Below are 44,279 nucleotides of genomic sequence, written 5' to 3'. Positions count from 1 at the left end.
CCTACGCTTAGCGTACTTCAGAAGACTCTCAGACTTCCACTTTCGTTCGTTGCGACGGCACTCTCTGCTCTAGGGGATTTGGGTCTACCGCTCCTACCTCTAAACATACAAGGGAGGGTTTTCCAGTGTGTACGCTAAACGGGTACAATTCAGCAGAATTTCTCTGGCATTATCCATCATGGTAGATGCATTGCGTTCCGGTAAATCTATGGGAATTGATACAACAATTAGTTACAAGGCCAGTGATAAGGTAGCCAGTGATAAGGTAGCCAGTGATAAGGCAGCCAGCTATCAGGCAATCAGTTATCGAAAAGCAGTCGGCTAACGGCTATTCTAGCTAACGGCTAACTACAGCGTTTCTGGATCTATGTTGCGATCGCGTAACTTCTGCAACAGCTGCTCCATTTCTCGCTGCGCCGCCTCAGCCTTTTGCCTTTCTGCCTCAGCCTTTTGCCTTTCTGCCTCAGCCTTTTGCCTTTCTGCCTCAGCCTTTTGCCTTTCTATCTCAGACGATAGTTCCGCCCGACTAGAGCGCTGCCTCTCTTGAAAGATCACAGAATCCTTTGTCGGATACTGATTTCCTGCCTCGTCATACCAATACAGCCAGTCTCTAGCAGGCAGCAGATATTCTTTGCCTCTAGCCACTCCTAAACCCAGGCCCAGCTCTGGCATCCAGAAAGGCATTCCCTGCTGACGGACGTATTCCCCATCCACCAGACGATACATTTCAAAGACGTCGTGCTGGTCGCGCTTCGAGTGCTTCGGATTATAAACGGTGTAGTACAGCACGCCTAGCTCGGCATACAGCCTCATTTTCTTGCCGTATTCTTTACCAGGCTTGTCCGACACAATCTCTAGCACCCATAGAGGCATGACGCCTTCTTGCCAAAGCACATAGCTAAGCCGCAGGTCTTTTCCTTCGCGGTAGTGGGGAACGCCTAAAGCCAGAAAGGCATCAGGGCCGACTGCAGGCGTTTTAGGTTCGTAATAAAGACCGATGTTTGCGCCTAGGAACCAATCATCGCGATCGCACCAAGCCAGCTCCAGAACACCGCGTAGCAAAATCGGTATCAGTAATTGCAGCTCATTATCCACAGGGCGGCCATCAGTAGAGGGCAGATCATGCTCAGTCGGTAGATCAGGGCGAAGCAGCTTGGATGGCTTGAACTGTACCATGACAAAAGATCTGCACCTACGCAGGACGAAAACCGATCAAAAGGTTCATTAAGATCGCAGCAACGTCTCTATACTAATGCACTGCTCCAGATGAAAATCTATCGCCTGCCCGCCCGCTCAGACAACTACATTTTTGTTCTACACAACCCGGCTGACAACACGGCTGCCGTCGTCGATCCAGCCGATGCGCCACCGGTATTGCAAAAGCTAAACGAGCTCGGCGCGACCCTCACCACTATCTTCAACACGCATCACCATAACGATCACGTCGGCGGCAATCGTGAGCTGTTGGATCGCTTCCCAGAGGCTGAAGTCTATGGCGGCGCGCAAGATCAGGGGCGCATTCCGGGGCAAAGGCATTTTCTAGGCGAAGGCGATCGCGTCGCTTTTGCCGACCGCACCGGGCAAGTCATATTCGTCCCTGGCCACACCCGAGGCCATATCGCCTACTACTTTCCGCCTGTCGATGTGGATAAGTCTGATCAACCAGGCGATCTGTTCTGTGGGGACACGCTGTTTGCCGGCGGCTGCGGTCGGCTGTTTGAAGGAACGCCCTCTCAGATGGCGACCTCTCTAGCCAAGCTGCGCCAGCTACCAGACAATACCCATGTCTGGTGCGGCCACGAATACACGCTGAGCAACCTCAAGTTTGCGATCACTGTTGAAGGCGAGAATGAGGAGCTGCGATCGCGATTATCTACTGTCAAGACGGCGCGTCAGCAAAATCGGCCCACTATTCCTTCTCTACTCTCCATCGAAAAAGCGACCAATCCCTTCTTGCGCTGGAATAGCCCTATCCTCCAGTCAGTTGCCAACAGCCGAGACCCGATCGCCGTCTTTGCCCATATTCGTCGGCTAAAAGATAATTTCTAGGCTGGATAATTTCTGACAGTTGCACCTTTGACCCAAGTTGCATACACTAGAAAGCTGCGCTGCGATGGAAAGTAATATTAAAAGCAATGGCGAAAAAAAGAACTCAGCTAGTCCTTAGCCAGGACATCGACAAACTAGGCAACACGGGCGATCTAGTAGAAGTAGCCCCCGGCTATGCCCGCAATTACTTGATTCCTCGCAGCTTGGCCTACCGCGTCACCCCTGGCGTTCTGAAGCAGGTGGAAATCCGCCGCGAGCGCGAAAGAGCGCGTCTAGAAGCGATCAAGCAAGAAGCCGAAGCCACTAAAGTTGCGCTCAACACTATTGGCCTATTCACCGTCAAAAAAGCGGTCGGTGAAGACGAGGCGATTTTTGGTACCGTTACCACGGCTGAAGTTGCCGAGCTCATTCAAGCTAACGCTGGCAAAGAGATCGACAAGCGCGATATCAGCCTGCCCGACATCAACAAGCTAGGTGAATACAAGGTAGATATTAAGCTACATAGCGAAGTAACTGCCACTATCAACCTGCGGGTAGCGCCTGACTAGTCGGTGTCCGCCTAGCCTATGGAGGCTAAACCATCTAAGCTAAACCATTCAAATTTAATCAAATCGTCGAACAGTACAAATGTTCGTTAATTTATAAGGGTAGAGATCCATAGTTGTTCTCTACCCTTTTATATTGAAACCACACTTCATCATTCATCGTTCCCCCTTCATTCTTCTCTTCCAATGGTTGCTTCTGAACCTCGCTTCAAGCCCGCTGCCGATCGCCTGCCGCCCCAAAATATTGAGGCCGAAGAAGCCATTCTCGGCGGCGTTTTAATCGATCCAGAGGCGATTGGTCGGGTCACAGAGCTGCTGGTGCCCGAAGCGTTCTATATCGGCGCTCATCGCAGTATCTATCAGGCGGCTCTAGACTTGCAGGCGCGGGGGCTGCCGACCGACATGATGGGCATTGCCTCTTGGCTAAAGGACAAAGGCGCGCTAGAAAAAGTGGGTGGGCAAAGTCGATTGGCGCAGCTCGTCGATCGCACCATCAGCGCGGCCAATATCGACCAGTACGCCAAGCTGGTGATGGATAAATACACCCGTCGTCAGCTGATTCGCTCGGGCGGAGAAATTATTCAGCTGGGCTACGAAACTGAAACGCCTCTAGAAGATGTGCTCGACGAGTCTGAGCAAACGCTGTTTGGCATTACTCAAGAGCGCCCGACTCAAGGTCTGACCAAAACTTCGGATATTCTGACCGATACGTTTACCGATATTGAGCAGCGATCGCTCGGCATGGTTTTGCCCGGACTCTCCTGTGGGTTCTACGACCTAGATGCCATGACTCAGGGCTTTCAACGCTCTGATCTAATTATTACCGCAGCGCGTCCGGCTATGGGAAAGTGCCTTAGTGCTAGTGCCGAAATCTTACAGGTGGACGGCTCCGTTCAGACGATTGAAACCATCTATCACCAGCGCCAGGCCAATCTGCTGACGCTCAATCAGCGACTACGCTTCGAAGCTAGTCAACCCTCTGCTTTTGTCGATGATGGCATCAAGCCAGTTTTCAGGGTTACCACTCGTTTGGGAAGACGGGTTGAGACAACCTTGCCCCATCCCTATCTGACGATGAAGGGATGGCGTCCTTTAGCTGAGCTGTCGGTGGGCGATCGCATTGCCGTCCCTCGGCAGCTTCCCGTCTTTGGCGATCGTCCTATTCCTGAACACCAGGTCAAGCTATTGGCCTACTTCATCGGCGACGGTGGGTTAACGGGTAGTTCGCCTGTGTTCACCAATGCGAATCCGCTGATGCAAACCGACTTTACCGAGGCGGCTTGTCAGTTTCCGACCGTCAAAGTCAGAATTGACAGCAGCCAAGGCTCTCGCACGCCTTCTTTGGCGGTCGTGACAGATTCTGAACAGGGATTCGAGACGATTCGATGGATTGGAAAAAATCCGGTCAGCGCCTGGTTAGAGGAGCTTCATCTCTGGGGATGTAGCGCTCACAATAAAGTCATCCCCAGCCTCGTCTTTACGCTACCCAAAACGCAGCTAGCTCTGTTTTTGAATCGACTGTTTGCAACCGATGGCTGGGCGTCTGTCTTAGCCAGTGGGCAGGCTCAAATCGGGTACGCCTCAGTTTGTGAGAAGCTTGCCCAGCAACTTCAACATTTGCTATTGCGCTTTGGCATTATCGCAGCGCTCAAGCAGCGTCAGGTAAAGTACGAGAACGCCTGGCGATCGGTTTGGCAGTTGGATATTACGGATGCGATCGCCCTCCAGACTTTCGCCGATGAAATTGGTATTTTCAGCAAAGAAGCAGCCGTCAACCAGGTTGCTGAAGCGATAAAAGCCAAAAAATATCACACGAACAAAGATTTGGTTCCTACTGAAGTTTGGGACGATTTACGTACTGCTAAGGGTGAAGAAAGCCGGACTGGACTAGCCAAGCGAGCTGGACTTGCAGGAACAAGCAATATTCATGTTGGCAAACGTGCCTTAAGTCGCTCTCGCCTATCAGCTTTAGCAACGGCAGTAGCCCATCAGCCGCTACAGGATATGGCGACCAGCGATCTGTACTGGGACGAAATCGTTTCTATCGAGTCAATCGGACTACAGCAGGTTTATGACCTGACAATTCCAGGGACTCACAACTTTGTTGCCAACGATATCTGTGTTCACAACACCAGCTTCGTGCTCAACGTGGCGCGAAATATTGCCGATACGCACAAGCAGCCAGTCGCTATTTTTAGTTTGGAGATGTCAAAGCAGCAGCTAATCTACCGACTGCTTTCTTCTGAAGCGAAGATTGAAAGTGGCCGACTGCGAACTGGGCGGATTGCTCAGCACGAATGGGGGCCGATGGGCCATGCGATCAACACACTCTCTGAGCTGCCTATCTTTATTGATGACACGCCCGGCATTGGCGTGACAGAAATTCGATCGAAAGCCCGGCGATTGCAAGCTGAACAGGGCGGTGCGTTGGGGCTGATTTTGATTGACTACCTGCAGCTGATGGAAGGTACGGGTGACAACCGAGTGCAGGAACTGTCGAAGATAACCCGGTCGCTCAAAGGGCTAGCTAGAGAACTCAACGTTCCGATTATTGCGCTTTCACAGCTCAGTCGCGGCGTGGAATCTCGTACAAACAAAAGACCTATGATGTCCGATTTACGAGAGTGTGTCACCGGAGATACTTTGGTATGGCTAGCTGATGGCAGACGTTTACCCATTGCCGATCTAGTTGATCAAACGCCTGATGTCATTAGCATGGACACGCAGGGCAGGCTGATTCAGGCCAAAACAGATTTAGTGTGGGAAGTCGGCACAAAATCTGTCTACGAAATTACGACCGCTAGCGGACGGCGGCTAAAAGCCACTGCCAAACACCGCCTCTACACATTTGACGGATGGCAACGGCTAAATTCTTTAAAGGTTGGCGATCGCATTGCCGTGGCAAATCCTGATCGAGATACCGTTCCAATTGAGGTCTTCAGTATTGTTAAGCAGGCTATGCGAGAAAAGAGAATTTCTCAGCGTCGTATGGCCATGCTACGAGGGACTTCCTATGGTGGCACTTCTCACTTCAAGTTTTCGCCGACCAAAGACGTTGTGCTGAGCTATGCAAACATCCTAGAAAGTCAACAACTTACAGAGATTGCAACCTCAGACATCTTCTGGGACGATATTGTCTCTATAGAAGCGGTTGGTGAAGAGCCAGTATATGACCTAACTGTGCCAGGGCCAGCCGCCTGGATGGCAGATGGCATTGTTTCACATAACTCGGGCGCAATCGAGCAGGATGCAGATTTGATTATGATGCTGTATCGCGAAGAGTATTACGATCCTGACACGCCCGATCGGGGTATTGCTGAAATTATCCTAACTAAGCACCGGAACGGGCCGACGGGCACTGTCAAACTCTTGTTTCAGCCAGAATATACGCAGTTTTTGAATAGGGCTTCGGATCTCTCTAATCGAGAATGATCAACGAAGTTTGTGACGATAACACGTTCACTGTCAACAAACTAGAAGGAGACTATGGGAATGACGCCTGAACAGCTTGAAGAGATTCAAAGATTGCGCGATCGCAAAGTCGCTCCTAAACAAATTGCTAGAAAACTAGGACTGCGACCCGCCGAGGTCAAACTAGCCATCCAGCGAAAAGCAGCCGTCCAGCAGCAAGAGAGCTTAGCCAAAGGAGAGCTGCCGCCGATTGAAGCCTGCTTCGCCAACAGCACAATGGTCAGCGCTTTATTGACAGACAAAGACCCAGAATTCAGCGGCAGTGCTGGTCTAGGCACAGTCATGGTCGTTCGCCAGCAGCGCAGTGGGTTCGCCGCTGCCACTTTCTTACTCGATTATTACTGTCTCGGGGTGAAAGATGCCTCCTCACGCAAACTCAACAGCGCCGCCAAGTACCAGCAGATGAAGGAGGTCGTCTTCTCAAAATTTGCAGAAGATACTGCAGAGATATCGCTGCGTCAGGCCCAGGCGAGCGTATGGGGTGCTGTAGACTATGCGAGGCAGCTATGATTTGAGCCTCATCCAGATTTTGAAGCCGCCAAAGCACTATTGGGACGCGAGGATGACCTCCCCACCCTTGAATTCGGGAAAGATGGCAAACCTCTCTACGTCAATGGTCCCTATGACAACGCAGATAAGGTCATCAAAACACTAGAAAAATCTGTAGGGAAAGGGAACTATGACTATTTGCTACAGGGCGGTTCTGAAATCGTAGATGACTTAGGTTAGTGGCTTGAGGCAAAGCCATCGCAACCTGTGAAAACTATAAACTCAGAATCAAAAACTTAGACTATTTCACCCAGGGCAAGGAAACATTGCTCAACTGCTCACACTCGGACTCTGTCATTGCCCAGCCGAGTGCGCCAGCATTCTGCTCTGCCTGCTTCGCATTTTTCGCCCCCGGAATCGGCACGATATTGCCCTGACAAATCAGCCAGTTGAGCGCGACCTGTACGGGCGTTTTGCCATAGGTTTTACCGATAGATTGCAGCGCCGCCAGTACGGGTTCAATCTTCTGTAATCCTTTCTGGCTGAACTTAGGATCTAATTTCCTTGCCCCTGCTGGCTGAAGATCGCTGCCTACTGTGTATTTGCCAGTCAATAACCCCTGAGCTAGTGGGCTGTAGGCTAGAATCGTCACCTCTAGATTCTGCGCTGCTTCAAGCACTCCATTGGCTTCGATATTGCGGTGCAGCAGAGAGTATTGCACCTGATTGACGGCTAAGGGAATGCCTCGCTGGGCCAGATAGCTATGGGCTTCGCGCATCTGCTTAGCAGAATAATTGCTGACACCAACGGCCTGAATTCGTCCTTGTTCTACCTCGTCTGCCAGCGCATTCATTAGAGTCTTTTGACTCATGAGAAAGTCAAAGGGCCAGTGAACCTGGTAGAGGGCGACGGAGGATTGCTTGAGGCGCTTGAGACTAGCGCTCAGGGTGTCGGCGACCGATTGAGCCGAGAAGCGCCAGGGCGCGGGCATGTATTTAGTGGCGATCACGGCGGGCCTACTGCTCTCTTTGATAAACTGACCAATTAGTTCCTCCGACTTGCCAAAGCCGTAGATTTCGGCAGTGTCAAAAAAATTGACGCCTGCAGCCAAAGATGCCTTGAAGGCAGCTCGGACTTCATCGATGCCATAGGCGCTGCCGTACTGCCAAAAAAGAGAATCACCCCAAGACCAGGTGCCGAGTCCTAACGCAGGAACTTCTGGGCCTTTGGGTCCAAGGGTGACAGTTTGTAGCGTATTTGAGCGCGCCATAGTGAAAATATAAGAAGTTAGCTTATATAAAATAGCGGCTCTAGAGAGCTTTAGTCATCTATAAATACTGATAGACAGTGCTGATAGAGATGACTGAGTTCTACTTCATAGCTATCTTGCATCTATCCTAGAATGGCATCGCGGACAAAGAGATAGCTTTGCTCGAAGCTCATTTCGTTGATAGCGCCGACTAGCTGCTTGGCGGTATCGGATAGGTCGTAGTCACCAGGTACTTGAATAACAGATCCTTCTGCCATGCCCTGGCCTAAGCGATACCAAAGGGCAATTTTAGTGGTGTTGCTCAAGCTGTTGTACGCATTGGTTAGGTCGTTGCTCTCACCAGAGAGAATATCGCGCATAAATTGAAGCTGTTCTTCTTCAGGCTTACCCTTAACTTGGTCATACAGGTCAGAAGAGCTATCTGACTCTTTGTTGTCGTCGGGATTTTCGAGCCTCTCTTCGCCTAGTCCGTCGTATACGTACCATAGAGTTGCAAGCTTTTCATCGGCGCTGAGCCCGTCAAACTGTTGCTTTTGCTCTTTTTGTGACGTCGTGTAGTCGGCAGCAGTAGCCATAAACTATCTCCTTGTAAGTTTGTTTTCTATATTTACGGCGCGTATTTCTTATCTTCTCTATCTGTTCTCTTTGGCGTAGAAGCACCTTGATGAAGACGTTTTCACTGTCAAGATAGGAATTTCTTGTATGCCTTATTGATAAGTACTTAAGAATTACTCGCTTGTTTACAATGTAGTGAGTTACACGCTTGGAATACGACCTTCTGAAGTTAGAACAACAGTATTAATAATCTCTTACATCTGAAGTAGCTAAGCTGTGCCTTTAGAGATGTTGTTCTTATGCCTATGCCTTGCAACAGTCGATAGCCTGAGGCGCTATGATCTCAGCCTTAGAAGTTCGTTCAGCTTTGCTAAGAGCTTAACTTTTACACTAGATATTTCTTGGGCTTCGTTGAGGTCAAATTCCCAGGCAACGTTAACTACGAAAAGGGGAGTTTTGACTTTGCCTCTGACGAGCCAGTGCTGAGCAGGGCTATGTTTAGCAGAGCAGGGCTGAGATGTTGTTGAGAGGTCAGAGGCTGACTCTTCTGAGTCTTCTTCTGGGCCTTCTTCTGAGCCTACAGCTTCATATTTTAGTGGCGTGAAGTCCATGCCAATGGCTTCGGCGGTTAGATAGTGGGCGATCGCATCTCTTCCTACAATTGGCTGCTCGAACGGCGGCACTAGCTGCCCGTCTTCTGCAAACAAAGCCGAAGTCTGCTCATAGTCACCTGCATTTGCCGTTTCAAAGTATTGCTGAACTGATTTTGGTAAAGACGACGCTCCCTCAGCTAGATGGCTATCTGGTGAAGTCGGGGAAGCAGTCATAATCTTATCCCTATGTAAACGCGCTGCCCTTTAATCCAAAGGCAGAACGCCTAAACCTTTCTTCTATCGCAGGTTAGAACCGCCCCGTTTTATAGCCGCCATAGCTGAGGAATTCTAGAGGTCGATACTGCGCTGTGCAAATAACTCTATTGCGTTTTTTGCTCCGCAATCAAAAAATCGACAAACTGCCGAGCGCTGCGCCCCGAGCGACCGTTATTCCTAGTGGCCCACTGCCGGGCTCGCCAGTCTAGGTTATCAGCTTCTATCTTCAGGCCCGCTTGGGCGGCGAGTTCGCGGACAATCGTCAGGTAGGTCGGCTGATCGGCGGGGGAGAAAGTCAGCGTTATACCAAAGCGATCGCTAAACGAAAGCTTTTCTTGCACCGTGTCCCAAGCCTGAATTTCGTCGGCATCTTTGGGCCGAGGGCGCTCGTCAAAGAACTCACGAATGAGATGGCGACGATTTGAGGTTGCATATACAACTACGTTCTGGGGACGAGCCATTACCCCACCTTCAAGCACGACTTTGAGTGCCTTAAAGTCTTCGTCGTCGTCTTCAAAGGATAGATCGTCGACAAAGATAATAAACTTTTGCGGAGCCTGACTGAGCGGTTCTAGAATCTGAGGCAGATTTGGCAAATCGGCTTTAGGCACTTCGATCAGGCGCAGGCCGCGATCGCGATACTCATTTAGCAGCGCCTTAACCAAAGAAGACTTACCCGCACCGCGACTGCCATAGAGCAATACATTTTGAGCGGTGTGGCCCTGCAGCAAGAACTCTGTGTTCTGAATGAGCTGTTGTTTTGGGTGATCGTAGCTAACTAGCTGAGCCAGCCGAATCGGATCGGGCGTCGAAATACCCGCTAGCCGACCAGCAGCAGCGTTCCACCGGAATGCAGTAAATTGCCCAAACAAGCCAACGCCCTGAGCCCGGTAGTAGACCGTCAGTTCTCGGATGGCATCTGTCCAATCTAGGCTGTCAGGGAAGGCGACAGGCAGGGTTGATGCCAGCTCAGAAGATTGAACAGCGGGTAAGTCCACGTCGTCTGCGTCGCTGCCGGTACTACCACAGAGTCCCTGTAGCCATGCGCCAATCTGCTCTGTCGGTAGACAATAGAGACTGTGAAGGATAGCTAGATCGTAACGGGCGGCGGCGAGTGTGCTAGGGGCAAAGTGATTGGCTAAGTTGCTCTCGTTGGGGTTTTCAATAGTTGCAGGTAGGCGCTGCGCCTGTTGGGAAAACGGATTGTCAGCAGCGAGAAGCTGTTGAATAAGATATTGCTGCCAGCTTATTTGATTCGCGGCCAGAGCAAAGCACCACTGTCCGTAGGCTCGGCGACAAGAGGCTATCCATACAGTGCTATTGACAGGGGACGCATTTTTAGCTGCCAGCATCCTAGCGGTTGAGTAGTCTGCTTCTATATCAAGTATCTCGATCGCTAGTAGCGTTTCGAGTAGTCGGATGAAAGCTTTGCCAATGGCTCCATCTAGTACTGACTGATAGAGCAGCAGTGAGGCTGCTTGCTGATAGTAGTTCTGAATTTTGACTACATCTTCCTGAGGAGGTCTGTCCGTTTTGTCTAGCGCCATATTTGAACTAATTTACTGGCTATCTTACTGGCTACAAAAGCAAATTGCTAAGAAACAGCAACCTTCGCTGACTATTTCTTGCACGCCTCGTATAATCAGTAGCGTACGATACAGAAAATATTTTTAGAGTAGGAGTTATTTACCATGCTGAGCAAGATTCTAGTTGCTATAGACGAGTCAGCTTCTAGTGAATGGGCTTTTGATACGGCCCTAGACATGGCTAAAGCGTTAAAGGCAGAGTTGCTTTTGGTTCATGTATTAGATGCGTTTGCCTCTGATAGCCCTAAGCATCCTCAGGTTTTGGTAGGCAGCTTTTTGAGCGATGTGGAAAGCCCTGTACAAAAGGAGTACGAACAGCGCTGGCAGCAGTTTGAAAATCGCTACGGTACACTGCTCAGGCAGAAACGGGTAGAGGCGGAGGCTGCTGGTGTCGCAGCCAATCATATTCAAGTTCAAGGAATGCCAGAGCGAAAAATTTGCGACATCGCCAAGAACCACAATATCGATTTGATTGTAGCTGGCAGTCGCGATCGCACCAGTCATAGCAGCATTAGCAACTATCTTGTTCGTCACGCGCCCTGCTCGGTCACTGTCGTTCATCCTAAATCAGAGGATCAGGTGGGCTCTGATACCGTGCGATCGCAGGCAGTTGCAGTATGAGGGCACATTAGTAGACGGCAGACGTGCTTTCTCTACGACTAGCCGCTATTGAGCAAATCAAGGATGTCCAAAGAGGATGTCTAAGAAGTGACGAATCCGGAAACAGGTTCAACCACTCTTCTCTTAGGCATCCTCTCTCTTAGGCATCCTCTTCGCTTTTTAGAAAATTACAGAGAAACCTCAGCGAAAGTAAGCTGAAGCGAGAAAAATTGTATACATTGAGTATACGTTAGACTGTGGTGGTGCAAGTAAGCCTGTCCCACTAAAATGCTACATAGACACCGCTCTGTATAGACGTAAACTCCTGCCGACACACCTATGGGTAAGCTCTTTAGCAAAACGTATCTAGCCCTTCGCCAAGAGATCCTCTCTGGCAAGTTGGCTTCTGGAAAGAGCCTGATAGAGCAGACACTAGCCGATCGTTTTGAGGTTAGCCGAACGCCGATCAGGGAGGCCATCCGTCAGCTTCAACGAGAAGGGTTAGTCGAGTCGAACCGAGGTGGCGGGCTGCGGGTGACAGTCGTTACAATCGCGGATGCTATCCACCTTTACGACTGCCGACTAGGGTTAGAGCAGGTGGCGGCAATGGGCGCTTGCGAAAATGCTACGGCTGCTCAGTTAGAAGATCTGCAAGACTGCTTGGCCCAGGCTAATTTATCTGATCCCACTGATCCCAGCATGCGATCGCCCAATAATGTAGACGAGCTAGAGAACCGCCTGCGTATCGACCAAAGCTTCCACAGACTGCTGGCCGACAGCTCTGGCAACCCACAGCTAGCCGATCTGCTAGAGCAAGTTTTCAGCAAAATGGCGCTGCTGAGGCTGACAACAACTTATCAAAACCCTGATGTCTTAGAAATTTGGGCAGAGCACGAACAGATTGTAGCGGCGATTGTACAGCGCGACTCTCAGGCGGCAGCGATCGCGGTTCGCAATCATTTGGTTGCCAGCAAAATGCGTGTGGTTCAGGCACTTCAAGGACTCAAAACCGAGGCTTCACTCCAGGGAATTGCGCTCTTTTAATCATGACTAAAACTCTCTCACTCGCTGTAAACGGCGATCGGCTTAACCAGACCTTAGAAGATCTCGCCGAGATTGGTCAGCAGCCCGACCATACAATCAAGCGACTAGCCTTCTCTGAGGAAGATTTGAAGGCGCGATCGCAGCTCAGTGAATGGATGGAAGCTGCGGGAATGAGCGTTCGGGTCGACGCTGGAGCCAATATTATCGGACGCTATCCAGGCTACGAGAGCGAAGCCCCCGTTTTAGCCACAGGCTCTCATATAGACACAGTGTTTTCCGGCGGTCGCTTTGATGGCTCTCTTGGCGTCATTTCTGGATTAGAAGTCGTCAGAGTACTCCAAGAGAACAACCTGAAACTACACCATCCCGTAGAAGTGATTGTCTTCGCCGACGAAGAGCGCAGCATGGTAGGCGCAAAGTCGATGGCTGGCACCGCGCCCACCGATTCAGAGCGCTACGACACCGTCGAGAGTGAGCCGATTCAGTCGTGCTTGGCAAAAGCAGGTGGCGATTGGAACAACATTCCTGCTGCCCGCCGTTCTAGAGAAGATATTGCCTGCTTTGTCGAACTGCATGTAGAGCAAGGCGGCGTGCTAGAAGCGATCGAGCGCAACATCGGCGTCGTCGAAGGCATCGTTGGCCAGCAGCGTCATCGGATCACCATAGAAGGGCGATCGAACCATGCCGGCACTACGCCAATGAACATGCGCCGGGATGCCCTCACCACCGCTTCTCATCTGATCTTAGCGATAGAAGATATTGCCAAACACTTTCCAGGCGATCCAGTCGCTACAGTCGGCACGCTAAAAGTTTGGCCCAATTCCATCAACACAGTGCCTGGATCGGTAGAACTCAGCCTAGATATTCGAGATCTTTCATCAGAAGTGATTGCTCACATGATCGAACAGCTCCGTCGCAAGATCGAAACCGTAGCTGTGGCTAGCCGTACCCGCATTCGCATTCGGCCAGAGCTGCAAGTAGAGCCGACCTTAGCCTCAGATACTATCCAGGCACTGATTGTTGAAAGCTGTGAAGAAATGGGCCTGAGCTATACTCACCTGCCTAGCCGCGCTAGCCACGACGCCCAAGAAATAGGACGATTTACCGACATGGGCATGATCTTTGTGCCCAGCAAAGAAGGCATCAGCCATTCTGGAGACGAGTATACTTCGCCCGCCCAATGCACCCAGGGCGCGAACATACTGTTAAAAACGCTGCTAAAACTCGATCGACTCTATCGTTAAGCCGATGCTCGTCAATCTGTTGCTAAGTCGCGCATACGGCAGTGCCCGCATCTCGATGTAAGAGATACGCGACTTCTGCTAAAACGGCTTGTGGCAAGAGTATTTGCTCTTGTTTGGCGTAGACCTCTTTGGCATCGACGTGGGACTGGTCTTGTTGGTTACTCAGTGCAACGGCAAATCTGGTATCGGCTTCTGTCGTCATTCTTTCGTTGTCTATCCTGGCTGCCGCTGGATCTTTGCTGCGAGGATCTTTTCGGCGTTGCTCGCTAGATGAGGAGAACCTGCATAAATACCGACGATAGGATCGTCTTCCACAGCTAGAGGTTCCTTGTCGCGACTCTGAAAATACTGCTGCTGGAGACTTTGCTTTATCTGGTATGACGGACGCGCGGTTGATGTAGTTCCGCTCGTTCCAGCTCTTTCACTAGTAAGATGACAAACGCTATGCACAAGAGACTATAGCGTTTAGGGTCTCTTTTCTATCCTGACTTTGACGCCGCCTTTGGGTCGTAGTGTGAACCTTGGGTCAATGTCGATCGGCTGTTTTGAGACTAAGTTGATGCGGAATCGCTGGGCGATTCTCGTTACGAGAGGCTCCGCCAACGCACTCAAAATCATCACCGACTCCATCACCGCAAAACTCTTGCCAATACACACATGCGGTCCCGCTCCCCAAGGCATGTATGCATACTTTGGCCGATTGGCCACTTGCTCGGGCAAAAACCGATCCGGGTCAAACTGCTCTGGATTCTCCCAAAAATCAGGATGGCGCAGCGTAAAGTAGAAAGCAATGTTCATGATAGAACCCTTTGGGATAGCGTAGCCGCCAATCTGATCGGCCTCTAACGCCGCTCTAGGTGCCAACCCCATTCCCGGCGGACACAGCCTTAGCGATTCATCGAAGACGCGGCGAGTATATTCAAGCTTTGGCAATTTCTCAAACGTCGGCTCACCGTTTTGTAGAACAGTCTCTATTTCTGATTGTATGTTCTCGGCCACATCAGGATGCAGGCCCAACAGATACCACGTCCAGGCCAGACTGGTTGCCGTCGTGTCATGTCCAGCATTAAACAAAGTGATAATTTCGTTGAGCAGCTCGAAATCACTCAGCCCCTTACCTGTCTCTTCATCTGTTGCATTCATCAGCATCGACAACAGATCGTCACTTTGTTCAGGGTCTCGTCTCCGATTTTGAATAATCTCTAGCACCACACTGTCGATTGTCGCCTTTGCCTGCCCGAACTGTCGATTCGTCTGCGTCGGCACCCATACAGGCATAGACAGCGGCGCAGTCAGCCGCCCATAGACATATTCCACCCCAATCCGCAGCGCCTGTGCCAGCCGATTAGACTCATCGCTAATATCCACACTAAACAAAGCCAGTCCGACAATCTTTAGCGTCAGCCGCTTCATCTCAGCCGCAATATCGATCACCTCACCCGCTGGCTTCTCTTCCCATTCTTGCAAAAATGACTCTACACAGTCCCATATCACGCTATGAAGCCGCACCAGTCGCCGCTGCTGAAAAGCAGGCTGCATCAGCCGCCGATGCTTCTGCCAAAACTCTCCTTCACTAGAAAACAGCCCGCGTCCTTGCACCAAACCCATCGGCTTCAAAAAGAAATCTGGCTTCTGATAATTCTCTGAGTGCGTCGATAGAATATGCTCTGCATGGTCTGGATGCGTCGACAAAAAGATCGTGAATCCAGGCATTACCCGCAGCCGTACCAGATCGCCATACTCACGCCACAGTCCGCCCAGGTACTCCAGCGGCTGCGACTGAAGCTGCGACATTTGTAAGAGAATATATCCCGACGGTCCTGGCGCTTTACTCATGATATGACTTTCAGTTCTTTGAACCCGGTCTTTGAATCGAAGACGCGCTGAAAGGTGGTGTTTGGTAGAAGTGCGATCGCAATCTCCAAAGTCGTATAAACAATACAGCCATACACCACATGCCCACCCTTACACTCACCATTTGAGTCAGCCACGCTCATATGCAGATGCACGCCTTCGTCGCTCAGCATTCCAGATAGAGTAAGCACCTCCTGCTTGCCACTTAATTCTGTGTGTGTATCGTTATCGGCAAAGCGCAAGCGAGTTTTGGACAAGCTCCCAACCGCGCTAAGAATCGCACCCGCGCTAATCTTCTGTTCTTTGGAAAAGTCTTCTAAGTATCGACGAATGTCTTCTCCAGGATTTAGTCTTAACCCGATAGTCTCGAATCGCTCTCTTCTGTTAGACTCTGGACGATCAAGCACGGCTACTAAAGATCTCGACATTATTTTCTAAACTTCACAGGCTTCGTGATACCTAAGTCAAGCTTTACACAGGTTGTAGACGTTCTACTGAATCTACCTGCTCATCGGCTGTACCCACCGAAGTTACTTCCATGGAAAACAATAGATTCTGACGCAGGAGTCCAACAATAATAGATAGATCGTTCATCGTTGGGTTGCCACTTTGAGATAGCATTTCACGCAAGCTTTCAGGTGATGTTTTCAGGCTATCGGCCAGATTCTCGAATCCTATTGTGGCCTCTACAACGTCTCTAAGCACCATTCTAGAAACATCAGGATCACCATTAGCGAGAAGCTCGATTGACTCACTAATCAAAGCCCTCGCAAACTCGGGCTCTCTATTTATTCGAGTGCGAATTGTTTCTCGCGCATCTACAGTCAAAGGCGCGGAGTTTGATTCGTCTAAAATCTTTGATGCTATAGGACGAGTTTCTTCAATTGGCATTCCGCTTTCGCCTCTTATAGTGTTTGTCACTTGGCTAAGATACAGCTTGCTGGCTAAAAGTACTACAAGACAACAGGCCAAGTAACTCGCTTTTCTCGAATGCATCCGAGAAAAGCTACATACTCCTTGTGCAACGCTATCGCTTTTGCAATATCCGATGATTGACGTTTCTTTTTGCCCCCTCCAAACAAGACAATAATATGTTCACCATCTCTTGCTAAATAAATTCGGTATCCAGGACCCCAGTTGATCTTGTATTCGCCAATGCCATCGAACCACTTTACGTTTGAAGTATTGCCGTTCGACAGTCGAACGATAGCAGTTTCCACCTTTCTCGCAACTGAAACATCGAGCTTATCGAACCATTTTCTATAGTAATTAGATCCATCAGCCGCAATATACTCCGAAACTTCAATTTCAGACATCAGTCAATACTTATTCTAATAGCTGTTCACGGAATGCACTCAGCTTACTTTTGACAGACGACTTCTATCTTGTAGCCATTGAGATCGCGGACGTAGGCGGCGTAATAGTTCGGATGATACTGAGCGCGGATGCCGGGTGCGCCTTCGTCGGTGCCGCCTGCGGCTAGTGCTGCTTTGTAGGATGTGTCTACGGCGGTTCGGTCAGCGGCTTTGAAGGCTAGATGAAATCGAGGCGGATCGGATAGTTCGCCTAGTCCTTGCTGTTTGGCATCTTTGGAATAGACCCAAAAGGATACTTTGGCTGAATCGACGTAGGCGGCAATGCCGCGATCGCCCATCGCAAACATTCGGCTAATCCCCAGCGGTTTCAGCACTGCATCGTAAAACGCCAGACTCTTATCCAAGTCAGTCACGCCAATCGAAAGATGATCAAACATCTACGCTAGGCCCACCAATTTTTCACTGAGATCCCAGAGCTTATCCGCTTTGTTGGCATCTGCGGCTTCGTTTGAGACTTCTTGACAAAAGGCTTCGCGGTTCTTGTCCTGGCGGTTGCCCCAGCTCCAGTAGACGCCGGATTTGTTGAAGCCTTCTTCGGCGACGACTTTGGCCACGCGATCGCCTGACTCTTCTTCAGAGACATACCCACCAGTAATATTCTTCTGAAAGAACGGAAAGATCGTTTGAAACAGCTTCGGCGCATCCCTAAACAAATCCGACTCTGCTACGCAGCCTGGATACAGCGCGTTAAAAACAATCCCCGTTTCATCGTGATAGCGACGGTGCATCTCTAGCATCGTCAGCATATTGCAAAGCTTGCTATCTTTATACGCCTTGCCCGGCTTAAACTTTTTGCCGTCAATCATCGCGATCGGAGACTTAAACCCTAGCTCCATTCCTTTTAGATCGCCCAAATCTGGGGGTGCCGGAATCGGAATTTTGCCGCCTAGCTCTTTGGGATTAGCAGTAACCGTCCCTAATGTCACCAGCCTGGGCTCAGGGTGAGCAGCCTTCTTCATATCTTCTAGCAGCAGGTTGCAAAGGAGGAAGTGGCCAAGATGATTCGTGGCGACGCTGATCTCATAGCCGTCAACGCTGCGCTCAGGCGACTTGAGGCTGGGCTTATAGATGGCGGCATTGACGACTAGCGCATCGAGCGATCGCCCGGTCGCGCGAAAGTCCTCTACAAACTGCTTGACGCTATCCAAAGACGACAGATCCAGCTTAATAATCGTGTAGCTGCCTTCTGGCATTCCCACTTCTTTGGCTACCCGCTCTGTTTTTGGCAGATTGCGACAGGCCATAATCACGTGCCACCCGCGCGCAGCCAGCGACTTGGCAGCGTATAAACCAACGCCAGAGGAGGCTCCTGTGATGATTACGTTAGAGCTAGCTACGTTAGAACTGGGGGACTGTTCCATGGGAGTTTAGAGGTATTTATACTTCGAGATGACACTTCAGAATGACAAACGAAAATGAAGAAGATCTGACGTTAAACAACGTTAGTCAGCTCATCATTTATGCTGCCATATTGTTGAACAAGCACAACCAATCATTACCTTTTGCAAAGTTCAGTAAAGGTTCAACATTTTTTTTCAGCGGCTACTTTCCTATTGCTTCTTTCATGGCGTGACCTTCAACGGAGCCACCTGCGAGCCAAACCAGTGCATTAGCGCTAGATCATTCCCTTTTTGCCTTTTCTCTAGCTGTGCTGCCAAGTCTGCTAGCAGGTGCGATCGCGTCTGTTCATCTAGCGCAATGTAATCAGAGAGCGTCGTCAGTAGTGCCAGATATTTCTCTATGCTGTAGCTAGACTGATGCATTTCTATAGCAACCTCCGTCCGCTCAAACCAGCCCGACTCTCCTACGATCTGTGCAAAATGATCAAAGTTCGTGTGGTAGTAGTCTTGGGCGCGCCACTGGTAGCGAATTTTCTCAGCTAACTGATACTTTTCATAGACTGGCTGTAGGTACTGACAAAGATCTTCATCCGGCTGGGGTGGCGTTGCCCACAGCAAAATCAAAGAGCCGCCTGGCTTTAGGGCTGCTGCTGACTTTTGACAGGCGACTTCCGGCGAAACCCAGTGAAAGGAGGTTGCTGCGAGCACCGCATCAAACTGTTGGTTTTTTAGCTCGAAAGCTTCAAAGGTGCTGTTGGTAACTGTGACCTGCGGATAAGCCTGGCAAGACTGTTGAGCGAGTTCACAAGCCGCTGGGCTAGGCTCTACGCTCTGCATCGTTAATCCTCTAGCCGCGAAAGAGACCGTCGCTATCCCTGGACCACAGCCGATTTCTAGAACAGAGCTATTTGAGCTCAAGCCAGCTTTCTCAATCACCCGATCGACTAGCGAATCTGGATAGCATGGCCTAGCCCACCGATAAGCCTGCGTCGAATCGCTGTACCACTGCTGCCGCATTTCAGGGCTATAGGTCTGATCAAAAGAGCGGTACCACTCATCCCAGCTAGTTTTATCTTTGGAGTCTGTCACAGCCAATCACTTGCCCTCGCTATAGATACGGCTATATCGTGGTTTGAGATAAATGCGGTTTGCTATAGATTACTGTTGATCATTCCAATTGGCGATGATGTTTTTCAGTTGCTCTTCTAGGTTCCAGTCTTGAGGACGCTCTTTCTGATTGAACCAGGGTGCTCCTCTTGAAAGCCACGCCTCGCGATATCTCGAATTGTCATCATATCCATACTCACATCCGCAACAATCGCAGATCCAAAATGAATATCTAACCTCTTCTTCACCGATTGCTTCTGTCCAGGACAGCCCACAGATTGGACAATTGGAAACTTTCATCGCATTGGTTCAAACAGCATCAATGATTTCTCGTTGTCCAGTTGCGTTCCCTACCAAAAGAGGAAGCGTTGCTTCACAACGGCAGTTCACAACGCCGTAAATCATTAATTCTTCTTCAGGCTTCGCGCCCCGAAATGATATACGGTGCGGTATCCAATTCTAATTCCCCACGGTTGAGCATCAGGCTGGCGTTCAAATAACCGATCAGTTGCAGCTACGATGGTTTCACCAACCTCAAACTCGCCGGTTTCGATATCAATGGCTACGATTTTGCCTTCGTTTCCTGCTTCGACTTGCTGTCGAATGCCGGATTCGTAAAGTTCCTGCCCACGCTCGGCCATCTCTTCTTTGCTATAACGTCGCTGACGCACTGTCATAGGGTTACCCTTGTTTTTAGCCTGGTACTTACTCATTTCGTAACTTACGAGCATACTGCTGACTGTCAGTGATATCAGATCGGGAGTTAATCACGCCAATATTTTCCCAATAAGCAACGAGCTCCAATCCTGTTTTAGGAGGATTTTGAAGGGAAGGGCGGAACGTAAGCACACGCAGAATATACTCTACTAGAGGCAGTTTAAGCTGGGAAGCCTCTGTAGACAGCTAGAGGCAGTTTAAGCTGGGAAGCCTCTGTAGACAGCTCGTTTTCTAGTTCAGACGGGATCTCTAGACTGATTGCCACTACGATTTTTCTGGATGCATACATCTAGTGCGATCATATCAAAAGCATCGTTTTGCAGGCGTAAGTAATACGAATACGTCTGATAGCAGCCTAGTTGCTCTGTAGCGTTGAGTACGCGCTACTATTGTTTCAAACGAGCTACTCTTACTTAGCCTTGACGACTAAAGGAACGCCGTCGCTGGTTGCTAATATAACCCCTCGGCGTCGAGGCGTGACTGGCTCATCGCTCGCTAGCTTAAAATCATGCTGAGTCAGTAGAGTTGCTAGCACTAGATTGATTTCTAGTTTGGCGAGAGCATAGCCCAGGCATCGGCGAGCGCCGCCGCCGAAGGGGATATATTCTGAAGACGAAAACTGCCTGTTTAGGAAGCGTTCGGGCCTGAATTCTTTGGGATTAGGGTAGAGATCAGGGCGGTGATGCACTGAGTAAATGGCAGGCGCAAGGTAGGTGTTGGGCGCAAAGGTGTGACCGTTGATGGTGACTTCTTCGGTGGAGATGCGCGGCGCGGCGATCGGGGCAATTGGGTATATGCGTAGGGTTTCTGAGGCGACGGCTGTGAGATAGGGAAGAGATGCGATCGCCATAGAATCTGCACTTTCTCCTAACTCCTCTAGCTCGGCCATCAGCTTTGCCTTCACATCAGGTAGCTTGTGTATCCAATACATTGCCCAGGTAAGTGCGATCGCAGTAGTTTCATGACCCGCGAACAGCATTGTCACCAGTTCATCTTTCAGCTCGATATCTTGCATAGGCTGACCGTCTTCGTCACGCGCTAGCAGCATCAAACCCAAGACATCATTGCCTGATGCGCCTTCTGCATCACCATCCATACCTGCAATCTGGGCATTTGCAATCTGGGCTCGCCTATCATCGATTTCAGCCTGCAGCAGATCGTATACCTGTCGCTTTAGCCGTACCACCTTTCCCCACGGGCTCCAGTTTCCCCAGTCTTGTTGAAACCAGCGGAAGAACAGCATACTAGAGCTGAGCGGAGAACCGGTTAAATCTAGCCACCTGACCAAAAGCGTTTTGAGTTGCTGGTAGCGATCGCCCCCATGCAGACCAAACACCGTCTGCAAAATCACTTCTAACGTAATTTCTGGCATCACCTCACTGGCTAGAATCTGTTGATTTGGCTGCCACGAGCTGCTAATTTCTCTAGTGATTTCGCAGATAGTATCGGCGTAGGCTTTTACTTTGGCACCGTGAAAAGGCGGCATTAATAGCTTGCGATCGCGCCGATGCCTTTCCCCATCTAGCAACAGCAGAGAATTGTCACCTACCACTGGCCTCAGCAGATCTTGACTACGCCCCGCGTCGAAGCATTTCGCATCTGCCGCAAATACTTCCTTGACCGCCTGTGGATCGCTCAAGAACACCAGCGGCTCAAAGCCAAAGAGGTGCATTGTAAACGTATCGCCGTAGGTCTGGGCGCATTCATCGAGATACTCATAGGGCTTAGCGATCCAGTTAGTAAGCTGCTTGAGCTTTGGGAGCGCCACCGGGCGAGGAAGTGTTTGCATTGTTTCTTTGTTTGGCATGAGTTCAAGTCAGTTAAACTGAGGCGTTTAATTTGAGGTGTTTAGATTGAAGCGTTAGGAGAAAGCTATCGAGCAAGACTATCGAACAAGCAGGGCTATCGAGATAGATTAGGCAGCGCGATTTCCGGCCAGCTTGCAAAGTTGCGTCGCACCCAATCCATACCCACTTCGTTGTTTAGCTTTATTTTTTGAGGCTGATCTACATAAAGCTTACTCAAAATGTCAGCGTCTTGCTCGACCACCGTGGCGACCAGTTTCAAGAAAGACTTTCTCATCAGCCAGAAGATAGGAGACTTTGGCTGAGCGAACAACAGCACATAAGTCCGCGTCCGCTGGGCCGATTCAGGGACGAAAAAATGACACTGTACGATGGGGCCAGCTACTGTCTCACCATGAAACATGACAATTGATGGAAAGTGATTTTCTAAAAGCGCCTCTATTACCGTTGGCATTGTTAGAACCGCTGGATTCTTCAGCACTTCGGCGCGAGTTGGCGACGCCTTTGGCATTCTCATAAACGCTTCTGAGTGATGCCCATTGTCTGCAAACCGCTCGAATTGCACTTCCTTGATCCGAAACATCTCTCGATGAGTACCATTTTGGTGATTGTAATCGTGCATATTTAGCAGCATCGGCAACAGCGGCGTGTTAACGCTGGCCTCACCTGTGGCACCAACTAGCTGATAGTTTCTGTTCACCTCATTTAGAACATCAGGAATGGGCACCTTCGGTTCCACACCGCCATAAGACCAAATAAAATCGCCTTGAATAATTAGCTCTAAGGGGGATATCTGCGATCGCGTTTTCTTCAAAGTATTCTTCAAAGTAGACGGCAAAACCGTACAGCCTTCACCGTCAAACTCCAGCGCATGAAACGGACAAACCACTTTGCTAGACCCATCCGGTTGGGGCTCACACCAGCCTTCAGACAGCATTGCCCCCATATGCGGACAGACGTTGGACAACGCTTGAACTGCATCATTGCTATCCTTCCACAGCATATAGTCGTGCCCGTACAGCGATACCTTCATAGGCTTGTTTACGCTCAGCATCGACTTATGAGCAAGCAACCACGGCGCACCTGGCAGCATTGACTCGGATGGGACTCTAGGCTGGTCCGCAGCCACTTTCTCAGCGGTTACTTTCTCTGTGGTCGATTGGGCGGTCAATTGGGCCGTCGCTCCAGCTCTTTCCTCGGTCGTTGCTTGAAATGAAGCCATGACAGACAGTTCCTCAAGTGCAGAAATCAAAAACTAAGCTCATCTAAACGTGAATAATTTTTCATGTTTGATCACAGTAAACCTATTCGGTCTAAATTTGTCAAGGGACTAGTTTGTCGGCCCGGTGTTTGCCGAGAATTCTCTACTGAGAAACCGTTTAATAGAAAATCATTTGGGAAGAGAGTGGTTAAAGCGTTATGACATCTGATCAGACGTCTAAAAAAGCATCTCTACGTCGTCAGCCGCAGCAGCAGCGCAGTCAAGAACGAATCGAGAAAATTCTGCAGGCGGCGGCTGAAATTTTTTGGGAAGTAGGCTATGACGCTGCGACAACTCACGCCATTGCCAAGCGAGCCAAAACCGCTGTCGGTACTCTCTACCGCTTTTTCCCGAACAAGCTCGCTATCTTTCACGCCCTTGAAAAGCAGCATCGCCAGAGCGTTGAGACCATTCAGTCATACATAGTGACGCCCGAGTGCATGCGACAGCCTTTGGACACCATGATCCGCCAGATGGTCGAGACCTTTGCTGAATACTTCGAGGATCTAGGGCCAAGGGTCGTCTACACCCAGTATTATCTTGACCCAGAGATATTTGTTCACTTCGATGAGGCCGTGGATTACAGCTTTATCCGGCGGTTGGCGATCGCACTCCGCATGCGTAATGCCAACCTTTCCATCGCCAAAAGCGAACTCCTTGCCGAAGTCTGTCATCGCTCCTTCAACGCTATCTTTTTATCCGCGCTCAGAAGCGATCCGCCTCACCGAGACGATCTTTATCAAGAACTTCAGTCTCTCTTGATTAGATACCTGCGTCCGCACGACACCGAAGCAGCCACAGCTCTGGGGAACGCCTCGGCTGCTGCTGTCTCTATCCAGACTCACCAGCTCAACCTTCGCCAGCAAAAAGCGCTGTCCTACCTTCAAACTCACCGCTCGCTGACTATCCAAACCTTTGAAACCTTATGCCCTATTCCCTCCCGCCGTACCCTTCAGCGGGATCTTAAACAGCTCGTCGAAAAAGACATACTCTACACACAGGGTGAAACCAATCAGGTGACTTACTACCTCAACGCGAGCCATCAGTCATTATCTCGCGACATCTCGCGACACTAAAACATCCGTTCCCTATTCTCCGTTTTCCCTAGCCCCTGTGCCCCATCCTCCGCCCCGGTTCTCACTACTTCCACAATCCAACCCAGCTCGATACAATAGTCACAGCAGCACCAGGTATCCTTTCATGCAACTGAAACGTCCCATTTTAGTCGGTGGTTTAGGTCTTTCAGCCAGCTTGTGGCTGCTGAACATTGTGGGTCATTCCCCGGTAGGCCATGCGCTAGGCGATAGCACTAGCTTACTGAGTGTGGTCGCTGTAGGTGCAGGTCTTTGGCTGTTTAACAAATCGAGGGGCAGTAGTGTAGTCGTTGAGCCGCCCCTGGCTATTGGGCCTGTGGATAGATCCGCGATTGAAGGTGTGATCGCGAAAACAGAGTCTATCTTTGAGACGCTGATTTCAGAACTTTCTGAAGAAGTGAAGGCAGACAAAACGCAATCTATCTGGTCGCAGATTGAAGAAAAGAGAAAGGCGATCAATCATCTTCTGGCCAACCTAGAGCGAGAATCCCTTGCTTTTGCTGTCGTTGGAAATAAATCTGTTGGAAAGACAACACTTGTTTCTGAACTGAAAGATAGCTGGCAAGCTAGTCAGCCGACTGTCAAAAAAGTTTTAGAAGTGTCTGGCGAAGAAATGCCAACTGCTGCTGACGCCGATCTTGTTCTCTTTATGACGGCAGGTGACTTAACCCAGTCAGAGCTACAGCGGATTCATGCTCTAATCAGAGCAGGCTATCGGCTACAGGTTGTTCTGAATAAGCAAGACCAAATGCTGCCAGCCGATCGGCAGTCTGTATTGCAGCAGATCCAAACGCGGGTAGAGGATCTGGGAATTGGTGTGAGTGCGATCGTGGCCAACCCTGCCCCGATCAAAGTCCGCAGGCACAAAGAAAATGGTGATGTAGAAGAATTCACTGAGCAGCCAGCGCCTCAGCTTGCCAAACTCACAGCCAAACTTGATGACTTAGTTGAGCATGAAACGCAGCAGCTCGTCTTGGCGACAGCCCTCAGACAGGCCAAAGCACTTCAAGTAGAAGTCCAGCAGCTTCTTAATACACAGCGGAAACAGCGAGCACTGCCCATTGTTGAACAAATGCAGTGGATTGCTGCCGGGAGCGCTTTTGCTAGCCCACTACCTAGTCTAGATCTGCTTGCCTCTACCGCTATCAACAGTCAGCTAATCCTTGATTTGGGCAAAGTCTACGGTCAGACCTTTTCTCTAGAACAAGCAAAGAAAGCGGCTAGTACGTTAGCTGAACTGCTGGTCAAACTTGGCCTAGTTGAACTCTCAACTCAAGCATTCGGCAGCTTGCTCAAGGCTCACGTAGCTACCTACATTGCTGGCGGTGCAATTCAGGGTGTCAGCGCCGCCTATCTCACTCGAACTGTTGGACTTAGTCTAATCGAGTTCTTTGAAGAGCAAAGCTTGCTGCCAGAGAAAGAAAGAAAGTTTGCCTTTGCTGAAATGGGAGAGCGGCTGCAAACTCTGTTTAAAGCCACAAAACAGGGCATGGGATTACAAGCCTTTTTACAACAGGCGTTATCACATCTGCCAATAAAAGCAGCAGCTTAGAGTTTATTTCAAGAGCTTGTTTCAGTTAAAGCAGTCACCAAAAACTAGCTCGCTAAAAAGTGCCAAGTGCTGTTGTGTGCCGAGCCCTTACTCATAGCCTTTCCAAGAAAAGGAACCCTATCTTGCCTGTTCCATGCCCTTATCAGACGCACCCAAAGCCCAAAATCCGCTGGTTGAGCAGGCTCGCATCAGCTTGCGACAGGCTATAGACCGCTACATTCCACAGCTCAAGATGACTCAGCTCACCGACCAAGAGTTGAATCGTCAGACAGCAGTTAAGAGCGGCATTGACCAGCTTACGGCTTTAATGAACAAGCTAGATAGTTCACTGCTTAGAGTTGCAGTTTTTGGCCTGGTTAGCCGAGGGAAATCAGCAGTCATCAACGCCCTTATGGGTGAACAAATTCTAGAAACGGGACCCCTTAATGGCGTAACCCAGTGGCCTCGTTCGGTTTATTGGGTGCCTATTGACACCGATTCAACGCAATCTAGAAAGCAGCCGTTGAAGCTAGAGCTAATCGACACCCCTGGACTAGACGAAATAGAGGGTCAGTCCCGTAGCAAAATGGCGCGGGACATCGCGCAGCAATCAGATCTCATTTTGTTTGTAGTTTCTGGAGATGTCACGAATACAGAATACCTCGCGCTTCAAGAGCTCTACACAACCCGAAAGCCGCTGCTGCTGGTTTTCAACAAAGTAGATCTCTATCCAGATGCTGATAGAGACAGTGTTGCTAACAACTTACAAACGCTGTGGCAAAAGGCGGAAGAAAAAGCCGATCTGCCTCAGGGCGCTAGGCTAGTCGATGACATTGTGATGATTTCTGCTGCGCCCGCACCGATTCAAGTGCGAGTAGAGTGGCCAGACGGCCATACAACAGAAGAATGGGAGACACCTAGCGCGCAAATCGAGCCGCTGAAGCAGAGACTGTTGGAAATTGTGGCAGAAGAAGGCCCGACTCTGATAGCGCTAAATGCGTTGAGGCAAGCAGGCATTGTCGAAGAAAATTTGTCGAAAGAAACGGCTGAGCTGAATCAGGCAAGAGCCGATGAACTAATTTGGCAATATGCCAGGTACAAGGCGATCGCAGTGGCTTTCAATCCTATTGCTTTGCTGGACTTACTCGGTGGCATCAGCTCTGATATGGTCATGATCCGGGCACTTTCTCAGCTCTATGGCTTTCCGATGACCCGGTTCGAAGCCACCAAACTTTGGCAGTCTATCATCGGTAGCTCTGGGACACTGCTGCTCAGTGAATTTGGCACCAGCTTGATACTGGGCTTTGGTAAAAGTGGGGCAGCTATCTGGAGCGCATTTGAGAGTTTTTCGGGGCTGACGGCATATGCTGGTGCAATGACGGCCCAAGCAGGCGCGGCAGGCTATGGCACTTACGCCGTTGGGCAAGCAGCCAAAGTTTATTTACAGCAGGGCTGCACTTGGGGACCGCAGGGCGTCAACACTGTGATGCAAAACATCCTCTCACAGGCCAAAACCGACTCCACGCTAGAAAGGTTGCAAGCCGAGATCAAAGAGACTATTAGCAATTCACGGGAGCCTAGAGCAGAGGCTGATGGCTCGCAAGCGTCAACTGCACTAGCCACAGCATCAGCTGCGAAACAGGAAGGCACAGAAAAAGCGGCCATGTCATCAGCAACGCCGCTCTCCTCTATAAATTTTTCGGATGGCAAGTTTTCGGATAGGCCGTCAGAATAAGCGCATAGTGAATAAACCCATAGCGAACGGTCGAAGCAAACTAGGGCTCAAAAAGGCTTAAAACGCGCCTTCACCCTTATTAGCAAAAGGCCAGAAAAGAATCTTACCTGCTTCGACTTCTGCTTTAGGCTCGCAAGCATTCCTCATGAGTGGCTTCGGCTGAACGGCAGCAGCATCGACCAGCTTTCTTAGGCCCTGCTTGACTGCAGATAGCTTAACCCCTGCTAGCGCAGAAACGGTCGGTAGCTCAGTTTCCTGACTCCAAAAGGTCAGTGCGTACCAGGTTTTAGGCCCAAAGAAACCTGCTTCTTCAGTCAGACCATACTCAGCTTGAAAATCCTGGACTGCTTGCTTCGTCGCGGCATTAAATAGACCTGTGATCTCGCTAGAGTAGATATTTAGCTCAGTTAGCCGGGTTTGCAGTTGGACAACGGCTGGGCCGCGATCGCCTTCATACAGGGTCTCAAGCGGTAGCTGCTCAGCAGGCATATTAGCAGTCATAATTTTTTCAAGTTTGTATAGTTGGGTTGTCTTAAGGTGCGCTTTCCTGAGGGTTCTACAGCGGCGTCACTAGAAGGCAAAAGCGCATAGAACTATTATCCCCGACCCAATGCAAGATGGTTACGGTTGATACTAAATATTTTAATTTAAGTTATCAATGATACAGAACATAAACAAGTGCTTCTAGATGTCTAGAGTCGAAGACGGCTGCTCTACCTTCCCGTTTCTCATCCCTCAGGTTCTCAGCCGCTTTCGCCCGATCCATTCGGTTCGTTCGTGCTCTCTACTTCTTCTACTTTTACGCCTCCTGGCTCTTCTTCTGCTCTAACCGTGGGTCCGCCAAATAGCTCCCCTATCCAGTCGAATTTAATCTCCCTCAAATAGTCCACAACCCAAGTACTCCGCCGCTGCAACATATGATTGGGATAGGTATGAGCAACACCTACTACCGGAATATCTGCTCTTTTGGCTGATTCAATTCCCGCAAAGGAATCCTCAATGGCAATGCATTCGCTAGGCTGCAAGTGTAGATCGGGGTTGAGCTGGTTTAAGCGTTCGATCACAAGCTGATAGGCATCTGGTGCGGGCTTGCTGGCGGTAGCAGCAACGTCATCGCCAGCTACGATAATAGGAAAGTGCTCAGCCCAGTCTGTGCAGGCTAGTACGTCAGTGACCTGTTGACGCTGGCTACCTGTGACAATTGCCATTTTGATATCGGCTGCCCGGCAGCGAAAAATCAGATCGTCTAGCCCTGGGTAGAGCGGCAACTGATCGAGGCTATCTAACCACTGCTTGTAAGCTGTTGACTTTTTGGCCAGCATTTTGTCGAGGGCTTCGTCGCTGGTGGTGCGGCCTCTTTGAGCCAGCAGTGCCTTTAGACAGGCGCGATCGCTCCTCCCTAGACACACCTGTTTGTAGTCATCCGCATCGGGGCGCAGATTTTCGTCAAGCAATAGCTGATTGCTTAGAGTCTGGCGGATCGCCTCGTCATTGATCACGACGCCGTTAAAACTAAAGAGTGCTGCCTTTAAAGTCATAAATATAAGTTGACGACTGAAAAGATTGACTGAAAAGATTGTAGGTTCTTTCGCCTATAAGGGAGTACTTGAACCTAGCTATGACTTGGGATTAAGTTAAGATAAGCATAGATATAACAGACTGATAGACATAGATATAAGACAACATTAATGCATACGCAGCTTCCTATTCCAGAAAGCGCTACTACTAGCGATTCTACCTCACTCGATTTTGCCACTATCAATAGCGTCAACCTACCGCTGCTGCTCAAGTGGTGGCAGCAGCAAAAACGAGTAGCAGGTCTCCGTAGCCATTTGAACACGACCTTGCCTAAAGGGGACAAAACCTATCTATCGGCCTATTATCGGCTAATGGAAGTATATTCTGTTGTCAAGGCTGGCGGCGTTCAGGCTCAAAAGGAAGCGGCAGAGGGGTTCGCCGAACGCGAATTGTCGGCTCTAAACCAGCGGCTGCATGAGATTGAGGTGAGCCCGAATCTTTTAGCAGATGAGAAGCAAAAAGAACGCGCCAAAATCGAGCAAGAACTAGAAGAGCTACGACAGGCGAATAGCTGGCGATCGCAGATGCTCTGCAATATCACGCCCGCAGAGGAATCCGCCGTCAAAGCCTATCTATCTGACATTGAACAAACGCTGATGCAGACCCGATGCCTGTAGCGAAAAGACCTGCTCAAAATTCAGCGGCTCAAAATATGCTTCAAGATGCAGCAGCCCAAAATGCAGCGGTTCAAAGCAGAACGGCCAGCAGAAAAACCACAGCAGAAAGAACAACTGTAGATGCTGTAGTCGTCGGTAGTGGCTTAGGTGGACTGGTGGCTGGTGCGCTGCTCGCCCGGTATGGACGACGAGTCGTAGTCTGTGAAAGTCATACGCTGCCTGGCGGCGCAGCGCACGCCTTTACTCGGCAGTATCAGGGTCAGTCTTTCACGTTCGACTCTGGGCCGTCTTTCTACTGTGGCCTAGGTGAGGCTGGCTCAGCCAATCCGCTAACTCAGGTGCTTGCGGTTTTAGGTGAAAGCTTAGAAACCATTCCCTACGAACCGTTTGGCTACTACCATTTGCCAGAAGGAACGCTGCCAGTCTACGGCAATGCCCAAAAGTACCAGCAGGCAATCGATCAGTTCAGTCCTGGGGCAGGGGCTCAGATGGCGGCGCTAGAGGCTAGGCTGCTAAAGATCTATGGCCCGCTAAAAGAGGTGCCAACGCTAGCTCTACGGGCCGACCTGTGGACGGTGCCTTTATTGGCAAAGCGGTATGGACGGGCGATCGCGCGCCTGCTGCCTACCTTGCCAGACCTCGATCGCTCTATGGGCGAAGTTATGGCTCCTTACGTGAGCGATCCTTGGCTCAAACGTCTGCTTGATCTAGAGTGCTTTCTGCTCTCTGGCATGAAGTGCGAGGATACTGTCGCTCCAGAAATGGCCTTTATGTTCGGAGAGCGAGCGAGTTCTGTGATCGACTATCCGATTGGCGGCAGCGGTGCAATTGTAGAGGCGCTAGTACGAGGACTGAAGCGCTGGGGCGGACAGTTGCGGCTGGGCGCTCACGTTCAGAAAATCATCACAAAAAAAGGAAAAGCAAAGGGCGTTGTTTTAAAGAATGGCGAGCAGATCAATGCACCTATTGTCATTTCCAATGCAACCCGCTGGGATACCTATCGTCACTTGTTAGATCCAGCAGGACTAGATCCAACAGAACTAGATTCAACAGGACTAGATTCAACAGGACTAGATTCAACAGGATTGGCCGCTAGCGATCGCCAAGCAGCACTTTCTACGCCAGCAGTAGACAGCTTCATGCATTTGCACCTAGGCATCAGAGCCGATGGGCTAGCGTCAGTACCCATCCATCATGTTGTTGTTCATAACAACCAGAAAGATATCACCACGCCTGGTAACACCTGTATGGTGTCTATTCCTACCGTGCTCGACCCGCAGCAGGCCCCGGCAGGCTATCACACCGTGCATGCCTACACGCTAGAACCGTTCGACGGTTGGCAGAAAGATGAACACTATGAGCAAAAGAAAAGAGAGAAAGCAGAAACTCTTTTTCAGGCAATAGAGAAAATTATTCCTGATGTGCGCGATCGCATCGAACTAGAGCTAATCGGCACGCCACTGACCCACAGTCGATTTCTCCGTCGCTACAAAGGCACCTATGGCCCAGCTATCTCCGCCAAATCAGGCCGATTCCCTAACGGTAAAACACCGATCAAAGGACTTCATCTAGTCGGCGATAGCACCCTACCAGGCATTGGCGTCCCAGCAGTCGCGGCCTCTGGTATCCTCTGTGCCAACAGCCTAGTCACGCCAAAAGAATCTACCGCTCTCCTCGACCAGTTAAACTGACAGAGGGCAACTTCACCCAATTTGAAGGACCTAGGATGTTACTTGCTCATATCTCCGATCTGCATGTGATGGTGCCTGGTGAATTAGCTTATGGCGTTGTATCCACCACGCCATATACCGTAGAAGACTATCCAATCCGGCTGATTATGCTAGATACCAACGTACCGGGTAAAGGTCATGGCGAGCTAGATACAGAAAGATTGAGTTGGCTAGAACAACAGCTTAGTCAGCAGCCAGATCGACCCACAATTTCATTTATGCACCATCCGCCATTCCCAACAGGGATTGACCTGATGGATGGCTATGGACTAACTGGGCTGAAGGATTTAGAACGTATCGTCAAAAGATACCGCTGCATTCGGCGCATTGGCTGTGGTCATATTCACCGCCCTATTCAAAAGCTGTGGGCAGGCACGCTCGCCTACACCGTTCCTAGCCCTGTTCACCAAGTCTCTCTAGATCTAACCAGCGACGCCGAAGCGGCCACTTTTACCATGGAGCCTCCCGCCTACCAACTACACCTGTGGAGTGAAGAAAGTGATTTAGTCTCACACACGCAGTACATTGACCAGTACGATGGGCCTTATCCTTTTTTAAAGCCGGACAATGGCAAAAACGAGGTGAAGCTGAAAGAAAGAGCCACACCCTAGTAGATTCAGGCGTATCAGCTCACCTGTGAGTTGATTGTTCTGAGCCGCGTTGGCTCAGAACAGCTTTCGGCTACCGATCGCAGATGCGAAATCGCTTAGATGACTGACTATTTACACGAGAATTCGCCAGACTCAAGGAATCTATAGCGTTTCTCACTTGGCTGAAGTACATAATCACAGGTTGAAGCCTTGCAGTACAACAGGCCAAGTGACTCGCGTGTACCTAATGCATCAGGTACACGCTATATTGTCGGCGATAAAATCATCGCGTTTTTCATAGGTGAGTTTCGATTCCTTCAGAGATTCACATCGTTTGGCTGTGAAGATTACCCTGCGGCTGCAAACACTGCATCTGCCGTTAAATCAAGCTGAGGAAACATCCTAGAAACTAGCTTCTCACCAGCAGTAAACCTTTGAATTTGATACTCTCCTTCATCGATCTGACAGATCGTAATCGTCGGCTGCTTGGGCTTACCGATGTGGCGCACCGCTCCTAGCGCCCGAAAGTCCACTATCCAATACTCCTGAATGCCCATCGCCTCATATTCCACAAACTTGTGACCATAATCATCTCGCCAGTTTGTGCTGACTACCTCAATCACCAAAGGCACAGTAGTGCCATGCTGTATTACCGAGGCAGTGGGCCACAACAATTCTTGTGGTAATCGCTCACGATCTAGCACAACAACATCTGGTATATAGCCAGAGTTATCTACCTGTGGCCGAATTAAGCAGTTACGGGGAATGGAATAGGGTTTTTGGCTACGACGAATTTCAAAGTTGAGCTCAGCGCTCAAGAATCCGCCAATATCTTCGCGGGGGCCAGTTGGTAACACCTCAACAATGCCCCCCTCAATCAATTCATACCGACGGCCATCGCTCGGATACCAATCTAGAAAAGCCTCAAAACTGATCGGGCGCTGAGTAAGCGACTGAACCATGATGTATCACTTTCCCTTAGGTGAATTGGGCCGTTCACTTTCTACCTTGAGTTCGCTCTACAGCTTTCAACATATGATAAGTGATCAATAGCTGCGTCAGAGCTAGCGGATAGCTTTGCAGCGACTCACCTGTCGTTCCTACTACCTTACCTACATCCTGATTGCCTTCTAGGCTACAGAACTGGCCGAGATAAGGCACCTCGCTACACAAGATGCGCTCTAGCTGCTGCACCTGAGCTTCGTTGGCGTGACCATCTACAGACAGCACATCGACTGGCTTACCCATATCGCGATCGAGTAGCAACCGGATGGCATCGCCTAGATCATTGCCTTTGTCGTCTAGGATGTGTGTAAAATCTGGGTGAGGCAACGTTGGACGCAGCACCAGTTTGACATTTAGTAATAGGTCATTGCCCTTTTCATCTTCACTGTCGGGCGGAATAAAGGACACAATCACATCAGACCACTGCCTTTGCGGACGGATAAAGGCTTCCGAATCCGGCTCGCGCTTGCGTAAGGCTTCGAGGACTTGCTCATCTGTGTAGCCGCGCTTGCGGGTGTCTCGCTTGATTTTCCACCTGGCGCGCAAATCTTCAGGCGGCGCTAGATATACCTTTACGTCATAGGCATCGCGAGCGACCTTAGTCGAATAGCCCAGCAGCCCTTCTACAATGACAAACTTTTTAGGCTCAATGTATTCGGGCGGATCAAACTCACCTGTCGTGTGGTTGTATATCGGCTTGAGGATAGCCTTGCCATTACGCAGATCTTGCAGGTGCTGCTCGATGATATCTAGATAGTTACAGTCTGGGTGCAGCGCCGAAATGCCCATCTCTGCTCGCTGTTTGCGATCGTAGCGATGATAGTCGTCGGTGCAGATGGCTACAACGTTTTCTTCACCTAGCACCTGCGCGATGCCACGGGTCAGGGTGGTTTTGCCTGCGGCGCTATCGCCCACAATGCCAACGATGATTGGACGTTCAGCCATATTTCCTCCTATTTTTGGATCTTTGTGACAGTCTTTCGCATTCTTTGATACAAATCTAATTCTAGGGAGCAACGGTCATTGACTCAAGCGTTTGATATACACTTTGGAGATGTCTGAGCGTTTCTTGTGCTCATTCTTATCCATTCATACTCGTTAACTTCGGCAGCGTTTATTTGCGCGCTGACGTCCTTATTTTCTTTTTGCCCACTTCTCACTATGGTTGTCTCTAGCCACTTGCCACACAAGAGATCGGAGTCCGTTTTTGGTTTGCACAGGCCAGAGCATAAGCCAGAACTGCTAGCGCCAGCAGGCGACTGGGACTGTGTGAAAGCTGCGGTAGAAAATGGGGCCGATGCCATCTACTTTGGTCTCGATCGGTTTAATGCCCGAATGCGAGCGCATAACTTTACGGCTGCGGATTTGCCTGAGCTGATGGCTTTTCTACGCGCGCGAGGCGTCAGAGGCTACGTTACGCTAAACACGCTGATCTTTCCAAAGGAGCTGAAGGCGGCTGCACACTACCTACGAACGATCATTACAGCCGGCGTGGATGCTGCCATTGTTCAAGATGTGGGTATCTGTCGGCTAATCCGCCATCTTTCGCCAGATTTTCCGATCCATGCGTCTACTCAAATGACGGTGACTTCTGCTGCGGGGGTGAAGTTTGCTCAGCGGGTGGGGACCCAGCTTGTCGTATTAGCGCGTGAATGTTCGATAAAAGAGATTAATCGAATCCAGCGGCAGCTAAAGAAAGAGAATATGGCGATGCCGCTAGAGACGTTTGTACATGGGGCGCTATGCGTAGCCTATTCGGGGCAGTGTTTGACCAGTGAGTCTTTGGGCGGGCGATCGGCAAATCGGGGAGAGTGCGCTCAGGCTTGTCGGATGACTTATGAGCTGATCGCAGATGGGGAAGATGTGGACTTGAGTGCTGGCGGCGCTTTCCCAGGAGAGAATCGCGCTTACCTTTTGAGCCCGCAGGATCTCTCTGGACTTTCTGTTGTCCCTGATTTAATTAAATCTGGCGTGGCTAGCCTCAAGATAGAAGGCCGTTTGAAAACGCCTGAGTATGTCGCCAATGTCACTCGTGTCTATCGTCGAGTTCTAGACCAGGTGATTGAACAGATTGGTGACCGGGTAGATGAACAGATATCAGAGCAGCCCGCGCACCAGAGCGAGCACCAAATAGATCTTAAGTTTGGACGACTAAAAACGTCCTACCACCCCAGCGCTGATGAACGCTATTCGTTAGAAATGGCTTTTTCTAGAGGGCTCTCTACAGGGTGGTTTCAAGGAATTGATAATCAAAAGCTAGTCCATGGCCGATTCGGTAAAAAGCGTGGTGCGTTGATCGGCAGGGTTGAACGAATTATCAAAGGGAAAAGAGAGAACAGAATTGTTGTTGAATCGTTGATTGCCGCTAAGCCAGGAGATGGCGTTGTAGTAGATAGCGGCCAGCCTGACAACGAACAGGGCGGGCGGCTGTATGGCGTTGAGACTAGGGGCAAAGAGACGTTCTTGAGTTTTGGGCGCAATTCGCTCGATTTTGAACGGGTGAGGATAGGCGATCGCATTTGGAAAACCAGCGACCCTGAACTCGACAAAGCCATCCGCAAAACCTACAGCGGCGATCGGCCCCAGTTCAAGCGACCCGTATCGATCGAAGTCGTCGGCAAAGCAGGCGAGATGCTAAAGGCGATCGCACATGACGACAGCGGACATATTGCCACAGTCACCACAGATATTACCTTAGTCACCGCTCACAGCAAGCCGCTGACGACAGAGCGACTTATCCAACAGTTTTCTAGACTGGGCAATACCCCTTTCGAGCTTGCTGGTCTTCAAAATAATCTTGCGGGTAACGTTATGATGCCTGTAAGCATGCTCAATCAGCTACGCAGAGATCTCGTCGCTCAGCTGATAGAACAAAGGCAACAGCCAAAACTTTGGACATTGAACCCGCATGCTTCCTACCGCGACCTGCTGCCAGATAACCCCACCAGCCAGTTGGAACAAACATCAGCCGTTCAGCTAATTCCGCTGGTTCGCACTTTGCCCCAGCTTGAAGCTGCGATCGCTACCCATGCCCCCACCATCTACTGCGAATTTGAGAATCCCGTTCGCTACCGAGAAGCCGTAGCCTTGACTAGAACAGGTACTGCCGAGCTATTTATTGCGCCGCCTCGGATCAGCAAGCCTAGCGAGCGTTACATCCTCGATCAGGTTCGCCAGGCCAAGGCAGATGGCTATCTTGTTCGCAATTACGATCAGCTTGACTACTTTAGCGGCGATCGCATCATTGCTGATTTTTCCTTAAACATTGCCAACCCCGTCACCGCCGATTACTTCAAAAGAGAATTTAACTTAGAAAGGCTCTGTGCTTCTTATGATCTTAATGTACAACAGTTAGAAGATTTGCTAGAAACAGCGCCCGCTCAGTGGTTTGATATTACCCTGCATCAGCATATGCCGATGTTTCATATGGCGCACTGCGTCTACTGTGCCTTTTTATCCGAAGGAACAGATTTTACCAACTGCGGTCGACCTTGTGAAAAGCATGACGTGAAGCTGCGCGATCGCACTGGCGCAGAACATATTCTGTCAGCCGATGCTGGCTGTCGCAATACGCTCTTTAACGGTAAAGCCCAAACTGGCGCAGAATTCGCTAGTAGACTCATTGAAAAAGGCGCACGCTACTTTCGGATTGAGTTTTTGAACGAAACCCCTGAGCAAGTTACCCAAACACTGTCTGCCTACCAAAAGTTAGTCGATGGAGACATGGACGGCGGCGATTTGTGGCGATCGCTTAATCTTTCTAGTCAACTGGGCGTTACTCGCGGAACATTAGAGAAAAGCCACCGATAGTATCTAGACATACTGTTGTCATACTGTTTCAGAAACTGAAACATCATCACGCTAGGGCTGATAGTTTGACAATCTAAGATATTGAAATGCAGCTATTCAACATGAAGATTCCGCACTTTGCCCTGACGATACCAAGTGGATTGCCCAAGCTAGCGACTGTAGGACTATTCCTTGTGGCAGGCGCTGTCTTGATCAAGCCTGGACCCGCCTATGCCTGTCGTTGTGTACTGCCAGAATCTGCTTCGATAGGGCGAGACGCTTCAACCGCTGTCTTTACCGGTGAAGTTGTTAGTATCACGCCTAGCGAAAATGGATATACTGTGGACTTCAGCGTGTCTGAACATTGGAAAGGCACTGAGGCTGAGACAGTTCGAGTAAGAACAGCGGTAAGTAGTGCAGCCTGCGGCTACACGTTCGATGTTGGGCAAAGCTATCTGGTCTATGCCGTCGGCGAAGAGACTGACTTATCTGTCAATATCTGTGGCCGCACGGCACCGCTAGACAACGCGGCTGATGACATCATCGAATTTGGCGATGTGCCCCCCGAAACCACTGGGACTCGCGCTCCTGGCTGTCAATCCATTGATTAGTCTTCAACCTAATTTCGTTCAGCTACACCCACAGAACATTCTCTTTTTTCTAGGGCTCCTGTATTCACCGCTTTACCACCAGTCTCTCTTAAAACTGTTCCTGTTTAGTCCCTTTTCTGATGTTCACTTTCTTCTGTATCGCCACCTGGTTGAACATTCCCCTGCTTGCCGCTCTGTTTAAATCGTATCTTTGCTGATTCAAACGCTTCTGCCATCACCTGCTGAATGCGCTCAGGATCTGGCTTTTTGCCGCCCATCAAATCGCCAAAGTAGGCGCAGGCACCTTCACCTAGCGCCCAGGTATAGGCGGCAGCCCAAGAAGCGGCGACCACACTGCCAAAGCCTGGGATAAACTTGACCAGCTCGCGACCGATGGCCTGAGCAAAGAAACCACCTGCGATCGCACTAGCGACTCCTCCTGCTTGCGACCGGCTCAACTTTTGGCCATATAGCTGACCCAACAGCCCTACCATCGAAATCTGTAATACCGTTAGTACTGGCATTGTGGCAAATGGTAACGGCACGGCTGCTAGCGTCGCTGCTGCCACTGCAAACGCTGAAATATAGCGCCGCCCTACGTCCCGATATAGGCTTCCTAGCTGGTTACTGGCCTGATCTTGCTCATCGATCAGCTGATAGATAGCGCTGGCTTCTGCATCCGGCAGCAGATCCGCTAGCGCATCGCGCAAAGCCTCTTGACCATAAAACACGGGCGTATAGCCGTCCTCTTCTAGCGTAAAGTCTAGTAAAATTGCCTGGTCAAAGCAGCCTGAAAAAGACGACTGTAGTTCTAGGAAAGCTCGCTGTATCTCTTCGTTTGCTGGGGGATAGAGCGGATGGTCGTCTTGTTCGGATGGATAGAGTTCATGCAGACAGGTCACGGCCAGCAAGCAGGGTACAGTTGGATAGTTTCGTTTGAGCTGCTGGGCAATCTGCTTGAGCTGATCCACAGCAAAGTCATTGATCTTCACGGTCAAGATAAGTATCTGGGCGCAGCGGCTCTGCTGTCTTCGATCATTCGAGCGTCCTAGCTCATTCGACAGTTCTTCGACGATGCCAGCCGTCTCCTGTCCGATATCACCTAGCCCCACTGTATCTGTAAAGATCAGCAGCGGCAGCTCTTCTGACGGGTAGGCATAGCGCGCTGTGTTCTGCGTATGCGGTTTAAAGCCCTGACCGACAATCTCTGCCGATACTCCAGTCAGCCCGCGCACAATTGAGCTTTTACCTGCTTGTGGTTTACCCATCAGTAGCGCTTCTGTCGTGGGCAGTTCAGCTCGCACCTTAGCTAAAATTTCAGCCACCCGCTCGTCACTCACGCTAAAGTTTTTGAGCAACCTTTGAGTCACCTGGGTTTGAGCGTCGGCGTAGGCTTTTTGTAGCGGTGTGACATCTGTGGGCAGCCATTGACCCATGCGATCGCTCGCCTTCTGCCACAGTTCCATAGCCTCCTGTCGTAGCCTGTCTGGCCAGCCCATTGATCGCTCTCCTACCGATTCTTAACGACTTGTCCTCGATCCTATTCTCTCTTTAAAGGCAGATTCTACAAGCCGTTAGTTGATCGTCTTGGAGAGCTAGTCTGTTGTCCTCTTTTAGATGATTCAGATAAGTCGTGTGATAGAAGGCAATCAGGTTCTGGCAGAGCCGCTTTCTCTTCTATGGCTTTCTTTTCTATGGGAAGATAAAAAAGCCTTTCACATACCTACTGCTTTCTGCCATGACTCTTCTACCCCCTCTTCCCAAAATGGGCTGTGGCACTTGGGCCTGGGGAAATCGCCTGCTCTGGAACTATCAAGAGAGCATGGATAAAGAGCTTGAAGCCGTCTTCAATCACTGCGTCAGCCAAGGCATCACCCTCTTCGATACTGGGGACTCTTATGGTACAGGCAAACTCAGCGGCCAAAGCGAAAAGCTCCTTGGTCGGTTTCGGGCTAGCTATGATGGTCAAAACAAAGAAAAAATCTGTCTGGCGACCAAACTAGCCCCCTATCCCTGGCGACTCACCAAACAGTCTATGATCACCGCTGGGCAAGCCTCCGCCCAGCGCCTCGGTCAGATAGATCTCGTACAGATGCACTGGTCTACTGCTAACTATCTGCCTTTTCAAGAAGGCCCACTGTTAGACGGTCTTGCCGAACTGTGTCAACAGGGCAAAGCCAAAGGTCTGGGGCTCTCTAACTATGGTCCTAAGCGCTTGCGCTGGGCACATCGACGCCTGGCCGATAGTGGCATCAAAATTCGCACCCTTCAGGTTCAGTATTCTCTTCTTTCTACCTATCCTCTTGCCGAACTAGAGCTCAAGCCCGTCTGTGATGAGCTGGATATTCAACTAATTGCATATAGCCCGTTAGCGCTAGGACTGCTCACTGGTAAATATCAGAAAAAATCAGACCTGCCTAAAGGTCTAAGAAAATTCGCTCTAGGACAAATTCTTCCCGGTGTTCGGCCTCTATTAGATTGTTTAAAGGCCGTTGCCGAGGCCAACGAAAAGACAATGGCTCAGACCGCTATCAACTGGTGTATTTGCAAAGGTACTATCCCCATTCCTGGTGCGAAGAATTTACAGCAGGCTCAGCAAAACACAGGCGCGCTCGGCTGGCACCTGACTACCGCAGAGGTCATCGAGCTCGATAGCGCCTCAGCCGCCTGCAAAAAGGAAATGGTACAAAATATATTTCAAAGTCGGTGATAAAAGTCGCTAAGGTATGGATAAGCTGGATCACTCTTCAAGCAGAAAGAGTTCCACGACTCAATCAGCCCTCTTACGCCCATGCCTTCTCTCTCCTGGTCTGAACTCAACGCCCTGACTGACTTTAGTTTCGATCCGGTTAACGGTCCGACAAATGCCCAGTCGCGGCTGCGCCTATTTGGTCAATCAGAAGCTGACGTTCATGTTACTCTCTACCGCGACAATCATGCCTGGTGCCCTTACTGTCAAAAAGTCTGGCTGTGGCTAGAGGAAAAACGGATTCCCTATCGTATCGAAAAAGTCACTATGTTCTGCTACGGACAGAAGGAGTCTTGGTACAAACGAATAGTGCCTTCTGGGATGCTACCAGCGCTATCAATTGACGGTAGTGTTATTACAGAAAGCGACGATATTCTAATAGCTTTGGAAGACGCTTTTGGCACGCTGGGGCCTGGTATGAAAGATCCTCAAGTGCTGCCCTTACGACAGTTAGAGAGATTGTTGTTTAGGGCGTGGTGTGGCTGGCTATGCCAGCCGTCAGGCTGGTTTAGGCAAGAAAAGAACAACCGAGAGCAGTTTGTTAATGTTGTAGACAAAGTAGAAGCAGCATTAGCTCAAACGCCAGGCCCTTACTTTTTATCAGATTTTAGTACGGCGGATATTGTCTTTACCCCTTACGTAGAACGGATGAACGCAAGTCTCTATTATTACAAGGGATACTCTTTGCGAGAAGACAATTCAAGACTGTCTGACTGGTTTGACGCCATGGAAAGCCGAGTGACCTATCGCGGAACTCAGAGTGATTTTCATACCCACGTGCATGACTTACCGCCCCAGATGGGAGGCTGCTACGAGAATAGCGAAGCGCAAACTAAGCTCAATCAGCGTCGGGTGGACCAAGGACCTTGGTATGGGCTGCCTGATGCTACCTACCCAGAACCCTCTACTGCCAAAGCCGAAGCGTTGGCTAGGGTAATCAAGCACCACAAAAATATTATCCGGGCCAATCCAGCGGACGATCAGCTGTTTGATAAAGCGCTGCGTTGCGCCCTCACTCAGATGATGACAGGAGAAGTCTGTCAGCCGCCGCCTGGTAGTGATGCGGCTTTGAGATACTTACGCGATCGCATCAATGTTCCCCGTGATATGTCTATCTACGCAGCCAAACACCTACGGACTGCGCTAGAAAGCACCGCTGGCTTAGTCGGCATTCAGCAGGGATCTCCCATCCTTACGCGCAACCGATATGACCAAAATCCTATTGCTTTCGCCACGTCTTAACACTGACCCGGAGAAATTTTAAGAATCTTCTTAGTCCGTATGTTTTCTGTTTGTATTACCTTATTCACGTGATTAGTATGTGGGCAGTGCAACGTAATAGGTCTATCTAGCTGGACTGGTCGGTGCGTAGTTTGTATAGCTACCACTGGATGCATATTTCCAGAAAAAGGCTATGCCAATACTACCCGCTTCGCTCTATTGAAAAAGGGCCAAAAACAAGGGTCTCACTAAGTCGAAAACGTTTGAAGTGAAGCTATCTAGTCGATAAGTCTACTTTTTCTATACAAAGCCAGCCCCAGCTAATAGTGAAGTCTGTTTTTTGCACAGAAATTGTCATACCACTTTCTTAATTGCTACTGCATCAATAGAAATGACTCCTAGAAGAATCGTCCGCGCGTCTGTGTCTGCTAGTTTGGGTAGTTTGTTGGGGATCGCTGCGATCTCTCCTGCTGGCCTAGCAGAAATCACTCAGTCAACTGTTTACAACCCCGATCAACAAACGCTAGCTCACTCAAAGGACCAAGACAAATCTACCCCAAAGCAAGGGCTGCCAGGGCGTCGTATCCCTGGCGGCACCCGCCATAGCTACACCTTCATCTACAACCAAACCTGAAGGGCTCAAAGTTTTCCTAATCAGCCTGTTTGGGAGCCGATCTGAGGCAAGTTTTGCGCCTGTTTTTAGACAATAAAAAGTTCTCCGCCATTTGGCTGAATTCTGTTGGTCTATTCGGTCATTTGACTGAACTTTGTTGATTCTACGGCGTTCGCCGCTTTGTTCCCTAAATAGCTGGTTGCAAGAGCTATCGGCATAAATAAGAAAGCTCAGAGAGAGTAAAATCGACTGTCTCTGAGCTTTCTTTTATGAGCGGTGGTTGTACTAGTGCTGTAAAACAAAAAGACTATGCTTATAACATTTCTATCACCAAAGTGATACTCTCGGCCCTCTTGGATAGGTCCATCTAGCCGCCGCGCCTGGCCGCATGTCCAAATGAACAAATCCATTGCCTACTGCCAAACCACCCTTTGGGTGAAAACTCTTGAGCTTGTGGAAGACATCCACCACGTCCATATCTTTCACCCAGAAGTCGACCGCATCACCGGCCATATGACGAGAGCTTCTAGCACCGCCTACCCGCCGATTACTAACAGGATCGCGATATCCAGACGTGATCCGCATCGGCTTATTACCCAAAAAAGTGCGAACCTCGTCCAAATATTTGCACAGTTTCACAATTCGAACGGTGACGTTGGCGTTGACCGGGATGCGAGTTCCCCCTTTAGTCATCTCAGACCAGGTGAAGTTGCAAACTGTCGGCTCAAAATAAACGGGCTCGTAGATGCCTACGGGTCGACTGATCCCCGGAATTGAGATTTTTGGCCCAAAGTCGATTGGCTTTGTACTGGGTTTATCTCCATCCAGGTTAGGTGAAGGCGGCGCGGGCTCATCTTTGGGATCGTTATCGGGTTCAGTGCCTTCCATCTGTGCATGCAATCCATACACAAACCAGCGAATCGCCTTGTGCCCCTTCATCGGCTCGGTTAGCTGAAAGAATACGTGGTCGTCGGCGCTGCTCTCTTTATTTCCTTCGTATGGAAGATAGTCGACAACTTCTAATGAGGTACCCGCCGATACTTTAACGAGCTGATCAGGCAAGTTCTTACTATGTAGTGTCGCGGCTTGAACGGGCAGCGCCTTAAAGAAGGTATCTTTTGTAACAATAACTTTCATCATAGGAATCCTGCATTAATAGAAGATGTAGCAATAGAGGATAGGGCTAACTACGTTCATCATGACTGCTGTATGCAGGGAGCTCGAAAATATCAGAAAATCTTAATCGCATTGCGAACTGCTGTTACGTATGGAATCTAGTATGAAGGCTGCAATTATCGGCTGTGGGTATGTAGGCACAGCCGTTGCCAGGCTTTGGCAAAAAAAAGGCTTCGACCTACTGGTGACAACGACTAGTCAATCACGAGTCGAAGCGCTTGCTCAGACCGCCAATCAAGTTAGCATCGTGAATGGAGCGAACGCTTCACAGCTACAAGATGCCTTAGCCGGTAGAGAAGTCCTACTGCTATCTGTAGGGCTGCGAAAGGGTGCCAGCTACAGAGATACCTACTTGGGGACTGCCAAAACGCTGGCGACAGTTCTCCCTGATACCGATATTCAGCAGGTGATTTATACCAGTACTTGCTCTGTTTACGGAGAGCATCACGGCGCGTGGGTGAGCGAGATGATGCCGCCCAAGCCGATGACTGAGAATGGAAAAATTGTCGAAGCCACTGAGCAAACGCTATTGTCTGCCACCACGCCTCGAAGAAAGGTTTGTATCTTGCGGCTAGGTGGTATCTATGGCCCTGGTAGAACGTTAGAAAAAATATACAGCCGCGCAGCCGGGACAACTAGACCTGGAAAAGGCAATGAAGGCACTAACTGGGTTCATCTCAGTGACATTGTGGGTGGCATTGACTGGGCAAAGCGGCAGCAGCTATCAGGACTATACAACCTTGTGCAAGACGAGGTACCAACCGTCAAAGAGCTGATTGATCAGGTGTGCGATCGCCATCAGCTTGCCCCGGTCACCTGGGACGAAACGCAGCCTAGCACCCGCAAGAACGTCCGCATCTCCAATGCCAAGATCAAAAGCACAGGCTATCAATTTGTCCATCCTAGCTTCTGGCCGTAGACTCAGAACTACTCTAGGTTTGGCTATCCACGAACTATCCAGACTCCGCTAGGACTCCGTCTATAGCGAAGCTTAGGGGGTGGTGTAAACGGGTGAGCTTTGCGAACAGTCTTGCGTATGATGTTGCTCAATCATGGCAACTTTTGATACAATAGTACTG

At 50.0% G+C, this 44,279-nt stretch carries 43 protein-coding genes; 21 read left to right on the top strand and 22 right to left on the bottom strand.

Going from position 1 to position 44,279, the window contains the following annotated elements; translation table 11 throughout:
- Nucleotides 1-127 precede the first annotated feature (127 nt).
- A complete protein-coding gene (locus IQ256_RS14510; protein ID WP_193856260.1) occupies nt 128-325 on the top strand; it encodes a hypothetical protein in 198 nt (65 codons plus the stop codon).
- A 23-nt stretch (nt 326-348) separates the two neighbouring features.
- Here the strand turns inward: IQ256_RS14510 and IQ256_RS14505 are convergent, their stop codons facing one another.
- The gene (locus IQ256_RS14505; RefSeq protein WP_193856259.1) at nt 349-1,176 is read right to left on the bottom strand and encodes a Uma2 family endonuclease; all 828 of its coding nucleotides are present in this window, start codon (nt 1,174-1,176) and stop codon (nt 349-351) included.
- Nucleotides 1,177-1,266: 90 nt separating this feature from the next.
- On the opposite strand from IQ256_RS14505, the gene gloB reads away from it, so the two are divergent.
- The 5 genes from gloB to IQ256_RS14480 all read left to right on the top strand — a co-directional run bounded on the left by gloB (nt 1,267) and on the right by IQ256_RS14480 (nt 6,794).
- Nucleotides 1,267-2,049, top strand: a complete 783-nt coding sequence (gene gloB, locus IQ256_RS14500; RefSeq protein WP_193856258.1) for a hydroxyacylglutathione hydrolase — start codon at nt 1,267-1,269, stop codon at nt 2,047-2,049.
- 86 nt (nt 2,050-2,135) lie between these two features.
- Entirely contained in the window at nt 2,136-2,597 is a 462-nt protein-coding gene (gene rplI, locus IQ256_RS14495; RefSeq protein WP_193856257.1) for a 50S ribosomal protein L9, read from the top strand.
- 183 nt (nt 2,598-2,780) lie between these two features.
- On the top strand, nt 2,781-6,026 hold the full coding sequence (gene dnaB / locus IQ256_RS14490) for a replicative DNA helicase (RefSeq protein ID WP_193856256.1): 3,246 nt from the start codon (nt 2,781-2,783) through the stop codon (nt 6,024-6,026).
- Nucleotides 6,027-6,080: 54 nt separating this feature from the next.
- Nucleotides 6,081-6,575: a hypothetical protein gene (locus IQ256_RS14485; RefSeq protein ID WP_193856255.1), complete on the top strand. Its 495-nt coding sequence runs from the start codon at nt 6,081-6,083 to the stop codon at nt 6,573-6,575.
- Between the two features lie 39 nt (nt 6,576-6,614).
- Entirely contained in the window at nt 6,615-6,794 is a 180-nt protein-coding gene (locus IQ256_RS14480) for a hypothetical protein (protein ID WP_193856254.1), read from the top strand.
- Nucleotides 6,795-6,855: 61 nt separating this feature from the next.
- Here IQ256_RS14480 and IQ256_RS14475 read toward each other — a convergent pair whose 3' ends face one another.
- The 4 genes from IQ256_RS14475 to IQ256_RS14460 form a co-directional block, all read right to left on the bottom strand.
- Nucleotides 6,856-7,824: an aldo/keto reductase gene (locus IQ256_RS14475; protein ID WP_193856253.1), complete on the bottom strand. Its 969-nt coding sequence runs from the start codon at nt 7,822-7,824 to the stop codon at nt 6,856-6,858.
- 122 nt (nt 7,825-7,946) lie between these two features.
- Nucleotides 7,947-8,399 carry an orange carotenoid protein N-terminal domain-containing protein gene (locus IQ256_RS14470; RefSeq protein WP_193856252.1) on the bottom strand — a complete coding sequence of 151 codons (453 nt, stop codon included), beginning with the start codon at nt 8,397-8,399 and terminating at the stop codon, nt 7,947-7,949.
- 315 nt (nt 8,400-8,714) lie between these two features.
- Nucleotides 8,715-9,206 carry a nuclear transport factor 2 family protein gene (locus tag IQ256_RS14465; protein ID WP_193856251.1) on the bottom strand — a complete coding sequence of 164 codons (492 nt, stop codon included), beginning with the start codon at nt 9,204-9,206 and terminating at the stop codon, nt 8,715-8,717.
- Between the two features lie 146 nt (nt 9,207-9,352).
- The gene (locus IQ256_RS14460; protein ID WP_193856250.1) at nt 9,353-10,795 is read right to left on the bottom strand and encodes an ATP-binding protein; all 1,443 of its coding nucleotides are present in this window, start codon (nt 10,793-10,795) and stop codon (nt 9,353-9,355) included.
- A 144-nt stretch (nt 10,796-10,939) separates the two neighbouring features.
- Between IQ256_RS14460 and IQ256_RS14455 the strand changes: the two genes are divergently transcribed.
- The 3 genes from IQ256_RS14455 (at nt 10,940) to IQ256_RS14445 (ending at nt 13,722) form a co-directional block, all read left to right on the top strand.
- Nucleotides 10,940-11,455, top strand: a complete 516-nt coding sequence (locus IQ256_RS14455; protein WP_193856249.1) for a universal stress protein — start codon at nt 10,940-10,942, stop codon at nt 11,453-11,455.
- 318 nt (nt 11,456-11,773) lie between these two features.
- Nucleotides 11,774-12,478: a GntR family transcriptional regulator gene (locus tag IQ256_RS14450; protein ID WP_193856248.1), complete on the top strand. Its 705-nt coding sequence runs from the start codon at nt 11,774-11,776 to the stop codon at nt 12,476-12,478.
- A 2-nt stretch (nt 12,479-12,480) separates the two neighbouring features.
- Nucleotides 12,481-13,722 (top strand): Zn-dependent hydrolase, encoded by a 1,242-nt coding sequence (locus tag IQ256_RS14445; RefSeq protein ID WP_193856247.1) that lies wholly within the window; start codon nt 12,481-12,483, stop codon nt 13,720-13,722.
- A gap of 22 nt (nt 13,723-13,744) precedes the next feature.
- Here the strand turns inward: IQ256_RS14445 and IQ256_RS14440 are convergent, their stop codons facing one another.
- The 11 genes from IQ256_RS14440 to IQ256_RS14390 all read right to left on the bottom strand — a co-directional run bounded on the left by IQ256_RS14440 (nt 13,745) and on the right by IQ256_RS14390 (nt 23,143).
- Nucleotides 13,745-13,924: a hypothetical protein gene (locus IQ256_RS14440; RefSeq protein ID WP_193856246.1), complete on the bottom strand. Its 180-nt coding sequence runs from the start codon at nt 13,922-13,924 to the stop codon at nt 13,745-13,747.
- 263 nt (nt 13,925-14,187) lie between these two features.
- Nucleotides 14,188-15,558, bottom strand: coding sequence for a cytochrome P450 (locus tag IQ256_RS14435; RefSeq protein WP_193856245.1), 1,371 nt, complete (start codon nt 15,556-15,558; stop codon nt 14,188-14,190).
- A complete protein-coding gene (locus IQ256_RS14430; protein WP_193856244.1) occupies nt 15,555-16,004 on the bottom strand; it encodes a PPC domain-containing DNA-binding protein in 450 nt (149 codons plus the stop codon). The genes IQ256_RS14435 and IQ256_RS14430 overlap by 4 nt, the downstream gene beginning before the upstream one ends.
- A gap of 43 nt (nt 16,005-16,047) precedes the next feature.
- The gene (locus IQ256_RS14425) at nt 16,048-16,467 is read right to left on the bottom strand and encodes a DNA-binding protein (RefSeq protein ID WP_193856243.1); all 420 of its coding nucleotides are present in this window, start codon (nt 16,465-16,467) and stop codon (nt 16,048-16,050) included.
- 62 nt (nt 16,468-16,529) lie between these two features.
- Nucleotides 16,530-16,892, bottom strand: coding sequence for a type II toxin-antitoxin system RelE/ParE family toxin (locus IQ256_RS14420; RefSeq protein WP_193856242.1), 363 nt, complete (start codon nt 16,890-16,892; stop codon nt 16,530-16,532).
- 44 nt (nt 16,893-16,936) lie between these two features.
- Complete coding sequence (locus IQ256_RS14415; RefSeq protein WP_193856241.1) at nt 16,937-17,329, bottom strand: VOC family protein; 393 nt, start codon at nt 17,327-17,329, stop codon at nt 16,937-16,939.
- Entirely contained in the window at nt 17,330-18,313 is a 984-nt protein-coding gene (locus tag IQ256_RS14410; protein ID WP_193856240.1) for a protochlorophyllide reductase, read from the bottom strand.
- Nucleotides 18,314-18,514: 201 nt separating this feature from the next.
- Complete coding sequence (locus tag IQ256_RS14405) at nt 18,515-19,381, bottom strand: class I SAM-dependent methyltransferase (protein WP_193856239.1); 867 nt, start codon at nt 19,379-19,381, stop codon at nt 18,515-18,517.
- Nucleotides 19,382-19,803: 422 nt separating this feature from the next.
- Nucleotides 19,804-20,076, bottom strand: coding sequence for a hypothetical protein (locus tag IQ256_RS14400; protein WP_193856238.1), 273 nt, complete (start codon nt 20,074-20,076; stop codon nt 19,804-19,806).
- A 449-nt stretch (nt 20,077-20,525) separates the two neighbouring features.
- Nucleotides 20,526-21,923, bottom strand: coding sequence for a cytochrome P450 (locus IQ256_RS14395; protein WP_228024890.1), 1,398 nt, complete (start codon nt 21,921-21,923; stop codon nt 20,526-20,528).
- A 95-nt stretch (nt 21,924-22,018) separates the two neighbouring features.
- A complete protein-coding gene (locus IQ256_RS14390) occupies nt 22,019-23,143 on the bottom strand; it encodes a Rieske 2Fe-2S domain-containing protein (RefSeq protein WP_228024889.1) in 1,125 nt (374 codons plus the stop codon).
- A 197-nt stretch (nt 23,144-23,340) separates the two neighbouring features.
- Between IQ256_RS14390 and IQ256_RS14385 the strand changes: the two genes are divergently transcribed.
- The 3 genes from IQ256_RS14385 (at nt 23,341) to IQ256_RS14375 (ending at nt 27,542) form a co-directional block, all read left to right on the top strand.
- Entirely contained in the window at nt 23,341-24,258 is a 918-nt protein-coding gene (locus IQ256_RS14385; protein ID WP_193856237.1) for a TetR/AcrR family transcriptional regulator, read from the top strand.
- 124 nt (nt 24,259-24,382) lie between these two features.
- A complete protein-coding gene (locus IQ256_RS14380; RefSeq protein ID WP_193856236.1) occupies nt 24,383-25,828 on the top strand; it encodes a DUF697 domain-containing protein in 1,446 nt (481 codons plus the stop codon).
- A 133-nt stretch (nt 25,829-25,961) separates the two neighbouring features.
- On the top strand, nt 25,962-27,542 hold the full coding sequence (locus IQ256_RS14375; protein ID WP_193856235.1) for a GTP-binding protein: 1,581 nt from the start codon (nt 25,962-25,964) through the stop codon (nt 27,540-27,542).
- A gap of 57 nt (nt 27,543-27,599) precedes the next feature.
- Here IQ256_RS14375 and IQ256_RS14370 read toward each other — a convergent pair whose 3' ends face one another.
- On the bottom strand, nt 27,600-28,043 hold the full coding sequence (locus IQ256_RS14370) for a peptidoglycan-binding protein (protein ID WP_193856234.1): 444 nt from the start codon (nt 28,041-28,043) through the stop codon (nt 27,600-27,602).
- 242 nt (nt 28,044-28,285) lie between these two features.
- Nucleotides 28,286-29,080 carry an HAD family phosphatase gene (locus tag IQ256_RS14365; RefSeq protein WP_193856233.1) on the bottom strand — a complete coding sequence of 265 codons (795 nt, stop codon included), beginning with the start codon at nt 29,078-29,080 and terminating at the stop codon, nt 28,286-28,288.
- Between the two features lie 150 nt (nt 29,081-29,230).
- Here IQ256_RS14365 and IQ256_RS14360 point away from each other — a divergent pair, with 150 nt between their 5' ends.
- From IQ256_RS14360 to IQ256_RS14350, 3 genes are read left to right on the top strand one after another with little or no spacing between them, the layout of a single operon-like run.
- Nucleotides 29,231-29,737, top strand: coding sequence for a hypothetical protein (locus tag IQ256_RS14360; protein WP_193856232.1), 507 nt, complete (start codon nt 29,231-29,233; stop codon nt 29,735-29,737).
- Nucleotides 29,728-31,428 (top strand): NAD(P)/FAD-dependent oxidoreductase, encoded by a 1,701-nt coding sequence (locus IQ256_RS14355; protein WP_228024888.1) that lies wholly within the window; start codon nt 29,728-29,730, stop codon nt 31,426-31,428. The genes IQ256_RS14360 and IQ256_RS14355 overlap by 10 nt, the downstream gene beginning before the upstream one ends.
- Before the next feature lie 35 nt (nt 31,429-31,463).
- Nucleotides 31,464-32,078, top strand: coding sequence for a hypothetical protein (locus IQ256_RS14350; protein ID WP_193856231.1), 615 nt, complete (start codon nt 31,464-31,466; stop codon nt 32,076-32,078).
- Between the two features lie 326 nt (nt 32,079-32,404).
- On the opposite strand, the gene IQ256_RS14345 is transcribed toward IQ256_RS14350, so the two are convergent.
- On the bottom strand, nt 32,405-33,019 hold the full coding sequence (locus tag IQ256_RS14345) for a Uma2 family endonuclease (protein WP_193856230.1): 615 nt from the start codon (nt 33,017-33,019) through the stop codon (nt 32,405-32,407).
- Nucleotides 33,020-33,053: 34 nt separating this feature from the next.
- The gene (locus IQ256_RS14340) at nt 33,054-34,007 is read right to left on the bottom strand and encodes a phosphoribulokinase (protein WP_193856229.1); all 954 of its coding nucleotides are present in this window, start codon (nt 34,005-34,007) and stop codon (nt 33,054-33,056) included.
- A gap of 216 nt (nt 34,008-34,223) precedes the next feature.
- Here IQ256_RS14340 and IQ256_RS14335 point away from each other — a divergent pair, with 216 nt between their 5' ends.
- Nucleotides 34,224-36,872 carry a U32 family peptidase gene (locus IQ256_RS14335; RefSeq protein WP_193856228.1) on the top strand — a complete coding sequence of 883 codons (2,649 nt, stop codon included), beginning with the start codon at nt 34,224-34,226 and terminating at the stop codon, nt 36,870-36,872.
- A gap of 86 nt (nt 36,873-36,958) precedes the next feature.
- Entirely contained in the window at nt 36,959-37,462 is a 504-nt protein-coding gene (locus IQ256_RS14330) for a hypothetical protein (RefSeq protein WP_193856227.1), read from the top strand.
- A gap of 104 nt (nt 37,463-37,566) precedes the next feature.
- Here the strand turns inward: IQ256_RS14330 and IQ256_RS14325 are convergent, their stop codons facing one another.
- Nucleotides 37,567-38,940, bottom strand: a complete 1,374-nt coding sequence (locus IQ256_RS14325) for a GTPase family protein (RefSeq protein WP_193856226.1) — start codon at nt 38,938-38,940, stop codon at nt 37,567-37,569.
- 239 nt (nt 38,941-39,179) lie between these two features.
- On the opposite strand from IQ256_RS14325, the gene IQ256_RS14320 reads away from it, so the two are divergent.
- From IQ256_RS14320 to IQ256_RS14310, 3 genes are all read left to right on the top strand, one after another.
- On the top strand, nt 39,180-40,151 hold the full coding sequence (locus IQ256_RS14320) for an aldo/keto reductase (RefSeq protein ID WP_193856225.1): 972 nt from the start codon (nt 39,180-39,182) through the stop codon (nt 40,149-40,151).
- Between the two features lie 81 nt (nt 40,152-40,232).
- Nucleotides 40,233-41,432 carry a glutathione S-transferase family protein gene (locus tag IQ256_RS14315; protein ID WP_193856224.1) on the top strand — a complete coding sequence of 400 codons (1,200 nt, stop codon included), beginning with the start codon at nt 40,233-40,235 and terminating at the stop codon, nt 41,430-41,432.
- Nucleotides 41,433-41,802: 370 nt separating this feature from the next.
- Nucleotides 41,803-42,045, top strand: a complete 243-nt coding sequence (locus IQ256_RS14310; RefSeq protein WP_193856223.1) for a hypothetical protein — start codon at nt 41,803-41,805, stop codon at nt 42,043-42,045.
- A 306-nt stretch (nt 42,046-42,351) separates the two neighbouring features.
- On the opposite strand, the gene IQ256_RS14305 is transcribed toward IQ256_RS14310, so the two are convergent.
- Nucleotides 42,352-43,161, bottom strand: a complete 810-nt coding sequence (locus tag IQ256_RS14305; RefSeq protein WP_193856222.1) for a D-Ala-D-Ala carboxypeptidase family metallohydrolase — start codon at nt 43,159-43,161, stop codon at nt 42,352-42,354.
- A gap of 142 nt (nt 43,162-43,303) precedes the next feature.
- Between IQ256_RS14305 and IQ256_RS14300 the strand changes: the two genes are divergently transcribed.
- On the top strand, nt 43,304-44,119 hold the full coding sequence (locus IQ256_RS14300; RefSeq protein WP_193856221.1) for an SDR family oxidoreductase: 816 nt from the start codon (nt 43,304-43,306) through the stop codon (nt 44,117-44,119).
- The last annotated feature ends 160 nt before the right edge of the window (nt 44,120-44,279 follow it).

Source organism: cf. Phormidesmis sp. LEGE 11477 (genome assembly GCF_015207105.1).
Lineage (GTDB): Bacteria > Cyanobacteriota > Cyanobacteriia > Phormidesmidales > Phormidesmidaceae > Phormidesmis.
This window is presented reverse-complemented; position numbering and strand designations above follow the sequence as displayed.

Bases quoted from the DNA above. Each gene is read 5' to 3' on its own strand.
- IQ256_RS14505 (WP_193856259.1), bottom strand. From the start codon at position 1,176: ATGGTACAGTTCAAGCCATCCAAGCTGCTTCGCCCTGATCTACCGACT.
- gloB (WP_193856258.1), top strand. From the start codon at position 1,267: ATGAAAATCTATCGCCTGCCCGCCCGCTCAGACAACTACATTTTTGTT.
- rplI (WP_193856257.1), top strand. From the start codon at position 2,136: ATGGCGAAAAAAAGAACTCAGCTAGTCCTTAGCCAGGACATCGACAAA.
- dnaB (WP_193856256.1), top strand. From the start codon at position 2,781: ATGGTTGCTTCTGAACCTCGCTTCAAGCCCGCTGCCGATCGCCTGCCG.
- IQ256_RS14485 (WP_193856255.1), top strand. From the start codon at position 6,081: ATGGGAATGACGCCTGAACAGCTTGAAGAGATTCAAAGATTGCGCGAT.
- IQ256_RS14475 (WP_193856253.1), bottom strand. From the start codon at position 7,824: ATGGCGCGCTCAAATACGCTACAAACTGTCACCCTTGGACCCAAAGGC.
- IQ256_RS14470 (WP_193856252.1), bottom strand. From the start codon at position 8,399: ATGGCTACTGCTGCCGACTACACGACGTCACAAAAAGAGCAAAAGCAA.
- IQ256_RS14465 (WP_193856251.1), bottom strand. From the start codon at position 9,206: ATGACTGCTTCCCCGACTTCACCAGATAGCCATCTAGCTGAGGGAGCG.
- IQ256_RS14460 (WP_193856250.1), bottom strand. From the start codon at position 10,795: ATGGCGCTAGACAAAACGGACAGACCTCCTCAGGAAGATGTAGTCAAA.
- IQ256_RS14455 (WP_193856249.1), top strand. From the start codon at position 10,940: ATGCTGAGCAAGATTCTAGTTGCTATAGACGAGTCAGCTTCTAGTGAA.
- IQ256_RS14450 (WP_193856248.1), top strand. From the start codon at position 11,774: ATGGGTAAGCTCTTTAGCAAAACGTATCTAGCCCTTCGCCAAGAGATC.
- IQ256_RS14445 (WP_193856247.1), top strand. From the start codon at position 12,481: ATGACTAAAACTCTCTCACTCGCTGTAAACGGCGATCGGCTTAACCAG.
- IQ256_RS14440 (WP_193856246.1), bottom strand. From the start codon at position 13,924: ATGACGACAGAAGCCGATACCAGATTTGCCGTTGCACTGAGTAACCAA.
- IQ256_RS14435 (WP_193856245.1), bottom strand. From the start codon at position 15,558: ATGAGTAAAGCGCCAGGACCGTCGGGATATATTCTCTTACAAATGTCG.
- IQ256_RS14430 (WP_193856244.1), bottom strand. From the start codon at position 16,004: ATGTCGAGATCTTTAGTAGCCGTGCTTGATCGTCCAGAGTCTAACAGA.
- IQ256_RS14425 (WP_193856243.1), bottom strand. From the start codon at position 16,467: ATGCCAATTGAAGAAACTCGTCCTATAGCATCAAAGATTTTAGACGAA.
- IQ256_RS14420 (WP_193856242.1), bottom strand. From the start codon at position 16,892: ATGTCTGAAATTGAAGTTTCGGAGTATATTGCGGCTGATGGATCTAAT.
- IQ256_RS14415 (WP_193856241.1), bottom strand. From the start codon at position 17,329: ATGTTTGATCATCTTTCGATTGGCGTGACTGACTTGGATAAGAGTCTG.
- IQ256_RS14410 (WP_193856240.1), bottom strand. From the start codon at position 18,313: ATGGAACAGTCCCCCAGTTCTAACGTAGCTAGCTCTAACGTAATCATC.
- IQ256_RS14400 (WP_193856238.1), bottom strand. From the start codon at position 20,076: ATGACAGTGCGTCAGCGACGTTATAGCAAAGAAGAGATGGCCGAGCGT.
- IQ256_RS14395 (WP_228024890.1), bottom strand. From the start codon at position 21,923: ATGCCAAACAAAGAAACAATGCAAACACTTCCTCGCCCGGTGGCGCTC.
- IQ256_RS14390 (WP_228024889.1), bottom strand. From the start codon at position 23,143: ATGGCTTCATTTCAAGCAACGACCGAGGAAAGAGCTGGAGCGACGGCC.
- IQ256_RS14385 (WP_193856237.1), top strand. From the start codon at position 23,341: ATGACATCTGATCAGACGTCTAAAAAAGCATCTCTACGTCGTCAGCCG.
- IQ256_RS14380 (WP_193856236.1), top strand. From the start codon at position 24,383: ATGCAACTGAAACGTCCCATTTTAGTCGGTGGTTTAGGTCTTTCAGCC.
- IQ256_RS14375 (WP_193856235.1), top strand. From the start codon at position 25,962: ATGCCCTTATCAGACGCACCCAAAGCCCAAAATCCGCTGGTTGAGCAG.
- IQ256_RS14370 (WP_193856234.1), bottom strand. From the start codon at position 28,043: ATGACTGCTAATATGCCTGCTGAGCAGCTACCGCTTGAGACCCTGTAT.
- IQ256_RS14365 (WP_193856233.1), bottom strand. From the start codon at position 29,080: ATGACTTTAAAGGCAGCACTCTTTAGTTTTAACGGCGTCGTGATCAAT.
- IQ256_RS14360 (WP_193856232.1), top strand. From the start codon at position 29,231: ATGCATACGCAGCTTCCTATTCCAGAAAGCGCTACTACTAGCGATTCT.
- IQ256_RS14355 (WP_228024888.1), top strand. From the start codon at position 29,728: ATGCCTGTAGCGAAAAGACCTGCTCAAAATTCAGCGGCTCAAAATATG.
- IQ256_RS14350 (WP_193856231.1), top strand. From the start codon at position 31,464: ATGTTACTTGCTCATATCTCCGATCTGCATGTGATGGTGCCTGGTGAA.
- IQ256_RS14345 (WP_193856230.1), bottom strand. From the start codon at position 33,019: ATGGTTCAGTCGCTTACTCAGCGCCCGATCAGTTTTGAGGCTTTTCTA.
- IQ256_RS14340 (WP_193856229.1), bottom strand. From the start codon at position 34,007: ATGGCTGAACGTCCAATCATCGTTGGCATTGTGGGCGATAGCGCCGCA.
- IQ256_RS14335 (WP_193856228.1), top strand. From the start codon at position 34,224: ATGGTTGTCTCTAGCCACTTGCCACACAAGAGATCGGAGTCCGTTTTT.
- IQ256_RS14330 (WP_193856227.1), top strand. From the start codon at position 36,959: ATGCAGCTATTCAACATGAAGATTCCGCACTTTGCCCTGACGATACCA.
- IQ256_RS14325 (WP_193856226.1), bottom strand. From the start codon at position 38,940: ATGGGCTGGCCAGACAGGCTACGACAGGAGGCTATGGAACTGTGGCAG.
- IQ256_RS14320 (WP_193856225.1), top strand. From the start codon at position 39,180: ATGACTCTTCTACCCCCTCTTCCCAAAATGGGCTGTGGCACTTGGGCC.
- IQ256_RS14315 (WP_193856224.1), top strand. From the start codon at position 40,233: ATGCCTTCTCTCTCCTGGTCTGAACTCAACGCCCTGACTGACTTTAGT.
- IQ256_RS14310 (WP_193856223.1), top strand. From the start codon at position 41,803: ATGACTCCTAGAAGAATCGTCCGCGCGTCTGTGTCTGCTAGTTTGGGT.
- IQ256_RS14305 (WP_193856222.1), bottom strand. From the start codon at position 43,161: ATGAAAGTTATTGTTACAAAAGATACCTTCTTTAAGGCGCTGCCCGTT.
- IQ256_RS14300 (WP_193856221.1), top strand. From the start codon at position 43,304: ATGAAGGCTGCAATTATCGGCTGTGGGTATGTAGGCACAGCCGTTGCC.